The organism is Streptomyces sp. NPDC101151, assembly GCF_044768335.1.
Classification (GTDB): domain Bacteria; phylum Actinomycetota; class Actinomycetes; order Streptomycetales; family Streptomycetaceae; genus Streptomyces.
Genome location: NZ_JBIWPP010000016.1, coordinates 113,097 through 158,655, shown reverse-complemented (window position 1 = coordinate 158,655; position 45,559 = coordinate 113,097). Strand labels below are relative to the sequence as shown.

The following is a 45,559-nucleotide window of genomic DNA, read 5'->3' as shown; positions in this document are numbered from 1 at the left end:
CGAGGACCGCGCGAAAGCGCCGGTACTCGCGCAGTTCGCGCATCAGGCCGACGTCGTGGCGGCCCGGCGCGGGCGGTTCGGGCTCGCCGTGCAGGCGAGCGCGGGGCGCTCGGCGAGGACCGCGCGAAAGCGCCGGTACTCGCGCAGTTCGCGCATCAGGCCGACGTCGTGGCGGCCCGGCGCGGGCGGTTCGGGCTCGCCGTGCAGGCGGGCGCGGTAGGTGTCGAACTGGTGCTGCTGGGTGATGGTCATGGCGGATCGCCTTTTCGGGACGTGGCTGATCGGTGACTGATCGGGCTCCGCGGCTGCCCCGGTGGCATCAGATTGCTCCTGCTCAGAGCCGATGTCCCGTGGATTGACGGCTGGCGTCAATCCACGGGGGCACTGTCAGTGGCCGGGTGCACCATGGGGGCATGAGCGTGACCATCGACATCACCGGACTGCCGCCGGAGCGGGTCTCCGTCGTGCCCTCCCCGCTGGCGGAGCTGGGGATGGCGCTGCACGCGCTCAGCGAGCCCGGCCATCACCCGCAGCTGCAGGGCTGGGCGACCGCGGTGTCGACGCGGCTGGACCCGAGCCTGGCCGACCGGCTGTGCGAGGCGGAATTCCTGTGGCGCACCACGTTCTCCGACGTCTTCGCCCCGTTCGCCGGGATTCCCGGCGGGCGTGCGCAGCCGGGTGCCACCCTCGCCGAGGAACTGGACCAGCTGGACAAGCTGACGGACGAACAGTTCGTCCACGCGGCCCTGGAATTCACCTGCCAGCTGCGTTACGACGTCAGCGGCCCCGGCCCGCTCGACGATCCTGAGCTGCGCCGGCGCTCCCTGGAGCTGGCCGCCGCGCGCGGTGCCGTCCAGGAGCGGTTCACACTCCGGCTGCTGGAGGACCCGCCGGCCGTCCGCGCCTGGTTCCGGCAGCTCATGGTCGACTGCGACGAAGCGTTCTTCGCCGACACCTGGGCCCGGCTCCAGCCGCAGCTCGCGGCGGACGCCCGGCACAAGACCGAACTGCTGCGCCGCAAGGGCCTCGGCGAGGCCCTCTCCTCGCTCTCCGGTGCCGTCTCACTGGACGAGCAGACCGGGCTCATCACCGTCGACAAACTCCTGGTGGGCCGCACGGCCACCGGCGACGGCGGCCTCGTCCTGGTGCCGACCAGCCTCGGCTGGCCCCATGTGATGGTGCTGCACCGGTACGGCTGGCAGCCCACGATCACCTATCCCGCCAGCGGCTCCCACCCCCAGGCGCCCTCCGTCGAACAGCTCACGCGCCGTCTGGAGGCGCTGGCCCACCCGGTGCGGATGCGGCTGTGCCGCCATCTGGCCCGCGCCCCGCACAGCACCAGCGAACTGGCGGACGCGCACGGCATGTCCGCCCCCGAGATATCCCGGCATCTGGCGGTGCTGAAGAAAGCGGGCCTGATCACGAGCGGCCGCCGCGGCCGGTACGTCCAGCACCAGCTGGACCTGTCCGCGGTTGCCCGCCTGGGCAGCGACTTCATCGAGGGCGTCCTGCGCTGAGGCGCCGAGGTCCACGGACCGGGACCTCGGTGGTCCGGCGTCGGCCGTGCCCGCCAGGCGCACCGCCGTCCGGCGTCGGCCGTGCCCGCCGGGACCGCGATGGCCCGGCCTCAGCCGTGCCCGCCGGCCCGCACCAGTCCGGTCTCGTACGCCAGCACCACCACCTGCACCCGGTCGCGCAGACCGAGCTTGGTCAGGATGCGACCCACATGGGTCTTCACCGTCGCCTCGGACAGCACCAGCCGGGCCGCGATCTCACCGTTCGACAGGCCCTGCGCGACCAGCACCATGACCTCGCGCTCCCGGTCGGTGAGCCGCTCCAGCTCCTTGTGCTGGGGATCCCGGCCGGCGGAGGGCAGCATCGGCGCGAACCGGTCCAGCAGGCGCCGGGTGGTGGAGGGCGCGACCACCGCGTCACCGCTGTGCACGGCGCGGATGGCCGCGAGCAGCTCGCCCGGCGGCACGTCCTTGAGCATGAAACCGGAGGCGCCCGCCTTCAGCCCGGAGAAGGCGTACTCGTCCAGGTCGAAGGTGGTCAGGATCAGCACCTTCGGCGGGTTGGGCTCGGAGCAGATCCGCCGGGTGGCCTCCACGCCGTCCAGTTTCGGCATGCGCACGTCCATCAGGACGACGTCGACGGCGGTGGAACGCACCACCTGAAGGGCCTCGACGCCGTCACCCGCCTCCGCGACGACCTCCATGTCCGGCTGTGCGGCGAGCACCATCCGGAACCCGGTGCGCAGCAGCACCTGGTCGTCGACGAGCATCACGCGGATCGCCATCGGGTCCTCTTCCGTGTTTTCCGGGTCTTCGGTTGCCGTGTCCGCCGTCTTCGGATGCCGTCGGCAGGGGTGTTACAGGTGTCAACAGGGGGCGTGCGGCGGCGTCAATGCGCCGGTTTGAGCGGGAGCAGCGCGCTGATGCGGAATCCTCCGCCCGGGCGCGGCCCCGCGTCCAGGGTGCCGCCCACCATGCCGATCCGCTCGCGCATGCCGATCAGGCCGTGCCCCTGGCCGTCGGCGCCGCCTTCCTCGTACAGCTCGTGCGGGGCGCCCTGCCCGTCGTCCTCGACGAGCAGGCCGAGCCCGTCGTCGAAGTAGACCAGCCGTACGCTCGCGCCCGCGTTGGGCCCGCCGTGCTTGCGGGTGTTGGTGAGCGCCTCCTGCACGATGCGGTACGCGGTCAGCTCCACCCCACTGGGCAGCGGGCGCGGGGTGCCCTCGACCTTGAAGTCGACGGGCAGACCGGAGCTGCGGCACTGCTCGACGAGGTCGTCGATCTGGTCGACGTCCGGCTGGGGGACGTACTCCCCGCTCTCCTGGTGCTCGCCGGTGCGCAGCACGCCCAGCAGGCGGCGCATCTCGGCGAGGGCCTGGCGGCCGGTGGAGGAGATCGTCTCCAGGGCCTTCTTGGCCTGGTCGGGGGCGGCGTCGAGGACATAGGCGGCGCCGTCGGCCTGGACCACCATCACGGACACGTTGTGCGCGACGACGTCGTGCAGCTCGCGTGCGATCCGGGCGCGCTCGGCCGCGACCGCGACCTTCGACTGCGCCTCGCGCTCCCTCTCCAGCCGGGCGGCGCGCTCCTCCAGCTGCGCGAAGTAGGCCCGGCGGGTGCGCATCGAGTCGCCGAGCACCCAGGCGAGGGCGAAGGGCACCGTCTGGAACACCGCCAGCGCCGTCTGGCCGAGAAGGCTCGTCTGCGCCTCCGGCCAGCGCACCTGCGCCAGGGTCGCCGCGCACAGGCTCACCGCGAGCGCCAGCCGCGAGGCCCAGCGCGCGCCGACCATGGCGACCGTGTAGGTGATCACCAGCATGGCGAAGTCGGCGACGGTCGTCTCGATGTTCAGGACGAGTTGCAGCAGCCCGGTCGCGAAGGCCAGCAGCAGCATCGGCTCCGGGTAGCGGCGGCGCAGCGCGACGACGAGGCAGAGGACGGCGGACACCGCCAGGCCCCCGGCGACCGGCATGTGGTGGTCCGGTGCCCCGTGGATACTCACCACGCTCACGCCGGAGAGCCCGAACAGGACGACGGCCCAGAAGCTGTCGACCCATGTCGGGTGCCTGCGGAGGAAGTCATAGAGGCGCTGCACGTAACCCAGAGTAGGGAAGCGAAGTGTGTGCAGGGGTCAACCGGAGGACCGATCCGCACCCGGGACGCATACTCCGCAAGGTGGAGGCAGTGATCACCTGTGCGCCTAGTCTGTCCCGGTGACGGATGAGGCGACGGCGGAGAGCGTCCGCGAGGGACGCGGCTGGCGGGAGGCGGCCGAGGAGGCGCTCTACGGGCCGCACGGCTTCTACCGGCGGCCCGAGGGCCCTGCCGGGCACTTCCGTACGTCCGTGCACGCCTCCCCGCTGTTCGCGCGGGCGGTGGCCCGGCTGCTGTGCCGGGTCGACGAGGCGCTCGGGCGCCCGCGGACGCTGGACTTCGTCGACCTGGGCGCCGGGCGCGGGGAGCTGATCACCGGCGTGCTCGCTGCCCTGCCCGCCGACGTGGCCGCCCGCACGCGCGGGTATGCCGTCGAGATCGCCGGCCGTCCTGCGGGCCTGGACGAGCGGATCACCTGGCTGAGCGACCTGCCGGACACGGTCACGGGGCTGCTGTTCGCCAACGAGTGGCTGGACAACGTGCCCCTCGACGTGGCCGAGGTGGACCCGGCGGGCGTGCCCCGGCTGGTGCTCGTAGCGGCGGACGGCACCGAGCGGCTGGGGCGGCCGGTGTCGGACGCGGACGCGCACTGGCTGGCGCGGTGGTGGCCGTTGCCGGCCGAGCAGGGGCTGCGCGCGGAGATCGGCCTGCCCAGGGACCTGGCGTGGGCGGCGGCCGTGGAGCGGGTGGCGCGGGGGCTCGCGGTCGCCGTGGACTACACGCACACCGCGGACGCGCGCCCCCCGTTCGGGACCCTCACCGGCTTCCGGGAGGGGCGCGAGACGGCGCCCGTACCGGACGGGTCGTGCGACATCACGGCACACGTCGCGCTGGACGCGTGCGCGGCAGCGGGCACGGCACACACGCTCCTAGACACCGCACACACGCCGCCTGACACGACACGCACACCCCCGGGCAAGCCACCCACGCCCCCTGACACTCCGCGTACACCCACCGACACAGCGCGCGCGCTCCCCGCCGCGCGCCTCCGCACGCAACGCAGCGCCCTGCGCGCTCTCGATCTCACCGGCGCACGCCCCCCGCTCGCGCTGGCCTCCACGGACCCCTCGGCCTACGTGCGCGCCCTCGCGAGCGCCGGCGAGGCCGCCGAACTCACCGCCCCGGGCGGCCTCGGCGACTTCGGCTGGCTGCTCCAGCCGGTGGGCATCCCGGACCCGCTTCCGCGGGACACCTAGGGCCTCCCGCCTGCCCCCGCCCGCCTCGCCCGCCCTGTTCGTCGATGTCCCCGACCTACTTGTCGATGTCCCCGACCACGAAGAACATCGACCCCAGGATCGCCACCATGTCCGCCACCAGCGTCCCCGGCAGCAGTTCGGTCAGCACCTGGATGTTGTTGTACGACGCCGAGCGCAGCTTCATCCGGTACGGGGTTTTCTCGCCCTTGCTGACCAGGTAGTAGCCGTTGATGCCGAGCGGGTTCTCGGTCCAGGCGTACGTGTGCCCCTCGGGCGCCTTCAGCACCTTGGGCAGCCGCTGGTTGATCGGCCCGGGCGGCAGCTCGGCGAGCCGGTCCAGGCAGGCGTCCGCGAGGTCCAGCGCGTTGTGGGTCTGTTCCAGGAGGCACTCGAAGCGGGCGAGGCAGTCGCCCTCGCCGCGGGTCACGACCTTCAGCGTGTCCTGGAGGTCGCCGTAACCCAGGTACGGCTCGTCGCGGCGCAGGTCGAAGTCGACGCCCGAGCCGCGCGCGATGGGCCCGCTCACGCCGTAGGCGTGCACGGTCTCGGGCGCGAGCGTCCCCACGCCCCGCGTACGTCCGCGGAAGATCTCGTTGCCGAGCACCAGGTCGTCGAAGACGTCCATGCGGGAGCGGACGGCGGCGACGGCGGCACGCGCGCGCGTGCTCCATCCGGCCGGCAGGTCCTCCTTGAGGCCGCCGACGCGGTTGAACATGTAGTGCATGCGCCCGCCGGAGACCTCCTCCATGACGTTCTGGAGCACCTCGCGCTCCCGGAAGGCGTAGAAGACCGGCGTGATCCCGCCCAGCTCCAGCGGGTAGGACCCGAGGAACATCAGGTGGTTCAGCACCCGGTTCAGCTCGGCGAGCAGCGTGCGCGTCCACACCGCCCGCTCGGGGACCTCCATGCCGAGCATCCGCTCCACGGCGAGGACCACGCCCAGCTCGTTCGAGAACGCCGACAGCCAGTCGTGGCGGTTGGCGAGCATGATGATCTGCCGGTAGTCGCGCGCCTCGAAGAGCTTCTCGGCGCCCCGGTGCATATAGCCGATCACCGGCTCCGCGTGCTGGATCCGCTCTCCGTCCAGCACGAGCTTGAGCCGCAGCACGCCGTGCGTGGACGGATGCTGGGGGCCGATGTTGAGCACCATGTCGGTGCTCTCGGCGGCGCCACCGATGCCGACCGTGGTCTCCGTCGCAGTCATGGACCCAGTTTCCCCTACGTACGCTGGCCCCATGGATACGGGGAGCCCGGAGACGACCGGGGTGACGGGGGACGAGCCGGTGTGGCGGGGACTGCCGCCCGGGCTGCTGCGCATGCGCCGGCTGCTGCTGGTGGTCTGGACGGGCCTGCTCGCCCTCGCGGCGGGGCTGCTGCCCGGCCTGCTCGCGGGACCGGCCTGGGCCGCCTTCGCGCTGCTCCCACTGGCCCTGGCCGCATGGGGTTGGCGGCTGCTGCGCCGGAACTGGCGGTCCTGGCGGTACGCCGAGCGCGCCGACGACCTGCTGATCACCCGCGGTGTCCTGTGGCGCGAGGAGACCGTGGTGCCGTACGGGCGGATGCAGCTGGTGGAGGTGACCTCGGGGCCCGTGGAGCGCTACTTCGGGCTGGCCAGCGTGCAGCTGCACACCGCGGCCGCGGCGACCGACGCGGCCATCCCGGGCCTGGACCCCGCCGAGGCGGAGAGGCTGCGCGACCGGCTCACCGAGCTGGGCGAGGCCCGATCGGCGGGGCTGTGACCACGCCGGACGTCACGGACGTGACGGAGCGCCCGCCCGTCGCCGAGCGGCGGCTGCACCCCGTCACGCCGTTCCGGCGCGCGTGGGCGCCGGTCGCCGTACTCGCCGGATGGGCCGTGCACGACCCGAACGGCACGCAGGAACAGCTGCAGCGGCTGACCTCCACCATGCTCCTGATCGGGCTCGCCGTGCTGGTCCCGGCGGCCGGCCTCTACGGCTTCCTGTCCTGGTGGTTCACACACTTCGCGGTCACCGACACCGAACTGCGCATACGCACCGGGCTGCTGTTCCGGCGCACCGCGCACATCCGTCTTGAGCGCATCCAGGCGGTCGACGTCACGCGTCCGCTCCTCGCGCGCGTCGCGGGTGTCGCCAAGCTGCGGATCGATGTCGTCGGAGCGGACAAGAAGGACGAACTCGCCTTTCTGGGCGAGCAGGAGGCGAGCGTCCTGCGCGCGGAGCTGCTGGCCCGCGCGGCGGGTTTCGCGCCCGAGACGGCACACGAGGTCGGTGAGGCGCCGGCACACGAACTGCTGCGCGTCCCCCCGCGCGAACTGGCACTCTCCCTCGTGCTGACGGGCGCCACCTGGGGCTCCCTGATCGCCGCCCTCGTCGTCCCGCCGGTGCTGTGGCTCACCACCCACAGCGTGTGGACGGTGCTCGCCGTCGGCCTGCCGCTGCTGGGCGCGGCGGGCGCGAGCAGCGCGGGGCGGTTCGTCACCGAGTACGACTGGACGGTGGGCGAGTCCCCGGACGGACTGCGCATCGACCACGGGCTGCTCGACCGCGCGCACGAGACGGTGCCGCCGGGGCGGGTGCAGACCGTGCGGATCGTGGAGCCGCTGCTGTGGCGGCGGCGCGGCTGGGTGCGGGTGGAGCTGGACGTGGCCGGGTCCGCCAATTCCGTGCTGGTGCCGGTCGCCCCGCGCGCGGTCGCCGAGTCGGTCATAGCGCGCGTGCTGCCCGGCGTGACCGTACCGGCGGCGCTGTCCCGTCCGCCGCGCCGGGCCGGGTGGTGCGTGCCGGTGTGGTGGCGCGGCCACGGCCTCGCGGTCACCGGATCGGTGTTCGCCGCCCGGCACGGTCTGCTGCGCCGCCGCCTGTCCCTGGTCCCGCACGCCAAGGTGCAGAGCGTACGGCTCACCCAGGGGCCCTGGGAGCGCCTGTGGCGGCTCGCCGGTGTCCACGTGGACACCGGGGCCGGCAAGACCGTCACGGCCCGTCTGCGGGACGCCGAGGAGGCGGCACGGCTGCTGCGTGCCCAGGCGGAGCGGTCCCGTACCGGCCGCAGGGACGCCCGTCCGGACCGCTGGATGGCCTGAGCCCGGCCCACCCCTCGCGGGTGAACCGGGCCCGGTGCCTGGTGGATGCTCAGGAAGCCGCGGTGCGCAGCCCCTGCAGGTCGATCTGCTCCGTCTCGTCGTGCGCGGTCAGGTCGATCACCTGGCCGATGCCGCGCGACGCCTCGTCGGCGGGCTTGAACTCGGCCTCGGCCTCGGCCTTGTGCAGCGCGAGGGCCTCCTGGCCGACGACGTCCGCGAGGTCCTCGTTCTGCACGGACTCCAGCGCGGCGGACGAGGCGTCCTTCTGGGTGCCGAAGAAGTCGAACCCGCCCTCGATCGCCAGACGCCGCACGGGCGTGGCCGATACGACAGCCACCGCGGTCGGCACCGTGAAGTGACCGGAGGGCTGCTGCCCCGCGGGCATGGCGGGCTGGTCCGGCAGCGTCGAGGTGGCGGCCGCGCGCGTGTGCCCGTCGGCCGCCTCGGGCTTCCCCTGCGCCTCGCCCTCCTGAGCGGCCTCCGGCGCGGGCTGGTTCTGCGGGCCGTCACCCGAGGCCTCGGCGGACCCGGCCCGGTCGGGCTCGGGCTGCACGGGCTCGGGCTCGGCGGACTCCGTCATGGCCTTGGCTGACGCCCCGTCACGGTCGAGCCGGGACAGCGCCACCGCGGCCTTCAGGAACAGCTGCGCGCCCCCGGTGGAGAACGCCGCGCCGCCCTTCGGCTTCTCGTCGGCGGAGTCGGCGGGCTCGGCGGAGTCAGCCGACTTTCCGGAATCAGCGGGCTCGGCGGACTCGGCGGACTCCGCCGAGTCGACGACCTCGGACTCGGCGCTGCGCGCGGGCGGGAGCGCGGGCGCGCCGGACGGCACGGCCGCCTCGATCTCCAGCAGCCGGCGCCCCTCCAGGGCGCTGGCGCGCTCGGTCTCGGCGGTGGCGTAGCGGCGCAGCAGGGCGGCGTGCTCGTTGCGCAGGCCGGCCAGCTCCGCGCGCTTGGCGCGCAGCCGCTGCTCCAGCTTGGTGCGCAGCTCGCGCGACTCCTCCAGATCGCTCTCCAGTTCGGCGACCCGCTCGTCGTAGCGCCACTCGTCACTGGCACGCGCGCGCGTGAGGTCGGCGACCTGCTTGCCCGCCTGGGAGTCCCAGCGACGCATCACGACAGCGCCGGCGGCGGCGGTCGCCGCGGCGGCCGCTGCCAGCGTGCGCAACACCGTGACCTCGGAGAACACCCAGGGACCCAGCGCGCAGGCGACGGAGACGCCGGCGATCGCCGACGGAGGCAGAAGCCGGTGCAGAGGCGGTGAATGGCGATGGCGTCCACGTGGCATGGCCAGAAACTTACCGCGCGTAGGCGAATCGTGGACCCCCGCCCCGTAAAAACACCGCCACACCTCAGGCTTCACGGGGCATCAGGCGCACCGGCTCAGCGGTCGCTCAGCCGTCCGCTGATCCACTGCAGCGTCGGCGGGATCTCCCGCCGCCAGGTGTTGAAGTTGTGCCCGCCGCTGTCCAGGATGATCGACGAGATCCGGGTCAGGTTCGTGGCCCGCACACGCTCTATGAACCTGAGCGTGTCCTTGTAGTTGTGTTCCCCGAGCTTGCTGCTGGTGACGAGCAGCGAGGTGTCGGGCGCGGGCTGGTGCTTGAGGAACCACCACAGGTCGGCACGATTCTGCAGATTCTTGTCGCCGTGGAAGAGGTCACCGGTCGTGGGATCGATCGGCGCCTTGTAGTACGGCGAGAGACCGGCCCCGGCCGCGTAGACGTTCGGGTGGTGCATGGCGAGCTTCAGCGCGCAGTAGCCACCGGTGGAATCGCCGATGATGCCCCAGCTGCCGGGCCGCTTGCCCACCCGGTAGTGCGCGAGCACGGCCTCGGGCAGGTCCTTGGCGAAGAAGGTCTCGGTCTGCGGTCCGCCCGGGACGTCCACGCACTCGGTGTCGCGCGGCGGCGCCACGGTCGGCCGCATCATCACCAGGATCATCGGCTGCATCCGCCCGTCCTTGGCCAGCTCCTGCGCCGTACGCGGGTAGTGCAGTTTGTCCACCAGCGCCTGGGCCGTACCGGGGTAGCCGGTCAGCACGACGGCCGCCGGGAACGTACGCGTGCGGTACTGCGGCTGGAAGTACTCGGGCGGCAGGTAGACGTACGCCGGTGTGGCGATGTGGGTCTTGCGGCCCACTATGTCGACCTTATGGATCTGGCCGGCCGTCTGCGGCCGGGAGCCCTTCACACCCTGCACCGTGGAGGTGGAGAGCACCTGGAGCGGGCCGCCTGTGCCGCCGTTGGCCGAGTGGTCGACGACGACGCCCTGGTCGGTCTCCCTGCCGAACAGGTCCGCCCAGCTCGCGTAGAAGCCGAAGGCCTGGTTGGCGGCGACCCCCAGGGTGGAGAAGAGAGCCAGCTGTGTGGCAAGGAGCAGGGCGACACGCCCGCTGACGGCCCGCCAGTTCTGCCGGGCCAGCCGTGGCCACAGCCACACCGTGGCGACGAACAGCACCGCGGCGAACGCGACCGCCAGCACCAGCACTTTATTGCTCGTGAGACCCATGGGCTGTTCCTGCCTGCGCTTTCCGCCCGTGGCCCACCACGCATCGTTGCGAGGACTTGCCCGGGGCTTTCCTTGGCCTTTGACCCGACTTTCCGGAGGGGAGTGAACCTCTCTCCCCGAGACACCGTCCTAGAGGGCGCAATGTCGCCGGATGCCCGATCGGCACCGGGTTCAAGGTCTCTCGCAGAACTACGGGATGCGATGTCTGTCAGGATAGATGGGGAAATGTCGGGCGACGTTCCGAGCCGATCAAGCCGGGCGCGGCGCATAATGCGCGGCCCGCGCCCCGAGGCCGTCCCCGCTCTGGTCGCCAGGGCGTGCGCCCTCGTGGGCGTTGTGGACATCGCCGCGGGTGTGTTCCCGCGCTTTCGGCACAGCCGTATGCACGCTCTCGCCGAGGTCCTGCCCGGCTCCACCGGGCCCTTCGCCGCGGCGCTCTCGCTCAGCGCCGGCGTGCTCCTGCTCCTGCTCGCGCACGGGCTCAAACGGCGCAAGCGCCGGGCCTGGCGCGCCGCGGTCGCGCTGCTGCCGGCCGGTGCCGCCGCCCAGTTCGTGTACCGGCACTCGGTCATCGGCATGCTCATCTCGGTGGCGCTGCTCGTACCGCTGCTGCGCCACCGCGACGAGTTCGCGGCCCTGCCCGACCCGCGCAGCCGCTGGCGCGCGCTCGCCAACTTCGTCCTGATGGCCGCCGGTTCGCTCGGCCTCGGACTGGTCATCGTCAGCGTCCACCCGAACCGCATGGTCGGCGACCCGAGCCTGGCGGACCGGCTGACGCATGTCGTCTACGGCCTGTTCGGCTTCGAGGGCCCCGTGGACTACGCCGGCAACACGTCCTGGACGGTCGCCTTCTCGCTCGGCGCCCTCGGCTGGCTGACCGCGGTCACCACCATCTACTTCGCCCTCCGCCCCGAACACCCGGCCGCCCGCCTCACCGAGGAGGACGAGTCCCGCCTGCGCGCCCTGCTCGACAAGCACGGCGGCCGCGACTCCCTCGGCCACTTCGCGCTGCGCCGCGACAAGGCGGTCGTCTTCTCGCCCAGCGGCAAGGCGGCGGTCACCTACCGCGTCGTCTCCGGCGTCATGCTCGCCAGCGGCGATCCCATCGGCGACGTCGAGGCCTGGCCCGGCGCCATCGAACGCTTCATGGACGAGGCCAAGGCACACTCCTGGACACCGGCCGTCATGGGCTGCTCGGAGACGGGCGGCGAGGTGTGGACCCGCGAGACCGGCCTGGACGCCCTGGAACTGGGTGACGAGGCGGTGGTCGACGTAGCGGATTTCTCGCTCGCCGGACGCGCGATGCGCAATGTGCGCCAGATGGTCAAGCGCATCGAGCGGGCCGGCTACGAAACCCGGGTACGGCGCATCCGTGACCTCGGCGAGGCCGAGCTGGAGCGCATCCGCCGAGCGGCGGAGGACTGGCGCGGCACCGACACCGAGCGCGGCTTCTCCATGGCGCTCGGCCGCATCGGCGACCCCGTCGACGGCGACTGCCTGATCGCCACCGCCCACAAGCAGGACGAAGTGCCCGGCGAGTACGGCGACCTGAAGGCGGTCCTGCACTTCGTGCCCTGGGGCGTGGACGGCGTCTCGCTGGACCTCATGCGCCGCGACCGCAGCGCCGACCCCGGCATGAACGAACTGCTGATCGTGGCCGCCCTGCAGGCCGCCCCCAAGTTCGGCATCACGCGGGTCTCGCTGAACTTCGCGATGTTCCGCTCCGCCCTCGCACGCGGGGAGAAGATCGGGGCGGGCCCGGTGCTGCGCGCCTGGCGCGGGCTGCTGGTGTTCCTCTCCCGCTGGTTCCAGATCGAGTCGCTGTACAAGTTCAACGCCAAGTTCCAGCCGCGCTGGGAACCGCGCTTCGTCGTCTACCGGGCCTCCGGCGACCTGCCCCGCATCGGCTTCGCCGCCATGCAGGCCGAGGGCTTCGTCGACCTGGCCCTGCCGCTGCCGCGCTTCCTGCGCCGGCGCAAGGCGGCCGCCGAGCGCCCCTGCGCGCACGCCGTCGCGGAACGCGACGTCCGAGCCGCCTGACCCCGGACGGCCGGCCCCGTGCGCGGCCGGCTCGGCCCCGACCGGCCCGGGCAGGAAGCCCCACCCCCCTCCAGTACGGGGCTTCCGCCCGGGCCGCGGCGCGTTCGCGGCGCCGCCCTGGGCCTACGCTGAACATATGAACAACCTCAGCGGGCGTGGTCGAGTGGCAGGCCTTCCGGAATGGGACCGGTGCGCGGTCATGGGGGTCGTGAACGTGACCCCCGATTCCTTCTCCGACGGCGGCCGCTGGTTCGACACGACCGCCGCCGTCAAGCACGGCCTGGACCTGGTCGCCGAGGGCGCGGACCTGGTCGACGTCGGCGGCGAGTCCACCCGCCCCGGCGCCACCCGCGTCGACGAGGCCGAGGAACTCAGGCGCGTCATCCCCGTCGTCCGCGGCCTCGCCTCCGAAGGCGTGGCCGTCTCCGTCGACACCATGCGCGCCTGCGTCGCCGAACAGGCCCTCGCGGCCGGCGCCGCCCTCGTCAACGACGTCAGCGGCGGCCTCGCCGACCCCGCGATGATCCCCGTGGTCGCCGCCACCGGCGCCCCCTTCGTCGTCATGCACTGGCGCGGCTTCCTCGACGGCGGCAACGTCAAGGGCGTGTACGAGGACGTCGTCGCCGAAGTCGTGGACGAACTGCGCACGCGCGTGGAGGCCGTTCTCGCGGGCGGCATCGCCCCCGACCGCATCGTCGTCGACCCCGGCCTCGGTTTCTCCAAGGAGGCCGAGCACGACCTCACCCTCCTCGCCCACCTCGACCGCCTGCGCGTCCTCGGCCACCCCCTGCTCGTCGCCGCCTCCCGCAAACGGTTCCTCGGCCGTGTGCTCGCCGGCCCGGCGAGCGCACCCCCGCCGGCCCGCGAGCGCGACGCCGCCACGGCCGCCGTCTCCGCGCTCGCGGCGCACGCCGGCGCATGGGTGGTGCGTGTCCACGAGGTACGCGCCACGGCGGACGCGGTACGGGTGGCACGGGCCGTGGAGGGAGCGCGTACGGCAGAGTCCTCACCGGGCCCGGAAGGCGAGCGCGGAGCGCACCCGGAAGGAACCCGGTGAGCGCCCCCCACACCGACGTCGAGCAGGTGGAGGCCGCCAACACCGCCTTCTACGAGACGATGGAGCGCGGTGACTTCGAGGAGCTGTCCGCGCTCTGGCTCACCCCCGCCGACCTGGGCGTCGACGAGGAGTACCACGACCCGGCGGACACCGGCGTGATCTCCTGCGTCCACCCCGGCTGGCCGGTGCTCACCGGCCGCACCGAGGTGCTCAGGTCGTACGCGCTGATCATGGCGAACACCGACTACATCCAGTTCTTCCTCACCGACGTGCACGTCTCCGTCACCGGCGACACCGCCCTCGTCACCTGCACCGAGAACATCCTCAGCGGCGGCCCGGCCCCCGAGGACGGCGCGGAACTGGGCCCCCTGGTCGGCCAGCTCGTCGTCGCCACGAACGTGTTCCGGCGCACAACCACCGGCTGGAAACTGTGGTCGCACCACGCCTCCCCCGTACTGGCCGGAACCGACGAGGAAGACGAAAGCAACCAAAACGGAGTAGACGGCGTGGATCCGGACGACACCCCCCGCACGTGAACGGGTACGCGCCCCACAAGGACCAAGAAGTGGTTGGAATCACCTACCCGGGGGTATGTGCGGCTACCAGCCCATGACGCGACCGGGTTCCCCAGGGGAAACACACGGTGAAGCCTCCGGATCCCCACCCGGGTCCGCGCTCCGGTGACCCGGTCGTGTCAGTGCCCGCAGGTAGATTCGTCTGAGGCCGGCGTGCCGCCCGCACGCGACACCGTCCGGCCGTTCCCGACGATTGCAGGAGTGATTCGCGTGGATCGTGTCGCGCTGCGCGGCCTGAAGGCCCGCGGGCACCACGGCGTGTTCCCCAAGGAGCGCGAGGAGGGCCAGACCTTCATCGTGGACCTCGTCCTTGGCCTGGACACCCGGCCGGCCGCGGCCGACGACGACCTGACGAAGACCGTGCACTACGGCGTCGTGGCCGAGGAGGTCGTGGCCGTGGTCGAGGGCGAGCCGGTGAACCTCATCGAGACCCTCGCCGAGCGGATCGCCCGGACCTGCCTGAAGCACGACGGGGTCCAGGAGGTCGAGGTCCGTGTCCACAAGCCGGACGCCCCGATCACCGTCCCCTTCGACGACGTGACCGTCACCATCACCCGGAGCCGAGTATGACCCGACCTTTCGCCCAGGGTCACAGCGACCCGACCGTCCAGCCCGTGCCCGCCTCGGTCGTCGAACAGGTCGACGCCGCCGACACGACACTGAGCAACCCGAAATGGGCCGTGATCTCCATCGGCTCCAATCTCGGCAACCGCCTGGAGACCCTCCAGGGAGCCGTCGACGCCCTGGAGGACACCCCCGGCGTCCGCGTGAAAGCCGTGTCGCCGGTCTACGAGACCGAGCCGTGGGGCGTCGAACCGGGCAGCCAGCCCTCCTACTTCAACGCCGTCGTGGTCCTCAAGACCACCCTCCCCCCGTCCTCCCTGCTGGAGCGCGCCCACGCCGTCGAGGAGGCCTTCAACCGGGTCCGCGACGAACGCTGGGCGGCTCGCACCCTCGACGTCGACATCGTCGCCTACGCCGGCGTCACCTCCGACGACCCGCAGCTCACCCTCCCCCACCCGCGCGCCCACGAGCGCGCCTTCGTGCTCGCGCCCTGGCACGACATCGACCCGCAGGCACAGCTGCCCGGAAGGGGCGCCGTGGCCGAACTGCTGTCGGTCGTCACCCGCCACGGCATCGCGCCCCGCCAGGACCTGGAACTCCGACTGCCCGAGTAGTCGTTAAGGTCAAGACGACTACAGTCCGGGACGGTCCGGGGGAGCTGAAGGGACACCGTGAGAGAGCTGCGCATCAGGGTGCTGGCCGGTGTGTTCATCGTGGCCGGAATCCTGTCCTGGGCGGGCGCCCGCCTCTGGAACTCGATCGGGACACTGCCCAGCGTCCCCCTGGCCGCCCCCATCGTCCTCGCCCTGATCGCGGTGGTGCTGCTCTCCACCGCGCTCTCGCTGCGCTCCCGGTTCAAGGCCCAGCGCGAGCGCCTCTCCGGTGCCAAGGGCGTCGACCCCCTGATGGCCGCCCGAGCGGTCGTCTTCGGCCAGGCCAGCGCCCTGGTGGCCGCCCTGGTCGCGGGCATGTACGGCGGCACGGGCGTCTTCCTCCTGGAACTCCTCGACATCCCCGCCCGCCGCGACCAGGCCATCTACGCCGGCTTCTCGGTCCTGGCCGGCATCGGCGTGATAGTGGCGGCCCTGTTCCTTGAGCGGGTCTGCAGGCTCCCGGAGGACGACGACCACAACCAGACGGGCGCGGAACCGGTGGCCTGACCACCGGCTCCGGAGCCGTCGTTCAGCGCGCCATGATGAGGCTCATCGCCTCGTTCCGCGTCGCCGCGTCCCGCAGCTGACCGCGTACCGCCGAGGTGATGGTCTTCGCGCCCGGCTTGCGGATGCCCCGCATCGACATGCACATGTGCTCGCACTCCACGACCACGATCACGCCCCGCGGCTCCAGGATCTCCATCAGGGAGTCCGCTATCTGCGTGGTGAGCCGTTCCTGCACCTGCGGGCGCCGGGCGTAGACGTCCACGAGCCGGGCCAGCTTGGACAGACCGGTGATCTTCCCGGTCACGGACGGGATGTAGCCGACGTGGGCGACCCCCCTGAACGGCACCAGATGATGTTCGCAGGTGCTGTACACCTCGATGTCCTTCACGAGCACCATCTCGTCGTGCCCCAGGTCGAACGTCGTCGTCAGGACGTCCTCGGGCCGCTGCCACAGGCCCGCGAAGATCTCTTTGTACGCCCGCGCCACCCGGGCCGGCGTCTCCCTGAGGCCCTCACGGTCCGGGTCCTCGCCGACCGCGATCAGCAGTTCCCGTACAGCGTTCTCGGCACGCTTCTCATCGAACTCACCGATGGTGCCCTCGCCGTCCAGGGTCACGGGGTCGGTCATCTGGTTCCTCGTTCCTGTGCCTGTCACGCGTGCGGCCACACGCTCTCTCTGCGGACATGCGGAAATGCCGCGCCCCCCAGGCTAAAACCTGGGGGGCGCGGCATTCATTCCGGGCCGGTTGGCCGAAAGTGTCAGCTCTCGGGGCGGTCCTCGGGGGCCTGCTCCGTCAGCGGAGCGGACTCCGCCGACGTGGACTTGGCCGTGCTGATCGCCGCCGTCGTTCCGTTCGCGCCGTTCGTCAGTGCCAGCTCCCTCGGGGAGAGCACCGGCGGGCGGGTGGAAGGGGTACGGCGTGAGGAGCCGGTCCAGGCGGGCCGCGGCGGGCGCTTGTGGATCGTGGCGAAGACCTCGGCGATCTCCTCCTTGCCCAGGGTCTCCTTCTCCAGCAGGTGAAGGACGAGCTGGTCGAGCACGTCACGGTTCTCGACCAGGATCTCCCAGGCCTCGTTGTGAGCGGTCTCGATGAGCTTCTTGACCTCTTCGTCGACCAGCGCGGCGACCTCTTCCGAGTAGTCGCGCTGGTGAGCCATCTCACGTCCGAGGAAGGGCTCGCTGTTGTCGCCGCCGAACTTGATGGCGCCGAGCCGCTCGGTCATGCCGTACTGCGTGACCATCGCGCGGGCCAGGTTGGTGGCCTTCTCGATGTCGTTGGCGGCGCCGGTGGTCGGGTCGTGGAAGACCAGTTCCTCGGCCGCGCGGCCGCCCAGCATGTACGCGAGCTGGTCGAGCATCTCGTTGCGGGTGGTCGAGTACTTGTCCTCGTCCGGCAGCACCATCGTGTAGCCGAGGGCACGGCCGCGGGAGAGGATCGTGATCTTGTGGACCGGGTCGGAGTTCGGTGAGGCCGCCGCGACCAGGGCGTGACCGCCCTCGTGGTACGCGGTGATCTTCTTCTCCTTGTCCGACATGATCCGGGTCCGCTTCTGCGGTCCCGCGACCACGCGGTCGATCGCCTCGTCCAGAGCCTTGTTGTCGATCAGCTTCTGGTCACTGCGGGCGGTGAGCAGCGCGGCCTCGTTGAGCACGTTGGCGAGGTCGGCGCCGGTCATGCCCGGGGTGCGGCGGGCGACGGCGGCCAGGTCGACGTCGGTCGCGACCGGCTTGCCCTTCTGGTGGACCTTCAGGATCTCCATACGGCCCTGCAGGTCCGGCGGGTCGACGGCGATCTGCCGGTCGAAGCGGCCGGGGCGCAGGAGCGCCGGGTCCAGGATGTCCGGGCGGTTCGTGGCGGCGATGAGGATCACGCCGCCCTTGACGTCGAAGCCGTCCATCTCGACCAGCAGCTGGTTGAGGGTCTGCTCGCGCTCGTCGTGACCGCCGCCGAGGCCCGCGCCGCGGTGGCGGCCGACCGCGTCGATCTCGTCGACGAAGACGATCGCCGGGGCGTTCGCCTTGGCCTGCTCGAACAGGTCACGGACTCGGGAGGCACCGACACCGACGAACATCTCGACGAAGTCGGAACCGGAGATCGAGTAGAAGGGCACTCCGGCCTCGCCGGCGACGGCGCGCGCGAGGAGCGTCTTGCCGGTACCGGGGCGGCCGTAGAGGAGCACACCCTTGGGGATCTTGGCGCCGACGGCCTGGAACTTGGCCGGCTCCTGGAGGAACTCCTTGATCTCGTGGAGTTCCTCGACGGCCTCGTCGCAGCCGGCGACGTCGGAGAAGGTCGTCTTCGGGGTGTCCTTGGTGATGAGCTTCGCCTTGGACTTGCCGAAGTTCATGACCCGGGAGCCGCCGCCCTGCATCTGATTCATCAGGAACAGGAACACGACCACGATCAGTACGAAGGGCAGCAGCGAGAGCAGCACGCCGACGAACGGGTTCTGCTTGGACGGCGAGACTGTGTAGCCGTCCGGAATCTGCTTGTCCTGGTATTTGCCCTGCAGGGTGCCGGCGATGGTCACGCCCTGGTCGCCGATGTAGCTCGCCTGGATCTTCGAGCTGCCCTCGACCTTCTGGCCGTCCTTGAGGGTGACCTTGATGGTCTGCTCGTCACCGGTGGTGAGCTTGGCCGACTCGACCTTGTTCTCGTTGATCGCCGCCACGACCTGGCCGGTGTCCACCGTCTTGTAGCCGCCGGACGAGCCGACGACCTGCATCAACACGACCACGGCAAGGACGGCCAGCACGATCCACATGACCGGCCCACGGAAGTATCGCTTCACGTCCATCCATACGGAGCGGAGCCGCCCCGTCCCTCCTGCCATAGTGAGTTTGATAAGACAGTTCTTCTGACGGTACCCCAGCATTGTTGTCCGAAGCCGCACGGAGTGGCGCGGACGGCAGGCAATCCCGTCTCTGCATGCTCCAACGGCGCGAAACCCGCTGGGGTTCCCGGTCGTCTTACAAGAGCTGGTCCGGTTGGCTCAGCCGCCGTAGACGTGAGGCGCGAGCGTACCGACGAACGGCAGGTTGCGGTACTTCTCGGCGTAGTCGAGGCCGTAGCCGACGACGAATTCGTTCGCGATGTCGAAGCCGACCCACTCCACGTCGATCGCGACCTTGGCCGCGTCCGGCTTGCGCAACAGCGTGCACACGTTCAGGGAGGCGGGCTCGCGGGAGCCAAGGTTGTTGATCAGCCAGGACAGGGTCAGGCCGGAGTCGATGATGTCCTCGACGATCAGGACGTGCCTGCCCTTGATGTCGGTGTCCAGGTCCTTGAGGATCCGCACGACCCCGGAGGACTGGGTGCCCGCGCCGTAGGAGGACACGGCCATCCAGTCCATGGTGACGGGGGTGGACAGCGCCCGGGCGAGGTCCGCCATGACCATCACGGCGCCCTTGAGGACACCGACGATGAGCAGGTCCTTGCCCGCGTACTCCGCGTCGATCTTCGCGGCCAGCTCGGCCAGCTTCGCGTCGATCTCTTCCTTGGTGATGAGCACCTGCTTGAGGTCGGCACCCATGTCTTTCGCGTCCACCCGCATCACTTTCGGTCGTCCCGCACTTACGGCCGCACTTACGGCGACCGGCTGCCCGGCCACCGTCGGAGGGTCGCTCCTGGGTCGGGATTCAGCCTTGCCGAATCACCAGTCTGCCACCCTGGCGCTGGGCGACGACTTTGCCGGGGAGATTGATGGCTCCCTGGCCGCGCCAGCCCGTGATCAGCCGGTCGACTTCCTCGATGTGGCGGGCGAAGAGGGATCCGGCCGGGGCACCGGCCTCGATGGCGGCACGGCGCAGGATGCGGCGGCGTACGGCGGGCGGGAGGGCGTAGAGCTTGGCGCACTCCAGGAGGCCCATGGCGTCGCGTACGGAGGCATCGGCCTGGCTGGCCCAGGAGTCGAGGGCGTCGGCGTCGTCGCGGGAGAGCTGGGCGGTGCGGGCGAGGGCCCCCACGACGCCTTTGCCGAGGGCCTTCTCGAGGGCGGGCAGGCCCTCGTGCCTGAGCCGGGAGCGGGTGTAGGCGGGGTCGGCGTTGTGCGGGTCGTCCCAGACGGGCAGGGACTGGGCCATGCAGGCCTTGCGCGCGGTCTGCCGGTCGAGGCACAGGAAGGGACGCCGGTAACGGCCGTCGGCCCCCGAGACCGCGGCCATTCCGGACAGGGAGCGGATGCCGGAGCCGCGGGCGAGTCCGAGCAGGACGGTTTCCGCCTGGTCGTCGCGGGTGTGACCGAGCAGGACCGCGGTGGCGCCGTGACGTTCGGCCGCGGCATCGAGCGCGGCGTAGCGGGCGTCTCGGGCGGCGGCCTCGGGGCCGCCGTCGCGGCCGACGGTCACGGCGATGGACTCGACGGGTCCGAGGCCGAGTTCGCGCAGCCTGAGGACGACCTCGTCGGCGCGGAGGTCGGAGCCTGGCTGGAGGCCGTGGTCCACGGTGATGCCACCGGCGCGGATGCCGAGCTTGGGGGCCTCGAAGGCGAGGGCGGAGGCGAGCGCCATGGAGTCGGCGCCGCCGGAACACGCGACGAGCACGAGCGCGGAGGGGGTGCGCTCGTCGTGGCTCGGTGCGCGGGCTGCTTCCGTGACTGCGGCGGCGGCTCTCGCTACTGCTCCGGGAGTGCGACTGTGGTCGGTGAGGATGTCGTGAAGGACGCGGCGGACCGCCAGGCGTATCGCCGCGACCGCAGGATGGGGACCCATGTCCGGTTCCCTTCATGAAGTTTTCGGGGGGTGAGCCCGAGATTCGGTCACTCAGAGTGTGTAGATGGTGACAGAAGCGGGCCGTTCCCCGAGCATTGCACGCCTACCCATGGCTCACGGTCCCTCGGACGGGTGATTGAAGGGGCGTTCGCCTGCCGTCGGCCGGATTCGGTTCACGACGTCCCGCACGGTTCACGACTCGGCCTTGCGGTGCACCCGTGCGACCCAGTCCGCCGGTTTGGCGATCTCCGCCTTGGTGGGCAGGGTGTTGGGGGATGTCCACACGCGGTTGAAGCCGTCCATGCCGACCTGGTCGACGACGGATCGTACGAAGCGTTCACCGTCCCGGTACTGCCTGAGTTTGGCGTCCAGACCGAGGAGCTTGCGCAGGGCGAGGTCCAGGCGGGAGGCGCCCTTGGCGCGGCGCTGCTGGAACTTCTCGCGGATCTCGCCGACGGTCGGTACGACGTCCGGGCCCACTCCGTCCATGACGAAGTCGGCGTGGCCCTCCAGCAGGGACATGACGGCGGTGAGCCGGCCGAGGATCTCGCGCTGGGCCGGGGTCTGGACGAGTTCCACGAAGGAGCGTCCGCCGTCGTCCTCCTCGCCCTCGGGTCGGCCGCCCGCGAGGGACTGGGCGGCCTCCCGGACGCGTTCCAGGACGGTCATCGGGTCGACGTCGGTCTCCGCCAAAAACGACTGGATTTCACCCTCGAGGTGGTCGCGGAGCCAGGGCACGGCGGTGAACTGCGTGCGGTGGGTCTCCTCGTGCAGGCACACCCACAGACGGAAGTCGTGCGGCTCGACGTCGAGTTCGCGCTCCACGTGGACGATGTTGGGCGCGACGAGGAGGAGTCGGCCGCCACCGTTCTCGCCGGCCGGGAGGTCGCGGGAGGCGGGCGCGAAGGTCTCGTACTGGCCGAGGACGCGGGAGGAGAGGAAGGACAGCAGCATGCCGAGTTCGACGCCGGTGACCTTGCCGCCGACGGCGCCGAGCACGGCGTTGCCGGGGCTGCTGCCGCGCCGTTCCTGCATCTTCTCCAGGAGGGGCTTGAGGATCTCACGGAAGCCGGCGACGTTCGCCCGGACCCAGCCGGGGCGGTCGACCACGAGGACGGGGGTGGCGTGGGTCTCGTCGGTGCCCATACGAGTGAAGCCCCGGACGTGTCGTTCCGAGGCTTTCGCGTGCCGGCGCAGCTCCGCGACGACGGACCTGGCCTCGTCACGGCTGACTTCGGGGCCCGGTCGTACGAGCCGTGTCGCGGTTGCCACCGCGAGGTTCCAGTCGACCATCCCGGGAGATGCGGTGCCACCGAAGCTCGTCATGTGTCAACGGTACGTGAGCACTCCCCGTCGGGGCAGGCCATGGGGGCCGGGCACGGCGGGTGCGGCCGGGCGGCGGCAAGCGGCGGAGGTGGCATCTGCGTTGGCAGGTGCCTACCGGCAGCCGCACCCCGCCAGCGCCGTCGCCGTCCTGTCCAGGGCCGCCTGTGCCTCCAGCGCGTTCGTCGTGCCGGAGGCGAGGAAGGCGAAGGCCAGGAGGTGGCCGTCGTTGTCGACGACCGTGCCCGCCAGGGCGTTCACACCGGTGAGGGTGCCTGTCTTCGCTCGTACGACCCCTGCGGCACCGTCGGTGTAACGGCTGCTCAGGGTGCCGGTGAAGCCTGCGACGGGAAGGCCGGTGAGGACCGGGCGGAGGCCGGGGCGGGCCGGGTCGGCGGCCTTGACCAGCAGGGCGGTGAGGAGGTTCGCCGTGAGCCGGTCGTCGCGGTCGAGGCCGCTGCCGTCGTGGAAGGAGGCGCCGGCCATCGGCAGGCCGAGCTTGGTCAGCCGGGCGGAGACGGCCCTCGCGCCGCCGTCGAAGCTCGCCGCCTCGCCGCTCGCCAGGGCGGTGTGGCGGGCCAGGGCTTCGGCGATGTCGTTGTCGCTGTTGGTCAGCATCCGCTCGACCAGGGTGGACAGCGGGGGCGAGGAGACTCCGGCGAGGGTCTCACCGCGGCCGGTCGCCTTGGAGGGGCCGGGGGAGGTGGTCGTGATACCGGCCTTCCGGAGGAAGCCGGCGAACTTGTCGGCCGCGTCCGCCGCCGGGTCGCTCACGCGGGGCACCGGGCCGCCGGCGGAGTCGTCGGTGCGGCCCTCGTCGACGGTCAGGGCGCTGACCGGGGCGAGGTTGTCGTTGACACCGACGGGATGCAGTTCGGGGCCGGTGTAGAGCGTGGTGTCGTAGGAGAGCGTGACCTGGCGGATGCCCCGCTTCTCGAGCTTGGCGGCGGTGTCGGTGGCGAGCGTGCGCAGGCTGGCCCAGCCTCCCGCGGCCTTCGGGTGGGCGGTGAGGGTGGGGTCGCCGCCGCCCACCAGGACCAGTTCCCCGGTGTCGGGTTCGAGTGCGGCACGAGTGGTGAAGCGGTGGTCGGGGCCGAGGGCGGACAGGGCGGCGACGGCGGTGGCGATCTTGGTGGTGGAGGCCGGGGTGAGGGCCTGGCCGGCGCCGGTGCCGTAGAGCTGCTTGCCCGTGCCGACGTCGACGACGGCCGCCGTGTGGCTGCCGCTGAGCGCGGGGACGCCCAGAAGGGGCTCCAGGACGTCGGCGAGGGACTTCTGGGCGGGCGGGGACTTCTTGGTGCTGACGGTGCCCGTGGTGGCGCCCAGGCCCGCCAGGACGGATGCGGCGCTCGGTGCGGGCCGGGGCGCACGCGCGTCCGCGGCCGAGTCGCCGTGATCTGCGCCACCTGGCCGCTCCAGGGCGGCGGCCCGGTCCCGCTCGGCCGTACGCTGACCGTTGGCGTCCCAGGGACCGGCGACGGTCACCACACCGGCGGCCAGCGCCAGCCCGGCGGTGGCGGCGCCCGCGGTGTAGTGCCAGGTCCTGACGGCGCGCGGCCGGGGGAGGTGTGCCGGCCCGGGCCGCACGGCCTTCGTCAGCCGCACGATCCGCGGTTTCGCGGCCGTCGCGGCGCGTGCCAGACGCGGTCGCACGGCGTTCGCGATCCGCAGCACGTGCGGTCTCGCGCCTCGCCAAGGCCTCAGTTCAGGCACGACCACCAGCCCCTTTCGCGATCACACACCTGCGTGAGGGACACTTAACCACCAGAACTATGTGCTGATCATGGAGGAGCCACCGGTGGAGTTCGACGTCACGATCGAGATCCCGAAGGGTTCGCGGAACAAGTACGAGGTGGACCACGAGACCGGTCGGATCCGGCTGGACCGTCGCCTCTTCACCTCGACCGCCTACCCGGCCGACTACGGCTTCGTCGAGAACACTCTCGGCGAGGACGGCGACCCGCTGGACGCGCTGGTCATCCTGGACGAGCCGACCTTCCCGGGCTGCCTCATCAGGTGCCGCGCGATCGGCATGTTCCGGATGACGGACGAGGCGGGCGGCGACGACAAGCTGCTGTGCGTTCCGTCCACCGACCCGCGGGTGGAGCACCTGCGCGACATCCACCACGTGTCGGAGTTCGACCGCCTGGAGATCCAGCACTTCTTCGAGGTGTACAAGGACCTGGAGCCCGGCAAGTCGGTCGAGGGCGCCAACTGGGTGGGCCGCACGGACGCGGAGCTGGAGATCGAGCGGTCCTACAAGCGCTTCAAGGACCAGGGCGGCCACTGACCGTCCGGTCTGCCTGCCACGGGCCGCGGCACCCTGCCTGGGGTGGCCGCGGCCCTTTGCGTGCCCATGCGCATACTGAGGCTTACGGAAGGTGTCGTTCAGGGAGCGGTGCGAGGTGACGGAGGCGGAGGACAGGAAGCCTCGGTCGGACGAGGCGCGGACCACGTACGACCCGGAGATCACGTCCGAGTTCGCCATTCCCGAGGGCCTGGAGGTCCCCAAGGGCGTCGGTGAGCCGGAGACGACGTCCGAGTTCGCCGTGCCCCAGGGCCTGGCAGCGCATCCGCCGAGTACCGAGCCGGACGGGTCGGCGTTCAGCCTGCCGCGCACCTACAGCGCCAAGGACGCCCCGACCGCGTTCACCCCGGCGACCGGCATGCCGACGGTCAGCCTGATCAAGGACGCGCCCTGGCAGGACCGGATGCGCACGATGCTGCGCATGCCGGTGGCCGAGCGGCCGGCGCCCGAGCCCGTGCAGCGGGCCGAGGAGGGCGGGCCGGCGGTCCCGCGCGTGCTCGACCTGACCCTGCGTATCGGGGAGCTGCTGCTGGCGGGTGGTGAGGGCGCGGAGGACGTCGAGGCCGCGATGTTCGCGGTGTGCCGGTCCTACGGCCTGGACCGCTGCGAGCCGACCGTCACCTTCACGCTGCTGTCGATCTCCCACCAGCCGTCCCTGGTGGACGACCCGGTCACGGCGTCGCGGACGGTACGCCGCCGGGTCACCGACTACACACGGCTCGCGGCCGTGTTCCGGCTGGTGGACGACCTGACGGACCCGGAGGCCCATGTCTCCCTGGAGGAGGCCTATCGGCGCCTGGCGGAGATCCGCCGCAACCGGCACCCCTACCCCGGCTGGGCCCTGACCCTGGCGAGCGGGCTGCTCGCGGGTGCGGCCTCGGTACTGGTCGGGGGTGATCTGATCGTGTTCGTCGCGGCGGCGGTGGGCGCGATGCTCGGCGACCGGCTGGCGTGGCTGTGCGCGGGGCGCGGGCTGCCGGAGTTCTACCAGTTCACGGTGGCCGCGATGCCGCCCGCCGCGATCGGTGTTGCCTTCGCGCTGGCCGACGTCGACGTGGAGGCGTCCGCGGTCATCACCGGTGGGCTGTTCGCGCTGCTGCCCGGGCGGGCGCTGGTGGCGGGCGTGCAGGACGGGCTGACGGGCTTCTACATCACCGCCGCCGCGCGCCTGCTGGAGGTCATGTACTTCTTCGTCGGCATCGTCATCGGCGTGCTGCTGATCCTGTACTTCGGCGTGAAGGTCGGCGGCAAGCTGAATCCGGACGCGGCGCTGATCCTCTCCGAGCGGCCGTTGATCCAGATCGCGGCGTCCATGCTGCTGTCGCTGACGTTCGCCGTGCTGCTGCAGCAGGAACGATCCACTGTGCTGGCGGTGACCCTGAACGGGGGTGTGGCGTGGTCGGTGTACGGCGCGATGCACTACGCGGGCGGGCTCTCCCCCGTCGCCTCCACGGCCGTGGCGGCGGGGCTGGTGGGGCTGTTCGGGCAGCTGCTGTCGCGGTACCGGTTCGCGTCCGCGCTGCCGTACACGACGGCTGCGATCGGGCCGCTGCTGCCCGGTTCCGCCACCTACTTCGGGCTGTTGTCGATGGCCCAGAACGAGGTGGACAAGGGGCTCGTGTCCCTGGCGAAGGCGGCCTCCCTGGCGATGGCGATCGCCATCGGGGTCAACCTCGGTTCGGAGATCTCCAGGCTGTTCCTGCGGGTCGGCTCCGCCGGTAAGCGCCGGGCCGCCAAGCGGACCAGGGGATTCTGATCCCCTTACGGGGCGCGGTAGTTGCCCTGGTTGTAGTCGTACGGCTGCTGCTGCTCGCCGTAGGGCTGCTGCTGGGGGTCGTACTGCTGCTGCGGGTGCTGGTGCTGCTGCTGGTCGTAGTACTGGTGGTCGTAGCCCTGGTGCTGGTCGTAGCCCTGGTTCCAGTACTGCTGCTGGTCCTGCTGCGGCTGCTGCTGGGGGGCGTACTGCTGCTGCGGGTGCTGCTGCTGGTAGGGGCCCTCCGGCTCGATGCGGCGCAGGCGGGTCGTGGCGTCGTCCATGGCCGGCTGCTGCTGGTACGGGGGCTGCTGGGGGGCGGCCTGCGGCTCGGGCTGCGCCGCCTGCGGCTTCTTGCTCTTGCCGCGCGCCCGGAGGAACTCGATGGCGATCGGGATCACCGAGACGAGGACGATCAGGATGAGGATCGCCTCGATGTTCTTCTTGACGAAGTCGATGTTGCCCAGCCAGGAGCCGAGCAGCGTGACGCCGGCGCCCCACAGGACACCGCCGATGACGTTGAAGGTCAGGAACGAGCGGTACTTCATGCCGCTGACGCCCGCGATGATCGGCGTGAAGGTGCGCACGATGGGCACGAAGCGGGCCAGGACCAGGGACTTCGGGCCGTACTTCTCGAAGAACTCGTGCGCCTTGGTGACGTTCTCCTGCTTGAAGAGGCGGGAGTCCGGGCGGTTGAAGAGCGACGGGCCGACCTTCTTGCCGAACATGTAGCCCGCCTGGTCGCCGAGGATCGCGGCGACGCAGATCAGGGCGATCGCGCCCCACAGCGGGAAGTCCAGCTGGTGCGAGGTGATCAGCAGACCGCAGGTGAACAGCAGCGAGTCGCCCGGCAGGAAGAAACCGATGAGCAGACCGGACTCGGCGAAGACGATGAGCAGCAGGCCCCAGATGCTGTAGGTGTGGAGCAGATGGTTGGGATCCAGCCAGCTCGGGCCGAGGGCGAGTGTCATCACGGGTCCGGGCTCCTGAGGGGATGAGGGCGGCTGCGGCGGCTGAACGTCGATGGGCTGCCGCACAAAGCTATCAACGCGACGTGACCGCTCCAGGTTCCACCGGTGACTCCAGGATGCACTGTGCGGCAACCGGGGCAAAGCTGTGAGCCATGGGACTCGATGACTACGGCGGCGGCCAGGGGCCCCAGCCGGACGTGCTGGTCGTCACGACCAACGACGTGCCCGGATACCGGGTGCAGCAGGTGATCGGCGAGGTCTTCGGCCTCACCGTGCGCTCGCGGCACCTGGGCAGCCAGATCGGCGCCGGGCTGAAGTCGATGATCGGCGGCGAGCTGAAGGGGCTCACCAAGACGCTCGTGCAGACCCGCAACCAGGCCATGGAGCGGCTGGTGGAGCAGGCACGCGCGCGCGGGGCGAACGGAGTGCTGGCGTTCCGGTTCGATGTGACGGAGGCCGCGGACGTGGGCACGGAGGTGTGCGCGTACGGCACCGCGGTGGTCCTGGCCCGGGAGTAGGCCTCCCGGGCCGGGGGTCAGGCCGTGTGCCGGTCGGCGTTCGCGGCGATCGCCTCGCTCAGGTGATCGGCGAGCCCGGGCCGCGAGGAGTCGTAGAACGCCTTGAAGCGCTCGTCGGCGACGTACATCGCGCCCAGGCAGCGGTGCATGGCGTGCGGGCACTCGTAGAACCACTTGCCGATGTGCCGGCGGTGCTCCTCGGCCAGGTCCATGGCCGCCTCGCCGGTGGGCTGCCCGCCCGCGGCCATCAGGGCGACGTACCGCTCGGTCCAGTCGTCGGCCTCGGCCTGCAGGCGCTTCCAGTCCTCCTTGGTGTAGCGGGCGGCGCGGCGCTGCGACTCGGCGTAGGCCTCGGTGCCGCCCCAGCGCTGCTCGGTCTCCTCCGCGTACTGCTCGGGGTCCTTGTCCCCGAAGACCTCGAACCGCTCCTCGGGCGTGAGATTGATGCCCATCGTGCGTGCCTCCATGGCGTGCTCCACGGCCGCGGCCATCTTCTGCAGCGTCTCGATCCGGGCGGTCAGCAGTTCGTGCTGGCGGCGCAGGTGCGCGCGCGGGTCCGCGTCCGGGTCGTCGAGCAGGCTCGCGACCTCGTCGAGCGGGAAGCCGAGCTCCCGGTGGAACAGGATCTGCTGAAGCCGGTCGAGGTCGGCCTCGCCGTAGCGCCGGTGTCCGGCGTGGGTGCGCTCGCTGGGCACGAGCAGGCCGATCTCGTCGTAGTGGTGCAGCGTGCGCACCGTGACCCCGGCGAACCCCGCGACCTGTCCCACGGAGTAGCTCACTTTCCGCTCCTTTCGTCGGTACGCCCTCCACGCTGAGGCCTCACGCCACGTGAGGTGCAAGCCCGTTCCGGGGCGGTGCCCCGCCTGCCCCGTTCCGGATGTTTCACCTGTTTCATCCGCTTATGGTGAGCCAGTGGCCCAGGACTCCGCGCAGCAGGCGCCCACCACCGCTCCCGCGGCCCCTGCGCGCGCCCTGTTGCCGTTGATCCTGCCCGCTCTCGCCGTGGGCGTGGTGTCCAGCCTCCTCTTCGTCGGGGTCAGCGTCGGGGCCGAGCAGCTCCAGGGCGTGCTGTGGCAGAACCTGCCCGACGCCCTGGGAATCGGCCGCTACTCCGTGCTGTGGATCTTCGTCATGCTCATCGCGACGGGTATCGCCGTCGGTCTGGTGGTGTGGAAGGTGCCGGGGCACGCGGGGCCCGACCCGGCCACCACGGGGCTGAACGCGCCCCCGCTGCCGCCCGTCGTGCTGCCCGGCCTGCTGCTGGCGGCGGCCCTGATGCTCGCGGGCGGCCCGAGCCTCGGCCCCGAGAACCCGATCATCGCCGTCAACGTCGGGCTGGCGGTGTGGCTGGGCCGCCGGTTCGCGCCCAGGCTGGCGGGCCCCCTGTGGGTGGCGCTCGCGGAGGCGGCGACGCTCGGCGCGCTGTTCGGCACCCCGGTCGGCGCGGCCCTGGTCATCTCGGAGGCGCTGGCCGGGCAGCGGATCAAGGGGCAGCTGTGGGACAACCTCTTCGCCCCGCTGGCCGCCGCCGCGGCGGGCGCCCTGACGACCGACCTGGTCCACCACGCGACCTTCGACCTCCAGCTGCCGCCGGTCGGCCGGCCGGGCGGGGGCGACGTGCTGGCGGCGATCGTCATCGCGTCGGTCGGCGCGGTGCTCGGCATGTGCGCGGTCCGCGCCTTCCCGTACGTCCACGGCGCCTTCCAGCGGCTGCGGCACCCGCTGCTCATGCTTCCGGTGGGCGGGGCCGTCCTGGGTGCGCTGGGGGCCCTGGGCGGCCCCCTGACCCTCTTCAAGGGGCTGGACCAGGTCGCGGAGCTGGCGCACGACCCCGAGGGCTGGTCGGCCGGGCAGTTCGCCACGATGACGGTGGTGAAGCTGGCCGCCCTGACGGTCGCCGCGTCCTGCGGCTTCCGCGGCGGCCGGATCTTCCCCGCCGTGTTCGTGGGTACCGCCCTCGGCCTGTGCGCCCACGCCCTGGTGCCCGCCGTCCCGCCCGCCGTGGGCGTGGCGGCGGGCGTGCTGGGCATGCTCCTGGCCATCACGCGGCAAGGCTGGGTGAGCCTGTTCACCGCGGCCGTCCTGGTGGCCTCCCCGGTCGTCCTCGCGCTGCTGTGCATCGCCTCGCTGCCGGCCTGGCTGCTGGTGACGGGGCGCCCGCAGATGCAGCTGCGGCCGGACGGCGCTCCGATCCGATGACCCACTCCCCCCGTCTGGAGGCACGTCCATGGCCCTGCACAACGGTCCCGAGAAGCACGAAGAACGGCCCATGTCGGTCAACCCCTTCTTCGGGGAGGCGAATCCGGTCGGCGGGATGACCGAGGCGCCGCCCACGCACCGGCTCCCGGACAGCCCGCTGCCCCCGTCGACGGCGTACCAGCTGGTGCACGACGAGCTGATGCTGGACGGCAATGCCCGGCTGAACCTGGCGACCTTCGTCACCACCTGGATGGAGCCGCAGGCCGGGGTGCTGATGGCTGAGTGCCGGGACAAGAACATGATCGACAAGGACGAGTACCCGCGCACGGCCGAGCTGGAGCGGCGCTGCGTGGCGATGCTCGCCGACCTGTGGAACGCGCCGGACCCGGCGGCCGCCGTGGGCTGTTCGACCACGGGGTCCAGCGAGGCGTGCATGCTCGCCGGGATGGCACTGAAGCGGCGCTGGGCCACGCGCAACGCCGACCGCTATCCGGGAGCCCGCCCGAACCTGGTCATGGGCGTCAACGTCCAGGTCTGCTGGGAGAAGTTCTGCAACTTCTGGGAGGTGGAGGCCCGGCTGGTCCCGATGGAGGGCGACCGGTACCACCTGGACGCACAGGCGGCGGCCGAGCTGTGCGACGAGAACACCATCGGGGTCGTCGGCATCCTCGGCTCCACGTTCGACGGATCCTACGAGCCGGTCGCGGACCTGTGCGCGGCCCTGGACGCCCTCCAGGAGCGCACCGGTCTCGACGTCCCGGTGCACGTGGACGGCGCGTCCGGCGCCATGGTGGCTCCTTTCCTGGACCAGGACCTGGTGTGGGACTTCCGGCTGCCGCGCGTGGCCTCGATCAACACCTCGGGGCACAAGTACGGCCTGGTCTACCCGGGCGTCGGCTGGGCGCTGTGGCGGGACCCGGAGGCGCTGCCCGAGGAGCTGGTCTTCCGGGTCAACTACCTGGGCGGCGACATGCCGACCTTCGCGCTCAACTTCTCCCGGCCCGGCGCCCAGGTGGTGGCGCAGTACTACTCGTTCCTGCGGCTGGGCCGGGACGGCTACCGCGCGGTGCAGCAGTCGACGCGGGACGTGGCGACCGCGCTCGCCGGGAAGATCGAGGCGCTCGGCGACTTCCGTTTGCTGACCAGGGGCGACGAGCTGCCGGTCTTCGCCTTCACCACCGCCCCCGACGTGACGTCGTACGACGTCTTCGACGTCTCCCGGCGGCTGCGCGAGGGCGGCTGGCTGGTGCCCGCGTACACCTTCCCGCCGAACCGCGAGGACCTGTCCGTGGTGCGGGTCGTGTGCCGCAACGGCTTCTCCCACGACCTCGCCGACCTCTTCATCGACGATCTGAGCCGCCTGCTGCCGGAGCTGCGCCGGCAGCCGCATCCGCTGACCCGGGACAAGGAGGCGGCCACCGGCTTCCACCACTAGGACGAGACCCGGTGCCGCGGCACTAGCGCCCCAGCCCCGCGAACTTCCGTACCGCCAGGGGGAAGAACAGCGCGAGGAGGCCCAGCGGCCAGGCCACGGCCGCCCACACGTGGCCCGGCTCACCGCCCTGGCTGCCGAGCAGGTCCCGTACGGCCGTGGCCGTCTGGGAGAGCGGGTTCCACTGGACGGCCGTGCCCAGCCAGCCGGGCATGGCGTCCGGCGTGGCGAAGGCGTTGGAGAGGAAGCCGACCGGCCAGATGAGGATCTGCACGGCCTGGACCAGCTCGGGCCGGCCGGCGATCAGGGCGAGGTGGATGCCGACCCACAGCATCGCGAAACGGAGCAGGAGCAGCAGGCCGACGGCGCCCAGGAAGGCGCCGGGGCCGCCGTGTGCCCGCCAGCCCAGCGCATACGCCACTGCCGTCATCAGCCCGAGCCCCACCGCCGACTGGAGCATGTCGGCGGCCGAACGGCCCACCAGGACCGCCCCGTTGGCCATGGGCAGGGAGCGGAAACGGTCGACGACGCCCTTGTCGAGGTCCTGGGTGACGTTGAGCATCGTGCCCTCAAGGCCGAAGGCCATGGTGAGCGCGAGCATGCCGGGCACCAGGTAGTCGACGTAGTCGCCGGCGACGCCCCGGCCGCCGCCGACCAGGTAGCCGAACATCAGCAGCAGCATCACCGGGAAGACCAGGGCGACCAGCACCTGCCCGGGCTGCCGTGCCCAGTGGGCGAGTTCGCGCCGGGTCATGGTCCAGGAGTCGGTGAGGACGTACGGGGACACCTGCATCAGGCGGCCTCCTTCACTCGGTTCTCGTCGCCGGTGAGGTGCAGGAACACCTCGTCCAGCGTGGGCCGGCGCAGGGCCACGTCCGCCGCCTCGATGCCGGCGGCCTCCAGCGCGCGCACGACCTCGGACAGCGCGCCCATGCGGTCGGTGACCGGGGCGCTGAGCAGCCGGCGGTCGGTGTCCACCGAGACGCCGTCGACGGGCAGCAGGGCGGCGGCCGCGCCCAGTCGGCCCGCGTCGCGCAGGACGACGTCGATGCGGTCCCCGCCGGTGAGGGTCTTCAGCTCGTCGGGGGTGCCGTCGGCGACCACCCGGCCGTGGTCCACGAAGGCGATGCGGTCGGCGAGCTGGTCGGCCTCCTCCAGGTACTGGGTGGTGAGCAGGACCGTCGTGCCGCCGCCGACCAGGGAGCGGACGGCCGCCCAGACCTCGGCGCGGCCGCGCGGGTCGAGGCCGGTGGTGGGCTCGTCCAGGAACAGCACCTCGGGTTCGGTGATCAGGGAGGCGGCGAGGTCGAGCCGGCGGCGCATGCCGCCGCTGTAGCGGGCGACCGGGGTGCGGCCGGTGTCGGTGAGGTCGAAGCGCTCCAGAAGCTCTGCGGCGCGCACGCGCGCGTGGCGGGCGCCGAGGTGGTGCAGACGGGCGAACATCTCCAGGTTCTGCCGGCCGTCCAGTTGCTCGTCCAGGGCCGCGTACTGGCCCAGCAGGCCGATGCGCCGGCGGACCGCGCGGGCCTCGGTGAGCACGTCGTGCCCTGCGACCTCGATGCGGCCGCCGTCCGGCCTGAGCAGGGTGGCCAGGATCCGGACCAGGGTGGTCTTGCCCGCCCCGTTGGGACCGAGCACCGCGTGCACGGTGCCGCGGGCCACCCGGAGAGCGAGCCCGTTCAGAGCGTGTTCGGCGCCGTAGGTCTTGCGTGCGTCCTCGACGGTGATCGCCGTGCAGGCCATGCCACTCCCTCGCTAGTCAATTTTGACTACCCGCTTGAAAGTAACGTCCCGGAGGGCATTGGTCAAACTTGATTAGCGGTGGTCCTCCGGATGCCGCTCCCCCGTCGCGTACGGGTTCTCCTCACCCTCGGCGAGGACGCCGACGAACGGTTCGCCCTCGCCGTCGAACGTGTAGGCACCGCTCTCGACGCGCTCGACGAGGCCGCGGGTCCACGCGGCCTCGGAGTCGGCCGTGTGGACCCACATGTTCATGATCTCGCCGATGTGGCCGAGCTGCCCGGGCCCCTCCTCGGGCACGTAGTGCTCGGTGACCGAGGACCGCCACTCCTCGATCCTCCGGGTCCGCTCCTTCAGCAGCGCCACCGTCTCGGCCCGGGGCAGGTCGACCATGAAGCCGATGGCCGCCGTCTTCACGTCACCCCGCTGGTCGTAGGTGACCAGCGCGTCGCGCAGCAGGGCGAAGTACTCCTCCTCGCCCCGGTCCGTGAGCTCGTACTCGACGCGCGGCGGCCCTCCGGCGGTGGACGGCGCGATCTCGTGCGCGTGCAGCAGTCCCTGTTTCCCCATCTGCTTCAGCGCGTGGTAGATGGAGCCCGGCTTGGCGTTGGACCACTCGTGCGCGCCCCAGTACTCCAGGTCGTTGCGCACCTGGTAGCCGTGGGCCCGCCCGTGCTGACGGACCGCGCCCAGCACGAGAAGACGGATCGCTGACATGCGGTCCAGGTTATTGCCGCGCGGCTAGCCGGCCTGCTCCAGGGCCACCAGCTCGAAGGCCGTCCTGCCGTCCAGGGACTCCCTGATGATGTCGGCGTGGCCGGCGTGCCGGGCCATCTCGCGGATCAGGTGCAGACAGAGCCAGCGCAGGGAGACACGGCCCTCCGGCGGGAACCAGGGGTCGGGCGGCAGCGGGAAGGTGTCGTCCAGGCTGGGCGCGGAGCGGATGTACTTCTCCGTCTCGGCGGCGACCTGCTCCCAGTACGCGACCTTCGAGGCGACCGTCTCGTCGCCGACCAGCTGGAAGGTCTCGTGCCAGTTCGTCTCGTCGCGGTGGACCGCCGGCGGCTCCTGCCGGGCCCGGGCCAGCCAGCTCTGCTCGACCTCGGCGACATGCTTGAGCAGGCCGCCCAGGGACAGCTCACTGGCGCTGGGGCGGGAGCGGGCCTGCTCCTCCGTCAGCCCGAGCAGCGCCCTGCGGATCCCGCCGCGCTGCTCCTCCACGAACGCCAGCAGCGCCCCGCGCTCGTCGCCCTGCATCTCCGCCGACACGTGAGTGACCATGACCGACCGCCTTTCATCGGGTCTCCCGGGGGCCTCCCCCCTGACACCGACAAAGCTACGGGCCCTTGCGGTCAGCTTCTGTCCGCAAGGGCCCGCCACTCGAAGGAACCTAGAACGGGAACCCGCTGCGGCCGTGCTGCACCGAGATCCACTTGATCGTCGTGAAAGCCTCCAGGGTGGTCTCGCCGTTCAGGCGGCCGAGGCCGGAGTGCTTCTCGCCGCCGAACGGCACCAGCGGCTCGTCGTGCACGGTGCCGTCGTTCACATGGAACATGCCGGTTTCGATCTGCTTGGCGAACGCCACACCGCGCTCGATGTCACCCGTGTGCACGGCGCCGCTGAGGCCGTACGGGGTGTCGTTGACCATCCGGACCGCCTCCTCCTCGCCGTCGAAGGGGACGAGGAAGACGACCGGCCCGAAGACCTCCTGCTGGAGCAGGGCGGAGTCGGCCGGGACGTCGGTGAGCACCGTGGGCTCGACCAGGTTGCCGGTGGTCGTGCCGTGCACCAGGGCCGTCGCACCCTCGGCGAGGGCCTGCTCGACCGTGCCCGAAATGGCGCCCGCCTGCGCGGAGTTGATCACCGGGCCGATGACGGTCTGCGGGTCGCGCGGGTCGCCCACCTTGAGCGTCCTGACCTTGGCGACGAACTTCTCGGTGAACTCGTCGGCGACCGAGCGGTCCACCAGCACGCGGTTCGCGGCCATGCAGACCTGGCCCTGGTGGACGTACCGGCTGAAGACCGCCGCGTCCACCGCGTAGTCGATGTCGGCATCGTCCAGGACCACCAGCGCGCTGTTGCCGCCCAGTTCGAGCACCGAGCGCTTGAAGTGCGAGGCGCAGACGGTGGCGACGTGCCGGCCGACCTTGTCGGAACCGGTGAACGAGATCACCTTCGGGACCGGGTGCTCGATGAAGGCGTCGCCGATCTCGGCTATGTCGGTGACGACCACGTTGAGCAGGCCGCCCGGCAGCCCCGCTTCCTCGAAGATCTTCGCGACCAGGGTGCCGCCGGCGATCGGGGTGTTCTGGTGCGGCTTGAGCACCACGGCGTTGCCGAGGGCGAGCGCCGGGGCCACCGACTTGATCGACAGCAGGAACGGGAAGTTGAACGGGCTGATCACGCCCACCACGCCCACCGGGACCCGGTAGACCCGGTTCTCCTTGCCGTCGGCCGGGGAGGGCAGGATCTTCCCCTCGGGGCGCAGCGCCAGGTGGACCGACTCGCGCAGGAACTCCTTGGCGAGGTGCAGCTCGAAGCCCGCCTTCACCCGCGTGCCGCCCAGCTCCGCGATGATCAGCTCGGCAATCTCCTGCTCGCGGTCCTCTATCAGTCTGAGCGCCCGCTCGAAGACCGCCCGGCGGGTGTACGGATTGGTCGCGGCCCACTGCTTCTGGGCACGGGCCGCGGCCTGATAGGCCTGGTCGACCTCGTCGACCGTGGCCACCGTGATCGAGGCCAGCTTCTCGTCGTCGTAGGGGTTGAAGTCGATGACGTCCCAGGAACCGGTGCCCGGGCGCCATTCACCGTCGATGTATTGCTGGGCCAGGTCGCTGAAGTAGGACGACATGTGATCCCTCAATCACTAGCGATGCCAGATCCTGGTCACGGTCTGATCACCCGTCATCGTACTTGCGTTTCAACCGAGTTGAAGGAGACCTCTCAAGACAACTGGACGAGGCCCCGCAGCAGATCCCGGCTCTCGTCCGGGCCGGGGCTGTCCTGCTGCAGTTCCTTCAGGGCCTGCTCGTACTGGCCGACGTCCTCGCGCTTGTCCAGATAGAGGGCGCTGGTCAGCTGCTCCACGTACACCACGTCGGACAGGTCCGACTCGGGGAAGCTGAGGATCGTGAAGGCGCCGCTCTCGCCGGAGTGCCCGCCGAAGCCGAACGGCATGATCTGCAGCCGTACGTTGGGGAGCCCGGAGATGTCGATCAGATGCTGGAGCTGGCCGCGCATCACGTCGCGGTCGCCGTAGGGACGGCGCAGGGCGGCCTCGTCCAGGACGATGTGGAACTCGGGCGCATTGCTGTCGAGCAGGTGCTTCTGCCGCTCCAGGCGCAGGGCGACGCGTCGCTCCACGTCGGCCGCGCTCGCACCCTTCATGCCGCGCCTGACCACCGCGCGCGCGTACTCCTCGGTCTGCAGCAGGCCGTGCACGAACTGCACCTCGTACACCCGGATCAGCGAGGCGGCGCCCTCCAGGCCCACATAGGTGGGGAACCAGCTGGGCAGCACGTCGGTGTAACTGTGCCACCAGCCCGCGACGTTGGCCTCCCGGGCGAGGGAGAGGAGGGACTCGCGCTCCGCCTCGTCGGTGATGCCGTACAGCGTCAGCAGGTCTTCCACGTCTCTGGTCTTGAAGCTCACCCGGCCCAGCTCCATCCGGCTGATCTTCGACTCCGAGGCGCGGATCGAGTACCCGGCCGCCTCCCGCGTGATCCCCCGTGCTTCACGCAGTCGCCTGAGTTGCGAGCCGAGCAGCATGCGCCGCACCACCGATCCGGGCTCTCCCGCGCTCACGTTCGCCAGCCTCCCCAACCGTCTTCAGGGGCCGAAGTCTGCCACTAAAACACTTCGAGCAGTACTCGTCCGGTTACAGAAACGGAAAGAGGTCAGCCGTTTTCCGCACTCAGAGGTCCGGACCTCTGACAAAGAAGCGATCCAAGTTGGCGGAAAAAATGGCCAAGAAGCGGTACGGGCAGGTTCAATTCGGTCGCGTGCACGTGCATCTGCCCTTGCATCTGCCCTTCGCATCCGAAACCATGGTCCCGCGCCACCGCTGCATCGCAACGACCGCGAATTCCCGGGAGTGCCTCGCATGGGGACGAATGGATCGACCATGCTCAAGCCGTTACGGCAGGGCCTTCCGCCGTTGGATCCCTCGGCCGTGTCCGATGCCGCCTCCTGCGCCCTGCCGGCCCGTTACGAAGCGGTGCGCGAGGCCCGGCGGTTCACCCGGGGCACCCTGGACCAGTGGGACGTGGGCGACCGCTTCGACGACATATGTCTCGTCGTCTCCGAACTCGTCACCAACGCCCTGCGGCACGGCCTGCCTCTCCCCCACCACCCTTCCGGCGAGGCACTGCGCACCGCACCGTCCGACTCGGCCGACGCGAACTCCTCCGAGCACACGTCCTCGGTACGCCTGCACCTGATGCGCTGGACCGGTCGGCTGGTATGCGCCGTGCGCGACCCCAGCCACGCGACGCCCGCACCGCGCGATTCGGACGACTTCTCCGCCGAGTCGGGCCGGGGTCTTTTCCTGGTCGATTCCTTCTCCGACAGCTGGGGCTGGCACCCGCTCGCGGGCACCCTGGACGGCAAGGTGGTCTGGGCGCTGTTCCGGCTCCGGACCGCCGGCTGACGCGGTCCGGCACCTACCGACGCCGCGTTTCTACGCGCGTACACCCATATCTACGCGCGTACCCCCGTACTTTCACCCGCCCGTCACCCAACCGCCGTACCACTGACTCGTTTCAGGGCCGATGAGATCAGCCGGCGATCAGGTGGTCGAACTCGCCGTCCTTGACACCGAGGAGCATGGCCTCGATCTCCGCGCGGGTGTAGACGAGCGCGGGCCCGTCCGGGAAACGCGAGTTGCGCACGGCCACCTCGCCGCCCGGCAGCCGCGCGAACTCCACACACGATCCCTGCGAGTTGCTGTGCCTGCTCTTCTGCCAGGCCACTCCGTCCAGCTGCGTGGCAGCCATGCCGTTGTACACGTCGTACCCCCCGTACACGCCGTCAACGTCGCGGTCCACAGTCGCTCCCCGGTGGTGCACTGGCTGGTGTGGCCATAGATGCTGTAGTCAACTGACCCGGATCATAGCTCTGTTCATGTGCAGATGCGTGAGCAGATGCACGTGCACGGGGGGTGTTCCCTCGATTACAGCTTTGACGTCCGCTTTACCGAAGCTCTTCCAGCGTCTGCCCCAGAGGTGGCAGCACATGCCCCCTCCAGCCCCCGTCCATGATCTTCCGCGCCATCATCTGCGCCGGGTCGTCCGGATCGAATCCCTCGTGCACTAGGAAGAGACGCGTACCGCGCCCTTCCTGTTCCAGGGTCCACGTGATGGTCCAGTCCGCGGGATTGGCGGGATCGGCATCCGTCCACCGGAGGGACAGCATCCGCTCGGTGTCGTAGGCCAGCACCTGCACCTCTACGACGCCGGAGAAGCGGGAATTGGGACGTGGGACCGAGGTCATCCGGTACTGGTGGCCGACCTCGAGCCGGAAGTCCTCGGCGCCGGGCATCTGCCAGCGGGCCAGCAGATCGGGCTCGGTCAGGGCCCGCCAGACCTTGGCGGGCGGGTGCGGGAAGAACTGGTCGACGCGGATCGTGGTGAGGTCGTCGGCGTCGTCGGGTGCGGTGCTCATGGATGGTCATCGTGGGGCATGCGGTCGAGCAGATCGCCGAGGCCCTTCAACCGGTCCCGCCAGAACCGCTCGTACGGATGGAGCCAGTCCTGCACATCGGCGAGCGGGGCCGCCTCCAGGCGGTAGATGCGCTGGCGGCCGGAGCGCTGCTCCGAGACGAGACCGGCCTCCCGGAGCACCTTGAGGTGTTCCGAGAGGCTCGGGCGGCGCATGTCGAAGTGGTCGGCCAGGGCCTGCACGGGCTGCGGCCCGCGCTCGCGCAGCAGCCGGAGCACCTCGCGGCGGGTGGCGTTGGCGAGCGCGGCGAAGACGCGGTCCTCGGCGGCCTCCCGGGTTCCGGCTGCGGTCATTGCCGACCTTCCTACTGGTGAGCCTCCGTGAGCAGCATCAGACCGTTGCCGTCGGGGTCCTGGAAGGAGGCCATCCGGCCCCAGGGGTACTCGTCCGGACCCTGCACCTCGGTGCCCGCCTCGGCGAGCCGTGCGCAGTCGGCGTCGACATCGGTCGTCAGCAACATGATCCCCCGGGTCGATCCGGGTTCGAAATCGCCCATCCCCGGCCCGGAGAGCGTGAACACGGTCTGCGCGCCCTGCGGCGCGACCTGGAGCCACCGCCCCGGCGGCATCTGGCGGTCGGCGGTGACCTCGAAGCCGAGGACGTCCCGGTAGAAGCGCAGGGCGCGGTCCTGGTCGGAGACGGGAAGCGTGACGAATGAGGCATGCGTGATGGTCATGCCCCAAGAATAGGTAGGCAATTCCCTACGCGTCAATCGTAGGGGATTACCTACCCATGGCCACTCACCTGCTGGAGTACGCCAGCAGCGCCATCTCCCGCGCGTTCCTGACGGCCCGTGCCGGCTGCCGCTGCTGCTGGGCGGCCACCCGGACGACCCGGCGGCTGCGGATTCCTGCCCGGCGTCCGGAAGTCCTCCTGGTAACGGCTGGTAACTTGCTGCGGTCCCTCCGGTCCGGGGGATGTCGTCCGCGACGGGCCGACGGTCCCGGGGCGGCCGGCCCGCTACAGCTTGGGAGGTTGACGTGACTACGGCGACTGCAAGGGTGCGGACCGCGGCCGCGGCCGCGGGACTGGTGGGCGCGCTCGCGCTGACCGCGTGCAGCGGAGGCGGTTCCGAGGACGACTCCTCGCCCAGTTCGGGCGCGACCCCGACGTCCACGAGTTCCGGCGGCGCGGTGACGGGCGCCTCCGACAAGCTCCAGGGCAGCTGGATCACCACCAGCAAGGGCTCGATCGTGGCCCTGGTGATCACCGGAAAGCAGGCCGGGCTCTTCGCGACCGGCGGGACCGTGTGCAGCGGCGCCGCGGGCACCGAGTCGGGCATGCAGATGATCCATCTGAGCTGTACCGACGGCAGCAAGGACCGGGTCACCGGCATGGTCGAGACGGTGGACAAGGGCGCCATGAAGGTGACCTGGTCGGGCAAGCTCGGCCAGGAGACCTACACCAGGGCCGAGGGCGGGAAGCTGCCATCGGGGCTGCCGACGGCACCCCTGAAGCAGTGAATTCGGCCGGGGCACGTGATCGGGCCCCGGCCGCAGGCGCCATGATGCAGGGAGACCGCCTCCACCTTGATAGGGACCTGCTCATGCGCGCCATTCCGCTCACCGTCACCGCCCTCGCCGCCGCTCTGCTGCTGACCGCCTGCAATGACAGCGGCGGCGGGAACAACGGCAAGAGCAGTTCCGCCTGCGAGATCGGCGGGGTGTCGGTGCAGATCGGCTCTGCGAGCGTGGCCCCGGCCGCCGGTGACACGGGCGAGGTGCCCATCAGCATCACCAACCAGAGCGCGCCCTGCACCCTGGACCGCTTCCCGAGCGCCCTGCTGAACACCGGCAACGCCGAGGTGGATGTGCCCGTGCAGCAGGGGGCCAAGGCCCAGAAGCTGAAGCTCGCCAAGGGCGACTCGGCGTCCTTCAGCATCACCTATGTGCGTGGCAAGGCGGACGACAAGAGCAGCCTGGGGGCGAAGACCGTGAAGATCACTCTGCCCGGCTCCTCCGCGAGCCGGAGCTTCCCGTGGTCGTACGGCCCCATCGCCGCCAAGGGCTCCTCGACCGCTCCGGACGCCTCCGTCAGCGCCTTCCAGCAGGTCGGGGACTGAACTTCGCGGCAGCGGGTTGACCCGGACGGCGGCGGCCGGCCCTCACGGCAGTCTGGGCCGGGCCCTGACCTGGGCCTCGTCCGCCGCTCGCGCGCCCTCCGTCCAACCCGCCGCGTCGCTCACGCCACGCAGCCGGGTCGTGGTGGTCTCGGGGAACAGGCGCTCCAAGCGGTCGGTGACGGCTATGTCCCGGGTGGCGAGGACCGGCAGCAGGTCCTGGGTCACCTGGGTCTCGGCGGCGGCCGCGAGACGGTCACCGACGCGGTGGGCGTAGGCCGCGAGGAACGACTGCCGGAAGGTCTTGGTCCGCTTGCGGCCGCCTGCTCTCTGGGCCGCCTCCGCCCTGGCCATCGCGTGCGTGGCCTGCACGAGCAGCGAGGTGAAGAGCAGCTCGACCGCCTCGAGGTCCGCCTCGAAGCCGACGACCGTGGAGAAGCCGAGCGGTTCGTTCCACACCGCGCGGCAGTGGTTGGCGGTGGCCACCGCGTCCAGCAGCACCGCCTTGGCCTGCTCGTACGGCGGCTCGACGCCGATGCGGCAGGCGCCGGGCGCGTCCGACGCGGGGGCACCGACGGCGAGCAGCGCCTCGTCGACACTGTGCCGGGCCATCAGCTCCTGCGCCTTCGCGCTCAGCGCCTCCGCCTCCTCCGGATACCCGGTCGCCTCGGCCTTGGCGAGCAGGGCACGGATCCGGCCGAGCATGCGGGCGGCGGCGGGCCCGTGCTCGCGGCGGGGTTCTTCGAGGGGCTCCAGGGCGGGCAGGCGGAGCAGCAGGCGGTACAGCTGGAGGACGGCGGTGGCGTGCGAGAAACGGTCGCCGGCGCGCGCGGGGTCCTCCGGCAGGGCCTCCAGCTGGGCGGCCCAGCGGTGCCCGCGCGGGCGATCCCGCCCGGTCTGGGCCCGGATCAGCCCCGCGGCCAGGCGTACCTGGCCGTCCTCCAGCTCACGCCGTACGAGCCGTACGACGTCGGCGGGCTGCCAGCCGCGCTGCCAGGCCGTCGCGACGAACTCCTCGCCCCGACGTGCGAGTTCGGCGTCCGCGGCGGGGTCGGCGGCAAGCAGGGAGGCGCCGGTGTCGAGTCCGGCGTCGGTGTCGTCGTACAGGGCGGCCCGGAAGGCCGTCTCGACGGTGCTGGCTGTGCTGGTCACGCTGTCGATCGTGCCATGCGGCGCCGACAGCGGGCCGGCGTCGTCCACACCCTGTGGACAGTCTCGGGCGCGGGCGGACGGCCGCCCGCCCGGGAGCGGTCGAAGGCTCCTGCACCGGCCGGGCGGGGACGTCGGGGTGGACGCCGGTGCCGCACCCGAGCAGCCGCCGCGGGAGGGCGACATGGACTGTCAACCATCGGTTGACAGTCCATGAGTGACAACCTACGGTTGACGCATGGCGACCAACCCGAACATCACGGCATCCGTCCGCCTCGACGACCTCATCGCGGCGATCAAGAAGGTGCACCCCGAACCCCTCGACCAGCTCCAGGACGCGGTGATCGCCGCCGATCACCTCGGAGACGTGGCCGACCACCTGATCGGCCACTTCGTCGACCAGGCCCGCCGCTCGGGCGCGTCCTGGACCGACATCGGCAGGAGCATGGGCGTGACCCGGCAGGCGGCACAGAAGCGTTTCGTGACCAAGGAGTCCGCCGACCTCGACCTCAGCCAGGGCTTCAGCCGCTACACCCCCCGCGCGCGGAACGTGGTCATGGCCGCCCACAACGAGGCGGTCGCGGCCCGCAACCCGGAGGGCCGCCCCGAGCACCTGGTCCTCGGGCTGCTGGCCGAGCCGGAGGGCCTGGCCGCGAAGGCGCTCACCCGGCAGGGCGTCCTGCTGGACTCCGTGCGGCAGGCAGCGACCGCCGCGCTACCGCCGGCCGCGGAGGACGTCCCCGACCTCATCCCCTACGGCCCGGAAGCCAAGAAGGTCCTGGAACTCACCTTCCGCGAGGCCCTCCGGCTCGGCCACAACTACATCGGCACCGAGCACCTCCTGCTGGCCCTGCTGGAGCACGAGAACGGCGAGGGCGTGCTCAGCGGGCTCGGCATCACCAAGGCGGCGACCGAGGAGTACGTCGCCAAGGTGCTGGCGACGCTGCTGGAGCAGAAGACGGCGGCGGCGGAGGCGGCGGAGGCCGCCGGCGACGGCTCGGCGGGCTGAGACCGGCCCCGGGGCAGACCTCTGCCACCGCACGACCCGCCGACAGCCGAGCAGCGCGGTCGCGGCGCCGCCGGAGCGGCACGCGGCGGGGGCGCGCACGTGCGCGCCGGGTCGAGACGTCGGCGCTGGCCCGCGGCGCCCGTCCGGCCCCCGCCGCGTGCCGCGCCGGGCCGCCGAGGGCAGACCTGCACGGGCACTGCTCCGCAAGCGCCTGCCTTCGGATAAGAATCCGCAGATCAGGGTCATTGTCAGAGCCCCCTGCCACACTCGCAGTCATGACCGACCGGTGGGCTCTCGCGCCGGCCGAGGACGGTGGCGTGGACGTCGCCCCCCTCGGCCCGGACGGGCTGCCCGCCGGTCCGGTGCGGCGGGAGAGCGATCTCGCCGAGGCGGTGCGGAGCCGCCCGGAGGTGACGCGCTGGGTGTGGCGGTCGACCACCGAGGTCTATCCGCGTCTGCTCGCCACGGGGGTGCGAGTGGAGCGGTGCTACGACATCGAGGACGCCGAAACACTCCTGCTGGGCCACGAGGGCCGGTACGGCGAGCCGCGTTCGGCCGCCGCCGCCCTGGCCCGCCTCCGCGGCGGCCCCGTGCCGTCCGACCCGCCGCAGCGCCCGGCCGAACCGGGCGCCCAGTCCCCCTTGTTCGAACCGACGGGCAACCGCCTGCCGCTGGCGGACCTCCTCGTGGTCTACGCCGACCAGCAGCGGCGGCACGAGAAGACCGCCCACCCCGACCGGATGCGGCTGCTGACCGCCGCAGAGTCGGCGGGGATGCTGGTGGCCGCCGAGATGAACGCCGCCGGTCTGCCCTGGAGCGCCGGCGTCCATCGCGAGCTGCTGCACGATCTGCTCGGGGAGCGGTATGCGGGTGGCGGCGAGCCGCGCCGCCTCGCCGAGCTGGCCGACGAGGTCTCCACGGCCTTCGGCCGCCGGGTCCGGCCCGACCTGCCCGCCGACGTGATCAAGGCCTTCGCCCAGGCCGGCATCAAGGTGAAGTCCACCCGCCGCTGGGAGATCGGATCCGTCGACCACCCCGCGGTCGAGCCGCTGCTGGAGTACAAGAAGCTGTACCGGATCTGGGTCGCGCACGGCTGGTCCTGGCTGCAGGACTGGGTCCGTGACGGCCGCTTCCGGCCCGAGTTCCTCGCCGGCGGCACGGTCACCGGGCGCTGGGTGACCAACGGCGGGGGCGCGCTGCAGATCCCCAAGGTGATCCGGCGGGCGGCGGTCGCCGACCCCGGCTGGCGGCTGGTCGTGGCCGACGCCGACCAGATGGAGCCGCGCGTGCTGGCCGCGATCTCCCGTGATCCGGGCCTGATGGAGGTGGCCGGCCGCGAGAGCGACCTGTACCAGTCCGTCTCCGACCGCGCCTTCTCCGGCGACCGGAACCAGGCCAAGCTCGCCGTACTCGGCGCGGTCTACGGCCAGACCTCCGGCGACGGCCTGAAGAACCTCGCCGCCCTGCGCCGCCGCTTCCCGAAGGCGGTGGCCTACGTCGACGAGGCCGCACGGGCCGGCGAGGAGGGCCGGCTGGTGCGCACCTGGCTGGGCCGGACCTGCCCGCCCGCCGCCCGGCCGGGCGAGGACGCGGAGGAGGAGGCGGGCATCCCCATCGGCGACGACGACTCCGAAGGCCAGGCCTGGGTGCCGGGCTATGCCTCCACCGACTCCCGCGCGCGGGGCCGCTTCGCCCGCAATTTCGTCGTGCAGGGCAGCGCCGCCGACTGGGCCCTGCTGCTGCTCGCCGCGCTGCGCAGGGCCTGCGCGGGCCTGGCGGCCGAGCTGGTGTTCTTCCAGCACGACGAGGTGATCGTGCACTGCCCGGCCGAGGAGGCGGACACCGTCGTCCGGGCCATCCAGGACGCCGCGGACCTGGCCGGACGGCTGACCTTCGGCGAGACCCCGGTCCGCTTCCCGTTCACGACGGCGGTGGTGGAGTGCTACGCCGACGCCAAATGAACACCTGTCACCGGGCCGAGGCGTCGGACAGCAGCTCCCGCAGCTCCTCCAGCACCGTCTGCTCGTCCGTGCCGTCCAGCGCCACGAGGGCCGCGCGCCAGACGTCGTACGCCTCGGCCCGAAGTCCCTGCTCGCGCAGCAGCAGCCCGTGCTGGTGGCGGGCGAGACCTCCCATGTAGCGGTCGGCGCGGGCGTCGGCCCGGCGCAGCAGTTCGGTGCACTCACCGGCGGCCCGCTCGGCCTCGCCCAGCCGCCGCAGCGCCCGGACCAGACCGAGCCGGGTCTGCGACTCGCCGTGCCAGTCGCCATGGCCGCCGAGGATGCGCAGGCTCTCCTCGAAGTGCCCGGCGGCAGCGGCCGGTTCGCCGAGCGCGAGATGGGCGTAGCCGATGTTGCAGTGCGCCGAGTGCTGCACGATGACCGCGCCGATCGCGTCCCCGATCGCCAGCGAGCGCCGGTGCTGCTCGATGGCGGCCCGCGGATCGGTGTGCTCGTAGAGGTTGCCGAGGTGGCTGCGGGTGACGGCCGCGCCGTAGGGGTCGTCCAGCTGCCGGGAGTACGCGAGGCTCTGCCGCAGCGCCTCCCCGGACTCCGCGAACCGGCCGAGCCCCTCCAGCAGCAGCCCGCGGTTGTTCAGGCAGCGCCGGATCCAGGAGGGCGCGCCGAGCCGCCGCCAGATCGCGAGGGCCTGGTCGGTGAGGGCCAGGGCGTCGTTCTGCCGGCCGGTCATGAAGTGCAGGCCCGCGAGGTCGCCCAGGGCGTACGCCTCCGCGGCCGCGTCCCCGAGCCGCCGCGCCACGCCGAGCGCCGCCCGCCCCAGCACCTCCATCTCGGCGACCCGTCCGCTGCGCTGCACATAGGGGAAGAACAGCCGGACGA

General features: G+C 71.4%; 46 protein-coding genes and 1 pseudogene (1 of these 47 running past the window's edge). 20 read left to right on the top strand and 27 right to left on the bottom strand.

Annotation, left to right across the window (positions count from 1 at the left end):
• Positions 1-42 precede the first annotated feature (42 nt).
• On the bottom strand, positions 43-252 hold the full coding sequence (locus ACIRU3_RS27165) for a hypothetical protein (RefSeq protein WP_404061150.1): 210 nt from the start codon (positions 250-252) through the stop codon (positions 43-45).
• Between the two features lie 161 nt (positions 253-413).
• Here ACIRU3_RS27165 and ACIRU3_RS27160 point away from each other — a divergent pair, with 161 nt between their 5' ends.
• Positions 414-1,517 (top strand): DUF5937 family protein, encoded by a 1,104-nt coding sequence (locus ACIRU3_RS27160; protein WP_404061147.1) that lies wholly within the window; start codon positions 414-416, stop codon positions 1,515-1,517.
• 110 nt (positions 1,518-1,627) lie between these two features.
• On the opposite strand, the gene ACIRU3_RS27155 is transcribed toward ACIRU3_RS27160, so the two are convergent.
• Positions 1,628-2,299, bottom strand: coding sequence for a response regulator (locus tag ACIRU3_RS27155; RefSeq protein ID WP_404061144.1), 672 nt, complete (start codon positions 2,297-2,299; stop codon positions 1,628-1,630).
• 104 nt (positions 2,300-2,403) lie between these two features.
• The gene (locus ACIRU3_RS27150; RefSeq protein WP_404061141.1) at positions 2,404-3,609 is read right to left on the bottom strand and encodes a sensor histidine kinase; all 1,206 of its coding nucleotides are present in this window, start codon (positions 3,607-3,609) and stop codon (positions 2,404-2,406) included.
• 118 nt (positions 3,610-3,727) lie between these two features.
• Here ACIRU3_RS27150 and ACIRU3_RS27145 point away from each other — a divergent pair, with 118 nt between their 5' ends.
• Positions 3,728-4,864 (top strand): SAM-dependent methyltransferase, encoded by a 1,137-nt coding sequence (locus ACIRU3_RS27145; protein WP_404061138.1) that lies wholly within the window; start codon positions 3,728-3,730, stop codon positions 4,862-4,864.
• Between the two features lie 55 nt (positions 4,865-4,919).
• Here the strand turns inward: ACIRU3_RS27145 and ACIRU3_RS27140 are convergent, their stop codons facing one another.
• Positions 4,920-6,068: an NADH-quinone oxidoreductase subunit D gene (locus ACIRU3_RS27140; protein ID WP_404061135.1), complete on the bottom strand. Its 1,149-nt coding sequence runs from the start codon at positions 6,066-6,068 to the stop codon at positions 4,920-4,922.
• Positions 6,069-6,099: 31 nt separating this feature from the next.
• On the opposite strand from ACIRU3_RS27140, the gene ACIRU3_RS27135 reads away from it, so the two are divergent.
• The gene (locus ACIRU3_RS27135; RefSeq protein WP_404061132.1) at positions 6,100-6,603 is read left to right on the top strand and encodes a PH domain-containing protein; all 504 of its coding nucleotides are present in this window, start codon (positions 6,100-6,102) and stop codon (positions 6,601-6,603) included.
• Positions 6,600-7,925 carry a PH domain-containing protein gene (locus ACIRU3_RS27130; RefSeq protein ID WP_404061129.1) on the top strand — a complete coding sequence of 442 codons (1,326 nt, stop codon included), beginning with the start codon at positions 6,600-6,602 and terminating at the stop codon, positions 7,923-7,925. The genes ACIRU3_RS27135 and ACIRU3_RS27130 overlap by 4 nt, the downstream gene beginning before the upstream one ends.
• Positions 7,926-7,974: 49 nt before the next feature.
• On the opposite strand, the gene ACIRU3_RS27125 is transcribed toward ACIRU3_RS27130, so the two are convergent.
• Together ACIRU3_RS27125 and ACIRU3_RS27120 are read right to left on the bottom strand one after the other, a co-directional pair.
• A complete protein-coding gene (locus ACIRU3_RS27125) occupies positions 7,975-9,210 on the bottom strand; it encodes a hypothetical protein (protein WP_404061126.1) in 1,236 nt (411 codons plus the stop codon).
• A gap of 95 nt (positions 9,211-9,305) precedes the next feature.
• Positions 9,306-10,433: an alpha/beta hydrolase gene (locus ACIRU3_RS27120; RefSeq protein ID WP_404061123.1), complete on the bottom strand. Its 1,128-nt coding sequence runs from the start codon at positions 10,431-10,433 to the stop codon at positions 9,306-9,308.
• A 225-nt stretch (positions 10,434-10,658) separates the two neighbouring features.
• Between ACIRU3_RS27120 and ACIRU3_RS27115 the strand changes: the two genes are divergently transcribed.
• The 6 genes from ACIRU3_RS27115 (at position 10,659) to ACIRU3_RS27090 (ending at position 15,829) form a co-directional block, all read left to right on the top strand.
• Positions 10,659-12,473: a phosphatidylglycerol lysyltransferase domain-containing protein gene (locus tag ACIRU3_RS27115; RefSeq protein ID WP_404061120.1), complete on the top strand. Its 1,815-nt coding sequence runs from the start codon at positions 10,659-10,661 to the stop codon at positions 12,471-12,473.
• 136 nt (positions 12,474-12,609) lie between these two features.
• Complete coding sequence (folP, locus tag ACIRU3_RS27110; protein ID WP_404061117.1) at positions 12,610-13,530, top strand: dihydropteroate synthase; 921 nt, start codon at positions 12,610-12,612, stop codon at positions 13,528-13,530.
• Positions 13,527-14,066: a nuclear transport factor 2 family protein gene (locus tag ACIRU3_RS27105; RefSeq protein WP_404061114.1), complete on the top strand. Its 540-nt coding sequence runs from the start codon at positions 13,527-13,529 to the stop codon at positions 14,064-14,066. Before folP ends, ACIRU3_RS27105 begins: the two co-directional genes overlap by 4 nt.
• 249 nt (positions 14,067-14,315) lie before the next feature.
• A complete protein-coding gene (gene folB, locus ACIRU3_RS27100) occupies positions 14,316-14,675 on the top strand; it encodes a dihydroneopterin aldolase (RefSeq protein WP_404061111.1) in 360 nt (119 codons plus the stop codon).
• Positions 14,672-15,283, top strand: coding sequence for a 2-amino-4-hydroxy-6-hydroxymethyldihydropteridine diphosphokinase (gene folK, locus ACIRU3_RS27095; RefSeq protein ID WP_404061108.1), 612 nt, complete (start codon positions 14,672-14,674; stop codon positions 15,281-15,283). Before folB ends, folK begins: the two co-directional genes overlap by 4 nt.
• 57 nt (positions 15,284-15,340) lie before the next feature.
• Positions 15,341-15,829, top strand: coding sequence for a DUF3180 domain-containing protein (locus ACIRU3_RS27090; protein WP_404061105.1), 489 nt, complete (start codon positions 15,341-15,343; stop codon positions 15,827-15,829).
• Positions 15,830-15,851: 22 nt separating this feature from the next.
• Here the strand turns inward: ACIRU3_RS27090 and folE are convergent, their stop codons facing one another.
• From folE to dacB, 6 genes are all read right to left on the bottom strand, one after another.
• Positions 15,852-16,457, bottom strand: coding sequence for a GTP cyclohydrolase I FolE (gene folE / locus ACIRU3_RS27085; RefSeq protein ID WP_361229923.1), 606 nt, complete (start codon positions 16,455-16,457; stop codon positions 15,852-15,854).
• A gap of 131 nt (positions 16,458-16,588) precedes the next feature.
• A complete protein-coding gene (ftsH, locus tag ACIRU3_RS27080) occupies positions 16,589-18,628 on the bottom strand; it encodes an ATP-dependent zinc metalloprotease FtsH (RefSeq protein WP_404061101.1) in 2,040 nt (679 codons plus the stop codon).
• Positions 18,629-18,823: 195 nt separating this feature from the next.
• Positions 18,824-19,384, bottom strand: a complete 561-nt coding sequence (gene hpt, locus ACIRU3_RS27075; RefSeq protein WP_404061098.1) for a hypoxanthine phosphoribosyltransferase — start codon at positions 19,382-19,384, stop codon at positions 18,824-18,826.
• Positions 19,385-19,469: 85 nt separating this feature from the next.
• The gene (tilS, locus tag ACIRU3_RS27070; protein WP_404061096.1) at positions 19,470-20,540 is read right to left on the bottom strand and encodes a tRNA lysidine(34) synthetase TilS; all 1,071 of its coding nucleotides are present in this window, start codon (positions 20,538-20,540) and stop codon (positions 19,470-19,472) included.
• A 192-nt stretch (positions 20,541-20,732) separates the two neighbouring features.
• A complete protein-coding gene (locus tag ACIRU3_RS27065) occupies positions 20,733-21,866 on the bottom strand; it encodes a zinc-dependent metalloprotease (RefSeq protein ID WP_404061093.1) in 1,134 nt (377 codons plus the stop codon).
• A gap of 111 nt (positions 21,867-21,977) precedes the next feature.
• Entirely contained in the window at positions 21,978-23,582 is a 1,605-nt protein-coding gene (gene dacB / locus ACIRU3_RS27060) for a D-alanyl-D-alanine carboxypeptidase/D-alanyl-D-alanine-endopeptidase (RefSeq protein WP_404061091.1), read from the bottom strand.
• Positions 23,583-23,661: 79 nt separating this feature from the next.
• On the opposite strand from dacB, the gene ACIRU3_RS27055 reads away from it, so the two are divergent.
• Together ACIRU3_RS27055 and ACIRU3_RS27050 are read left to right on the top strand one after the other, a co-directional pair.
• Complete coding sequence (locus tag ACIRU3_RS27055; protein WP_404061279.1) at positions 23,662-24,153, top strand: inorganic diphosphatase; 492 nt, start codon at positions 23,662-23,664, stop codon at positions 24,151-24,153.
• A 115-nt stretch (positions 24,154-24,268) separates the two neighbouring features.
• Positions 24,269-25,927, top strand: a complete 1,659-nt coding sequence (locus ACIRU3_RS27050; protein ID WP_404061087.1) for a threonine/serine exporter ThrE family protein — start codon at positions 24,269-24,271, stop codon at positions 25,925-25,927.
• A 5-nt stretch (positions 25,928-25,932) separates the two neighbouring features.
• Here ACIRU3_RS27050 and ACIRU3_RS27045 read toward each other — a convergent pair whose 3' ends face one another.
• Positions 25,933-26,898: a DedA family protein gene (locus ACIRU3_RS27045; RefSeq protein WP_404061083.1), complete on the bottom strand. Its 966-nt coding sequence runs from the start codon at positions 26,896-26,898 to the stop codon at positions 25,933-25,935.
• 149 nt (positions 26,899-27,047) lie between these two features.
• Between ACIRU3_RS27045 and ACIRU3_RS27040 the strand changes: the two genes are divergently transcribed.
• Positions 27,048-27,413, top strand: coding sequence for a YbjQ family protein (locus ACIRU3_RS27040; RefSeq protein WP_404061080.1), 366 nt, complete (start codon positions 27,048-27,050; stop codon positions 27,411-27,413).
• Positions 27,414-27,430: 17 nt separating this feature from the next.
• Here ACIRU3_RS27040 and ACIRU3_RS27035 read toward each other — a convergent pair whose 3' ends face one another.
• Positions 27,431-28,192: a MerR family transcriptional regulator gene (locus tag ACIRU3_RS27035; protein WP_404061077.1), complete on the bottom strand. Its 762-nt coding sequence runs from the start codon at positions 28,190-28,192 to the stop codon at positions 27,431-27,433.
• Positions 28,193-28,325: 133 nt separating this feature from the next.
• Here ACIRU3_RS27035 and ACIRU3_RS27030 point away from each other — a divergent pair, with 133 nt between their 5' ends.
• Together ACIRU3_RS27030 and ACIRU3_RS27025 are read left to right on the top strand one after the other, a co-directional pair.
• On the top strand, positions 28,326-29,612 hold the full coding sequence (locus ACIRU3_RS27030; RefSeq protein WP_404061074.1) for an ion channel protein: 1,287 nt from the start codon (positions 28,326-28,328) through the stop codon (positions 29,610-29,612).
• 28 nt (positions 29,613-29,640) lie between these two features.
• Positions 29,641-31,047, top strand: coding sequence for a glutamate decarboxylase (locus ACIRU3_RS27025; protein ID WP_404061072.1), 1,407 nt, complete (start codon positions 29,641-29,643; stop codon positions 31,045-31,047).
• 22 nt (positions 31,048-31,069) lie between these two features.
• On the opposite strand, the gene ACIRU3_RS27020 is transcribed toward ACIRU3_RS27025, so the two are convergent.
• From ACIRU3_RS27020 to ACIRU3_RS26995, 6 genes are all read right to left on the bottom strand, one after another.
• The gene (locus ACIRU3_RS27020; protein ID WP_404061069.1) at positions 31,070-31,837 is read right to left on the bottom strand and encodes an ABC transporter permease; all 768 of its coding nucleotides are present in this window, start codon (positions 31,835-31,837) and stop codon (positions 31,070-31,072) included.
• The gene (locus tag ACIRU3_RS27015) at positions 31,837-32,787 is read right to left on the bottom strand and encodes an ATP-binding cassette domain-containing protein (RefSeq protein ID WP_404061066.1); all 951 of its coding nucleotides are present in this window, start codon (positions 32,785-32,787) and stop codon (positions 31,837-31,839) included. Before ACIRU3_RS27015 ends, ACIRU3_RS27020 begins: the two co-directional genes overlap by 1 nt.
• A 72-nt stretch (positions 32,788-32,859) precedes the next feature.
• Positions 32,860-33,501, bottom strand: a complete 642-nt coding sequence (locus tag ACIRU3_RS27010) for a PadR family transcriptional regulator (RefSeq protein WP_404061063.1) — start codon at positions 33,499-33,501, stop codon at positions 32,860-32,862.
• Between the two features lie 24 nt (positions 33,502-33,525).
• Positions 33,526-34,065 (bottom strand): DinB family protein, encoded by a 540-nt coding sequence (locus ACIRU3_RS27005; protein WP_404061059.1) that lies wholly within the window; start codon positions 34,063-34,065, stop codon positions 33,526-33,528.
• A 109-nt stretch (positions 34,066-34,174) separates the two neighbouring features.
• Positions 34,175-35,635, bottom strand: a complete 1,461-nt coding sequence (locus ACIRU3_RS27000) for an aldehyde dehydrogenase family protein (RefSeq protein ID WP_404061056.1) — start codon at positions 35,633-35,635, stop codon at positions 34,175-34,177.
• A 92-nt stretch (positions 35,636-35,727) separates the two neighbouring features.
• Complete coding sequence (locus ACIRU3_RS26995; RefSeq protein WP_404061276.1) at positions 35,728-36,552, bottom strand: helix-turn-helix domain-containing protein; 825 nt, start codon at positions 36,550-36,552, stop codon at positions 35,728-35,730.
• Between the two features lie 334 nt (positions 36,553-36,886).
• Here ACIRU3_RS26995 and ACIRU3_RS26990 point away from each other — a divergent pair, with 334 nt between their 5' ends.
• Complete coding sequence (locus ACIRU3_RS26990) at positions 36,887-37,432, top strand: ATP-binding protein (protein WP_404061053.1); 546 nt, start codon at positions 36,887-36,889, stop codon at positions 37,430-37,432.
• Between the two features lie 127 nt (positions 37,433-37,559).
• Here the strand turns inward: ACIRU3_RS26990 and ACIRU3_RS26985 are convergent, their stop codons facing one another.
• The 5 genes and pseudogenes from ACIRU3_RS26985 to ACIRU3_RS26965 form a co-directional block, all read right to left on the bottom strand.
• Positions 37,560-37,829, bottom strand: coding sequence for a DUF397 domain-containing protein (locus tag ACIRU3_RS26985; RefSeq protein WP_014674096.1), 270 nt, complete (start codon positions 37,827-37,829; stop codon positions 37,560-37,562).
• Positions 37,830-37,974: 145 nt separating this feature from the next.
• Positions 37,975-38,445, bottom strand: a complete 471-nt coding sequence (locus ACIRU3_RS26980; RefSeq protein WP_404061050.1) for an SRPBCC domain-containing protein — start codon at positions 38,443-38,445, stop codon at positions 37,975-37,977.
• Complete coding sequence (locus ACIRU3_RS26975) at positions 38,442-38,795, bottom strand: ArsR/SmtB family transcription factor (protein ID WP_404061047.1); 354 nt, start codon at positions 38,793-38,795, stop codon at positions 38,442-38,444. The genes ACIRU3_RS26980 and ACIRU3_RS26975 overlap by 4 nt, the downstream gene beginning before the upstream one ends.
• A gap of 11 nt (positions 38,796-38,806) precedes the next feature.
• Positions 38,807-39,178 (bottom strand): VOC family protein, encoded by a 372-nt coding sequence (locus tag ACIRU3_RS26970; RefSeq protein ID WP_404061044.1) that lies wholly within the window; start codon positions 39,176-39,178, stop codon positions 38,807-38,809.
• Between the two features lie 64 nt (positions 39,179-39,242).
• Positions 39,243-39,359, bottom strand: a pseudogene (locus ACIRU3_RS26965) (30S ribosomal protein S18); the annotation flags it as partial.
• A gap of 123 nt (positions 39,360-39,482) precedes the next feature.
• On the opposite strand from ACIRU3_RS26965, the gene ACIRU3_RS26960 reads away from it, so the two are divergent.
• On the top strand, positions 39,483-39,965 hold the full coding sequence (locus tag ACIRU3_RS26960; RefSeq protein WP_404061042.1) for a hypothetical protein: 483 nt from the start codon (positions 39,483-39,485) through the stop codon (positions 39,963-39,965).
• Positions 39,966-40,048: 83 nt separating this feature from the next.
• Positions 40,049-40,564 carry a DUF4232 domain-containing protein gene (locus ACIRU3_RS26955; RefSeq protein WP_404061039.1) on the top strand — a complete coding sequence of 172 codons (516 nt, stop codon included), beginning with the start codon at positions 40,049-40,051 and terminating at the stop codon, positions 40,562-40,564.
• A 42-nt stretch (positions 40,565-40,606) separates the two neighbouring features.
• Here the strand turns inward: ACIRU3_RS26955 and ACIRU3_RS26950 are convergent, their stop codons facing one another.
• Positions 40,607-41,713 carry a DUF2786 domain-containing protein gene (locus tag ACIRU3_RS26950; protein ID WP_404061036.1) on the bottom strand — a complete coding sequence of 369 codons (1,107 nt, stop codon included), beginning with the start codon at positions 41,711-41,713 and terminating at the stop codon, positions 40,607-40,609.
• Between the two features lie 235 nt (positions 41,714-41,948).
• On the opposite strand from ACIRU3_RS26950, the gene ACIRU3_RS26945 reads away from it, so the two are divergent.
• Complete coding sequence (locus ACIRU3_RS26945; RefSeq protein ID WP_404061034.1) at positions 41,949-42,719, top strand: Clp protease N-terminal domain-containing protein; 771 nt, start codon at positions 41,949-41,951, stop codon at positions 42,717-42,719.
• Between the two features lie 275 nt (positions 42,720-42,994).
• Positions 42,995-44,680 (top strand): bifunctional 3'-5' exonuclease/DNA polymerase, encoded by a 1,686-nt coding sequence (locus ACIRU3_RS26940; RefSeq protein ID WP_404061031.1) that lies wholly within the window; start codon positions 42,995-42,997, stop codon positions 44,678-44,680.
• A gap of 7 nt (positions 44,681-44,687) precedes the next feature.
• Here ACIRU3_RS26940 and ACIRU3_RS26935 read toward each other — a convergent pair whose 3' ends face one another.
• Positions 44,688-45,559, bottom strand: the end of a protein-coding gene (locus ACIRU3_RS26935; protein ID WP_404061029.1) for a BTAD domain-containing putative transcriptional regulator. It continues 2,314 nt past the right edge of the window; the window shows 872 of its 3,186 coding nt (coding positions 2,315-3,186); its start codon lies beyond the right edge, outside the window; its stop codon occupies positions 44,688-44,690.

Excerpts from the sequence above, each read along its gene's own strand:
- ACIRU3_RS27165 (WP_404061150.1), bottom strand. The coding sequence starts at position 252 with ATGACCATCACCCAGCAGCACCAGTTCGACACCTACCGCGCCCGCCTG.
- ACIRU3_RS27160 (WP_404061147.1), top strand. The coding sequence starts at position 414 with ATGAGCGTGACCATCGACATCACCGGACTGCCGCCGGAGCGGGTCTCC.
- ACIRU3_RS27155 (WP_404061144.1), bottom strand. The coding sequence starts at position 2,299 with ATGGCGATCCGCGTGATGCTCGTCGACGACCAGGTGCTGCTGCGCACC.
- ACIRU3_RS27140 (WP_404061135.1), bottom strand. The coding sequence starts at position 6,068 with ATGACTGCGACGGAGACCACGGTCGGCATCGGTGGCGCCGCCGAGAGC.
- ACIRU3_RS27135 (WP_404061132.1), top strand. The coding sequence starts at position 6,100 with ATGGATACGGGGAGCCCGGAGACGACCGGGGTGACGGGGGACGAGCCG.
- ACIRU3_RS27125 (WP_404061126.1), bottom strand. The coding sequence starts at position 9,210 with ATGCCACGTGGACGCCATCGCCATTCACCGCCTCTGCACCGGCTTCTG.
- ACIRU3_RS27120 (WP_404061123.1), bottom strand. The coding sequence starts at position 10,433 with ATGGGTCTCACGAGCAATAAAGTGCTGGTGCTGGCGGTCGCGTTCGCC.
- ACIRU3_RS27115 (WP_404061120.1), top strand. The coding sequence starts at position 10,659 with ATGTCGGGCGACGTTCCGAGCCGATCAAGCCGGGCGCGGCGCATAATG.
- folP (WP_404061117.1), top strand. The coding sequence starts at position 12,610 with ATGAACAACCTCAGCGGGCGTGGTCGAGTGGCAGGCCTTCCGGAATGG.
- folK (WP_404061108.1), top strand. The coding sequence starts at position 14,672 with ATGACCCGACCTTTCGCCCAGGGTCACAGCGACCCGACCGTCCAGCCC.
- folE (WP_361229923.1), bottom strand. The coding sequence starts at position 16,457 with ATGACCGACCCCGTGACCCTGGACGGCGAGGGCACCATCGGTGAGTTC.
- ftsH (WP_404061101.1), bottom strand. The coding sequence starts at position 18,628 with ATGGACGTGAAGCGATACTTCCGTGGGCCGGTCATGTGGATCGTGCTG.
- hpt (WP_404061098.1), bottom strand. The coding sequence starts at position 19,384 with ATGCGGGTGGACGCGAAAGACATGGGTGCCGACCTCAAGCAGGTGCTC.
- tilS (WP_404061096.1), bottom strand. The coding sequence starts at position 20,540 with ATGGGTCCCCATCCTGCGGTCGCGGCGATACGCCTGGCGGTCCGCCGC.
- ACIRU3_RS27065 (WP_404061093.1), bottom strand. The coding sequence starts at position 21,866 with ATGACGAGCTTCGGTGGCACCGCATCTCCCGGGATGGTCGACTGGAAC.
- ACIRU3_RS27040 (WP_404061080.1), top strand. The coding sequence starts at position 27,048 with ATGGGACTCGATGACTACGGCGGCGGCCAGGGGCCCCAGCCGGACGTG.
- ACIRU3_RS27025 (WP_404061072.1), top strand. The coding sequence starts at position 29,641 with ATGGCCCTGCACAACGGTCCCGAGAAGCACGAAGAACGGCCCATGTCG.
- ACIRU3_RS27020 (WP_404061069.1), bottom strand. The coding sequence starts at position 31,837 with ATGCAGGTGTCCCCGTACGTCCTCACCGACTCCTGGACCATGACCCGG.
- ACIRU3_RS27015 (WP_404061066.1), bottom strand. The coding sequence starts at position 32,787 with ATGGCCTGCACGGCGATCACCGTCGAGGACGCACGCAAGACCTACGGC.
- ACIRU3_RS27010 (WP_404061063.1), bottom strand. The coding sequence starts at position 33,501 with ATGTCAGCGATCCGTCTTCTCGTGCTGGGCGCGGTCCGTCAGCACGGG.
- ACIRU3_RS27005 (WP_404061059.1), bottom strand. The coding sequence starts at position 34,065 with ATGGTCACTCACGTGTCGGCGGAGATGCAGGGCGACGAGCGCGGGGCG.
- ACIRU3_RS27000 (WP_404061056.1), bottom strand. The coding sequence starts at position 35,635 with ATGTCGTCCTACTTCAGCGACCTGGCCCAGCAATACATCGACGGTGAA.
- ACIRU3_RS26995 (WP_404061276.1), bottom strand. The coding sequence starts at position 36,552 with ATGCTGCTCGGCTCGCAACTCAGGCGACTGCGTGAAGCACGGGGGATC.
- ACIRU3_RS26990 (WP_404061053.1), top strand. The coding sequence starts at position 36,887 with ATGGGGACGAATGGATCGACCATGCTCAAGCCGTTACGGCAGGGCCTT.
- ACIRU3_RS26980 (WP_404061050.1), bottom strand. The coding sequence starts at position 38,445 with ATGAGCACCGCACCCGACGACGCCGACGACCTCACCACGATCCGCGTC.
- ACIRU3_RS26975 (WP_404061047.1), bottom strand. The coding sequence starts at position 38,795 with ATGACCGCAGCCGGAACCCGGGAGGCCGCCGAGGACCGCGTCTTCGCC.
- ACIRU3_RS26970 (WP_404061044.1), bottom strand. The coding sequence starts at position 39,178 with ATGACCATCACGCATGCCTCATTCGTCACGCTTCCCGTCTCCGACCAG.
- ACIRU3_RS26955 (WP_404061039.1), top strand. The coding sequence starts at position 40,049 with ATGCGCGCCATTCCGCTCACCGTCACCGCCCTCGCCGCCGCTCTGCTG.
- ACIRU3_RS26945 (WP_404061034.1), top strand. The coding sequence starts at position 41,949 with ATGGCGACCAACCCGAACATCACGGCATCCGTCCGCCTCGACGACCTC.
- ACIRU3_RS26940 (WP_404061031.1), top strand. The coding sequence starts at position 42,995 with ATGACCGACCGGTGGGCTCTCGCGCCGGCCGAGGACGGTGGCGTGGAC.